General features: G+C 70.6%; 50 protein-coding genes, 1 tRNA gene and 1 pseudogene (2 of these 52 cut by a window edge). 21 read left to right on the forward strand and 31 right to left on the reverse strand.

Translation table 11 applies throughout. From position 1 onward, the window contains the following. A protein-coding gene (locus K7862_RS06475; RefSeq protein ID WP_222961443.1) for an NUDIX hydrolase crosses the window boundary here: on the forward strand, window positions 1-177 show its end. It extends 363 nt beyond the left edge of the window; 177 of the gene's 540 nt are visible here — the last part of the coding sequence; the start codon falls outside the window, past its left edge; it ends in the stop codon at window positions 175-177. Here K7862_RS06475 and K7862_RS06480 read toward each other — a convergent pair. From K7862_RS06480 to K7862_RS06495, 4 genes are all read right to left on the reverse strand, one after another. Next, window positions 132-533 (reverse strand): DUF4234 domain-containing protein, encoded by a 402-nt coding sequence (locus K7862_RS06480; RefSeq protein ID WP_222961444.1) that lies wholly within the window; start codon window positions 531-533, stop codon window positions 132-134. The two genes, K7862_RS06475 and K7862_RS06480, sit on opposite strands and share 46 nt — an antisense overlap. Before the next feature lie 203 nt (window positions 534-736). Further along, a complete protein-coding gene (locus tag K7862_RS06485; RefSeq protein WP_222961445.1) occupies window positions 737-1,672 on the reverse strand; it encodes a hypothetical protein in 936 nt (311 codons plus the stop codon). A gap of 181 nt (window positions 1,673-1,853) precedes the next feature. Further along, window positions 1,854-2,225 (reverse strand): hypothetical protein, encoded by a 372-nt coding sequence (locus tag K7862_RS06490; RefSeq protein ID WP_222961446.1) that lies wholly within the window; start codon window positions 2,223-2,225, stop codon window positions 1,854-1,856. Window positions 2,226-2,466: 241 nt separating this feature from the next. Then, window positions 2,467-3,420, reverse strand: a complete 954-nt coding sequence (locus tag K7862_RS06495) for an aldo/keto reductase (protein ID WP_222961447.1) — start codon at window positions 3,418-3,420, stop codon at window positions 2,467-2,469. 146 nt (window positions 3,421-3,566) lie between these two features. Here K7862_RS06495 and K7862_RS06500 point away from each other — a divergent pair, with 146 nt between their 5' ends. The 4 genes from K7862_RS06500 to K7862_RS06510 all read left to right on the forward strand — a co-directional run bounded on the left by K7862_RS06500 (window position 3,567) and on the right by K7862_RS06510 (window position 9,993). Then, window positions 3,567-4,469: a helix-turn-helix transcriptional regulator gene (locus tag K7862_RS06500; protein WP_222961448.1), complete on the forward strand. Its 903-nt coding sequence runs from the start codon at window positions 3,567-3,569 to the stop codon at window positions 4,467-4,469. 224 nt (window positions 4,470-4,693) lie between these two features. After that, the gene (locus tag K7862_RS37320) at window positions 4,694-4,819 is read left to right on the forward strand and encodes a hypothetical protein (RefSeq protein WP_262412754.1); all 126 of its coding nucleotides are present in this window, start codon (window positions 4,694-4,696) and stop codon (window positions 4,817-4,819) included. Window positions 4,820-5,065: 246 nt separating this feature from the next. Further along, window positions 5,066-6,736, forward strand: coding sequence for a serine/threonine-protein kinase (locus tag K7862_RS06505; RefSeq protein ID WP_222961449.1), 1,671 nt, complete (start codon window positions 5,066-5,068; stop codon window positions 6,734-6,736). A 224-nt stretch (window positions 6,737-6,960) separates the two neighbouring features. Then, window positions 6,961-9,993: an FG-GAP-like repeat-containing protein gene (locus K7862_RS06510; protein ID WP_222961450.1), complete on the forward strand. Its 3,033-nt coding sequence runs from the start codon at window positions 6,961-6,963 to the stop codon at window positions 9,991-9,993. A gap of 191 nt (window positions 9,994-10,184) precedes the next feature. On the opposite strand, the gene K7862_RS06515 is transcribed toward K7862_RS06510, so the two are convergent. Continuing rightward, window positions 10,185-10,493 (reverse strand): hypothetical protein, encoded by a 309-nt coding sequence (locus K7862_RS06515; RefSeq protein WP_222961451.1) that lies wholly within the window; start codon window positions 10,491-10,493, stop codon window positions 10,185-10,187. A 114-nt stretch (window positions 10,494-10,607) separates the two neighbouring features. Between K7862_RS06515 and K7862_RS06520 the strand changes: the two genes are divergently transcribed. From K7862_RS06520 to K7862_RS06530, 3 genes are all read left to right on the forward strand, one after another. Then, window positions 10,608-10,982, forward strand: a complete 375-nt coding sequence (locus tag K7862_RS06520; protein WP_222961452.1) for an STAS domain-containing protein — start codon at window positions 10,608-10,610, stop codon at window positions 10,980-10,982. 183 nt (window positions 10,983-11,165) lie between these two features. Further along, window positions 11,166-13,370 (forward strand): GAF domain-containing SpoIIE family protein phosphatase, encoded by a 2,205-nt coding sequence (locus K7862_RS06525; RefSeq protein WP_222961453.1) that lies wholly within the window; start codon window positions 11,166-11,168, stop codon window positions 13,368-13,370. A 188-nt stretch (window positions 13,371-13,558) separates the two neighbouring features. Next, on the forward strand, window positions 13,559-13,954 hold the full coding sequence (locus K7862_RS06530; RefSeq protein ID WP_222961454.1) for an ATP-binding protein: 396 nt from the start codon (window positions 13,559-13,561) through the stop codon (window positions 13,952-13,954). Between the two features lie 59 nt (window positions 13,955-14,013). Here the strand turns inward: K7862_RS06530 and K7862_RS06535 are convergent, their stop codons facing one another. After that, window positions 14,014-15,741, reverse strand: coding sequence for a SpoIIE family protein phosphatase (locus tag K7862_RS06535; protein ID WP_222961455.1), 1,728 nt, complete (start codon window positions 15,739-15,741; stop codon window positions 14,014-14,016). A gap of 383 nt (window positions 15,742-16,124) precedes the next feature. On the opposite strand from K7862_RS06535, the gene K7862_RS06540 reads away from it, so the two are divergent. Continuing rightward, complete coding sequence (locus tag K7862_RS06540) at window positions 16,125-17,366, forward strand: serine/threonine-protein kinase (protein WP_222961456.1); 1,242 nt, start codon at window positions 16,125-16,127, stop codon at window positions 17,364-17,366. 69 nt (window positions 17,367-17,435) lie between these two features. On the opposite strand, the gene K7862_RS06545 is transcribed toward K7862_RS06540, so the two are convergent. Both K7862_RS06545 and K7862_RS06550 read right to left on the reverse strand, forming a co-directional pair. After that, window positions 17,436-17,741 (reverse strand): hypothetical protein, encoded by a 306-nt coding sequence (locus K7862_RS06545; protein WP_222961457.1) that lies wholly within the window; start codon window positions 17,739-17,741, stop codon window positions 17,436-17,438. 76 nt (window positions 17,742-17,817) lie between these two features. After that, on the reverse strand, window positions 17,818-18,978 hold the full coding sequence (locus tag K7862_RS06550; protein ID WP_308011878.1) for an NAD(P)/FAD-dependent oxidoreductase: 1,161 nt from the start codon (window positions 18,976-18,978) through the stop codon (window positions 17,818-17,820). 240 nt (window positions 18,979-19,218) lie between these two features. On the opposite strand from K7862_RS06550, the gene K7862_RS06555 reads away from it, so the two are divergent. Beyond that, window positions 19,219-19,821 carry a DUF6461 domain-containing protein gene (locus tag K7862_RS06555; RefSeq protein WP_308011879.1) on the forward strand — a complete coding sequence of 201 codons (603 nt, stop codon included), beginning with the start codon at window positions 19,219-19,221 and terminating at the stop codon, window positions 19,819-19,821. A gap of 69 nt (window positions 19,822-19,890) precedes the next feature. Here the strand turns inward: K7862_RS06555 and K7862_RS06560 are convergent, their stop codons facing one another. From K7862_RS06560 to K7862_RS06580, 5 genes are all read right to left on the reverse strand, one after another. After that, window positions 19,891-24,387 carry a golvesin C-terminal-like domain-containing protein gene (locus K7862_RS06560; RefSeq protein WP_308011880.1) on the reverse strand — a complete coding sequence of 1,499 codons (4,497 nt, stop codon included), beginning with the start codon at window positions 24,385-24,387 and terminating at the stop codon, window positions 19,891-19,893. A 490-nt stretch (window positions 24,388-24,877) separates the two neighbouring features. Next, window positions 24,878-25,492 carry a fasciclin domain-containing protein gene (locus tag K7862_RS06565; RefSeq protein ID WP_222961458.1) on the reverse strand — a complete coding sequence of 205 codons (615 nt, stop codon included), beginning with the start codon at window positions 25,490-25,492 and terminating at the stop codon, window positions 24,878-24,880. 255 nt (window positions 25,493-25,747) lie between these two features. Further along, complete coding sequence (locus K7862_RS06570; protein ID WP_222961459.1) at window positions 25,748-26,824, reverse strand: ABC transporter substrate-binding protein; 1,077 nt, start codon at window positions 26,822-26,824, stop codon at window positions 25,748-25,750. Between the two features lie 94 nt (window positions 26,825-26,918). Further along, window positions 26,919-27,794, reverse strand: coding sequence for an ABC transporter permease (locus K7862_RS06575; protein WP_222961460.1), 876 nt, complete (start codon window positions 27,792-27,794; stop codon window positions 26,919-26,921). Continuing rightward, window positions 27,791-28,651: an ABC transporter ATP-binding protein gene (locus K7862_RS06580; RefSeq protein WP_222961461.1), complete on the reverse strand. Its 861-nt coding sequence runs from the start codon at window positions 28,649-28,651 to the stop codon at window positions 27,791-27,793. The genes K7862_RS06575 and K7862_RS06580 overlap by 4 nt, the downstream gene beginning before the upstream one ends. A gap of 314 nt (window positions 28,652-28,965) precedes the next feature. On the opposite strand from K7862_RS06580, the gene K7862_RS06585 reads away from it, so the two are divergent. Both K7862_RS06585 and K7862_RS06590 read left to right on the forward strand, forming a co-directional pair. After that, window positions 28,966-30,633: a sensor histidine kinase gene (locus tag K7862_RS06585; protein ID WP_308011881.1), complete on the forward strand. Its 1,668-nt coding sequence runs from the start codon at window positions 28,966-28,968 to the stop codon at window positions 30,631-30,633. Further along, window positions 30,630-31,319: a response regulator gene (locus tag K7862_RS06590; protein ID WP_222961462.1), complete on the forward strand. Its 690-nt coding sequence runs from the start codon at window positions 30,630-30,632 to the stop codon at window positions 31,317-31,319. Before K7862_RS06585 ends, K7862_RS06590 begins: the two co-directional genes overlap by 4 nt. 69 nt (window positions 31,320-31,388) lie before the next feature. Here the strand turns inward: K7862_RS06590 and K7862_RS06595 are convergent, their stop codons facing one another. Together K7862_RS06595 and K7862_RS06600 are read right to left on the reverse strand one after the other, a co-directional pair. Further along, on the reverse strand, window positions 31,389-32,354 hold the full coding sequence (locus K7862_RS06595) for an acyl-ACP desaturase (protein ID WP_308011882.1): 966 nt from the start codon (window positions 32,352-32,354) through the stop codon (window positions 31,389-31,391). A gap of 404 nt (window positions 32,355-32,758) precedes the next feature. Next, entirely contained in the window at window positions 32,759-33,268 is a 510-nt protein-coding gene (locus tag K7862_RS06600; RefSeq protein ID WP_222961464.1) for a DUF2231 domain-containing protein, read from the reverse strand. 307 nt (window positions 33,269-33,575) lie between these two features. Between K7862_RS06600 and K7862_RS06605 the strand changes: the two genes are divergently transcribed. After that, on the forward strand, window positions 33,576-33,779 hold the full coding sequence (locus K7862_RS06605) for a cold-shock protein (RefSeq protein WP_030846597.1): 204 nt from the start codon (window positions 33,576-33,578) through the stop codon (window positions 33,777-33,779). A 341-nt stretch (window positions 33,780-34,120) separates the two neighbouring features. Next, the gene (locus K7862_RS06610) at window positions 34,121-35,632 is read left to right on the forward strand and encodes a DEAD/DEAH box helicase (RefSeq protein WP_262412756.1); all 1,512 of its coding nucleotides are present in this window, start codon (window positions 34,121-34,123) and stop codon (window positions 35,630-35,632) included. A 210-nt stretch (window positions 35,633-35,842) separates the two neighbouring features. On the opposite strand, the gene K7862_RS06615 is transcribed toward K7862_RS06610, so the two are convergent. The 4 genes from K7862_RS06615 to K7862_RS06630 form a co-directional block, all read right to left on the reverse strand. Further along, window positions 35,843-36,280: an ATP-binding protein gene (locus tag K7862_RS06615; protein WP_222961465.1), complete on the reverse strand. Its 438-nt coding sequence runs from the start codon at window positions 36,278-36,280 to the stop codon at window positions 35,843-35,845. 274 nt (window positions 36,281-36,554) lie between these two features. Continuing rightward, window positions 36,555-38,024 (reverse strand): cation:proton antiporter domain-containing protein, encoded by a 1,470-nt coding sequence (locus K7862_RS06620; protein WP_222961466.1) that lies wholly within the window; start codon window positions 38,022-38,024, stop codon window positions 36,555-36,557. Window positions 38,025-38,138: 114 nt separating this feature from the next. Further along, entirely contained in the window at window positions 38,139-39,383 is a 1,245-nt protein-coding gene (locus K7862_RS06625; protein ID WP_222961467.1) for a polysaccharide deacetylase family protein, read from the reverse strand. 150 nt (window positions 39,384-39,533) lie between these two features. Next, window positions 39,534-41,246 carry a chloride channel protein gene (locus tag K7862_RS06630; RefSeq protein WP_222961565.1) on the reverse strand — a complete coding sequence of 571 codons (1,713 nt, stop codon included), beginning with the start codon at window positions 41,244-41,246 and terminating at the stop codon, window positions 39,534-39,536. Between the two features lie 205 nt (window positions 41,247-41,451). Here K7862_RS06630 and K7862_RS06635 point away from each other — a divergent pair, with 205 nt between their 5' ends. From K7862_RS06635 to K7862_RS06645, 3 genes are all read left to right on the forward strand, one after another. Next, on the forward strand, window positions 41,452-41,988 hold the full coding sequence (locus K7862_RS06635; protein WP_222961468.1) for a MarR family winged helix-turn-helix transcriptional regulator: 537 nt from the start codon (window positions 41,452-41,454) through the stop codon (window positions 41,986-41,988). Window positions 41,989-42,214: 226 nt separating this feature from the next. Beyond that, complete coding sequence (locus K7862_RS06640; protein ID WP_222961469.1) at window positions 42,215-42,502, forward strand: hypothetical protein; 288 nt, start codon at window positions 42,215-42,217, stop codon at window positions 42,500-42,502. Window positions 42,503-42,645: 143 nt separating this feature from the next. Next, entirely contained in the window at window positions 42,646-43,602 is a 957-nt protein-coding gene (locus tag K7862_RS06645; RefSeq protein WP_372461515.1) for a cytochrome c oxidase assembly protein, read from the forward strand. Between the two features lie 66 nt (window positions 43,603-43,668). Here K7862_RS06645 and K7862_RS06650 read toward each other — a convergent pair whose 3' ends face one another. The 5 genes and pseudogenes from K7862_RS06650 to K7862_RS06670 all read right to left on the reverse strand — a co-directional run bounded on the left by K7862_RS06650 (window position 43,669) and on the right by K7862_RS06670 (window position 47,080). Then, complete coding sequence (locus K7862_RS06650; protein ID WP_222961470.1) at window positions 43,669-44,430, reverse strand: class I SAM-dependent methyltransferase; 762 nt, start codon at window positions 44,428-44,430, stop codon at window positions 43,669-43,671. Window positions 44,431-44,492: 62 nt separating this feature from the next. Further along, a pseudogene (locus K7862_RS06655) lies at window positions 44,493-44,785 on the reverse strand (SpoIIE family protein phosphatase); the annotation flags it as partial. Between the two features lie 65 nt (window positions 44,786-44,850). Further along, on the reverse strand, window positions 44,851-46,008 hold the full coding sequence (locus tag K7862_RS06660) for a lactonase family protein (RefSeq protein ID WP_222961471.1): 1,158 nt from the start codon (window positions 46,006-46,008) through the stop codon (window positions 44,851-44,853). Between the two features lie 157 nt (window positions 46,009-46,165). Then, a complete protein-coding gene (locus K7862_RS06665; protein ID WP_222961472.1) occupies window positions 46,166-46,504 on the reverse strand; it encodes an STAS domain-containing protein in 339 nt (112 codons plus the stop codon). A gap of 252 nt (window positions 46,505-46,756) precedes the next feature. Then, the gene (locus K7862_RS06670; protein ID WP_222961473.1) at window positions 46,757-47,080 is read right to left on the reverse strand and encodes a SpoIIE family protein phosphatase; all 324 of its coding nucleotides are present in this window, start codon (window positions 47,078-47,080) and stop codon (window positions 46,757-46,759) included. A 468-nt stretch (window positions 47,081-47,548) separates the two neighbouring features. Between K7862_RS06670 and K7862_RS06675 the strand changes: the two genes are divergently transcribed. Continuing rightward, a complete protein-coding gene (locus tag K7862_RS06675; RefSeq protein WP_222961474.1) occupies window positions 47,549-48,955 on the forward strand; it encodes an amidase in 1,407 nt (468 codons plus the stop codon). A 122-nt stretch (window positions 48,956-49,077) separates the two neighbouring features. Here the strand turns inward: K7862_RS06675 and K7862_RS06680 are convergent, their stop codons facing one another. After that, on the reverse strand, window positions 49,078-49,872 hold the full coding sequence (locus K7862_RS06680; RefSeq protein ID WP_222961567.1) for an SDR family oxidoreductase: 795 nt from the start codon (window positions 49,870-49,872) through the stop codon (window positions 49,078-49,080). 180 nt (window positions 49,873-50,052) lie between these two features. Between K7862_RS06680 and K7862_RS06685 the strand changes: the two genes are divergently transcribed. Then, window positions 50,053-50,946, forward strand: coding sequence for a helix-turn-helix transcriptional regulator (locus tag K7862_RS06685; protein ID WP_222961475.1), 894 nt, complete (start codon window positions 50,053-50,055; stop codon window positions 50,944-50,946). A 60-nt stretch (window positions 50,947-51,006) separates the two neighbouring features. Here K7862_RS06685 and K7862_RS06690 read toward each other — a convergent pair whose 3' ends face one another. The 5 genes from K7862_RS06690 to K7862_RS06710 form a co-directional block, all read right to left on the reverse strand. Next, a complete protein-coding gene (locus K7862_RS06690; protein WP_222961476.1) occupies window positions 51,007-51,969 on the reverse strand; it encodes an anti-sigma factor RsbA family regulatory protein in 963 nt (320 codons plus the stop codon). After that, a complete protein-coding gene (locus tag K7862_RS06695; RefSeq protein WP_222961477.1) occupies window positions 51,966-52,784 on the reverse strand; it encodes an MEDS domain-containing protein in 819 nt (272 codons plus the stop codon). The genes K7862_RS06690 and K7862_RS06695 overlap by 4 nt, the downstream gene beginning before the upstream one ends. Before the next feature lie 70 nt (window positions 52,785-52,854). Next, window positions 52,855-53,211 carry an STAS domain-containing protein gene (locus K7862_RS06700; RefSeq protein ID WP_222961478.1) on the reverse strand — a complete coding sequence of 119 codons (357 nt, stop codon included), beginning with the start codon at window positions 53,209-53,211 and terminating at the stop codon, window positions 52,855-52,857. A gap of 159 nt (window positions 53,212-53,370) precedes the next feature. Then, window positions 53,371-54,561, reverse strand: a complete 1,191-nt coding sequence (locus K7862_RS06705) for a PP2C family protein-serine/threonine phosphatase (RefSeq protein ID WP_262412757.1) — start codon at window positions 54,559-54,561, stop codon at window positions 53,371-53,373. An 85-nt stretch (window positions 54,562-54,646) separates the two neighbouring features. Next, entirely contained in the window at window positions 54,647-55,117 is a 471-nt protein-coding gene (locus tag K7862_RS06710; protein ID WP_222961480.1) for an ATP-binding protein, read from the reverse strand. A gap of 288 nt (window positions 55,118-55,405) precedes the next feature. On the opposite strand from K7862_RS06710, the gene K7862_RS06715 reads away from it, so the two are divergent. After that, window positions 55,406-55,987 carry a hypothetical protein gene (locus K7862_RS06715; RefSeq protein ID WP_222961481.1) on the forward strand — a complete coding sequence of 194 codons (582 nt, stop codon included), beginning with the start codon at window positions 55,406-55,408 and terminating at the stop codon, window positions 55,985-55,987. Between the two features lie 101 nt (window positions 55,988-56,088). On the opposite strand, the gene K7862_RS06720 is transcribed toward K7862_RS06715, so the two are convergent. Further along, window positions 56,089-56,157, reverse strand: a tRNA-Gly gene (locus K7862_RS06720). 254 nt (window positions 56,158-56,411) lie between these two features. On the opposite strand from K7862_RS06720, the gene K7862_RS06725 reads away from it, so the two are divergent. Then, a protein-coding gene (locus K7862_RS06725) for a class I SAM-dependent methyltransferase (RefSeq protein ID WP_222961482.1) crosses the window boundary here: on the forward strand, window positions 56,412-56,775 show its 5' end (the start). 683 nt of this gene lie beyond the right edge of the window; only the first 364 of its 1,047 coding nucleotides appear in the window; the start codon lies at window positions 56,412-56,414; its stop codon lies off the right edge, out of view.

The raw sequence follows: 56,775 nt of genomic DNA on the forward strand, positions 1-56,775 counted from the left end.
CCGGACCCGGATGAGATCGCCTGGCAGGACTGGATGGCAGCGGACGAACTTCGTCACGTCGCCGACCAATGGCCCTTCGTTCCAGGAGGGCGGAAGGCCCTGCGCCGATATCTGGAGTCCGGATGCGCACCTCAAGCCGCGAGGGGCACCTCGGAGCCCTCCTCGGGCTGCTGGTAGCGGGCCCAGATCTGGTTCAGCTCCTGCTGGTAGTACAGCACGTGCAGGCTGAAGACGAAGGCCAGAACGAGCCCGATCAGCGGGTTGCAGGTGGCCTGCATCCCGGCCGCCTGCTGCATCCTGGCGATGCGCTGACCGGTGTTGTAGATCGAGACGAACGGAGGGACGATCACCACCCAGCCGACCGTCACGGCCAGCACGGACACCACGGGGTCGACCGTGATCCCGCGGTCGAAGTCTCTGGCCTCACGATTGACCTTGTAGTACCAGACCAGGTGGTAGATCCCCAGCGTCAGCAGCGGCCAGACCAACCAGACCAGGAAGATGTTGCGGGTCTTGCCCGCACGACCGGTCATGAAACGCTCCCCACATCCCGCGGACGCGTGTACGTGCAGGAACCGCGCCGGCCCACCCCGTGCAGCCAGGGCACCTGGCGTCACCGGCCTTCGGTCCTCCTTTCAGTGCACCACGATCACCCCTGGCCCGCGCGCCGAAGCGCAGCTCGAAGTCGCCGTGGTCGTTGCCGGCGGGGTCGGCCGTCAGGCCGGCGGACAGGTCATCACGCGTCCGCCCCACCGGAGGCGATGAGGCGCCGTGCCTTCGCCAGCCGGTCGTCGAGGCTGCGTCGGAAAGCCGAGAGAGCCGCCGTGTGCGAGTCGATGTACTGCTTGTCGTACGCGGTCTCCACGGCCACCGCGACGCCCATCAGATTCGTCGACAGCTTGCAGTCCAGATCGGCGGTCGCCGTGGCGATCTCCGCAGGCGAGTGAGTGCGGGAGACGGCCCCCGGCCCTGAGAACGACCGCCACTTCGGGTCGGCATAGGCTGCCCACGGTGACCCGTAGCTGAAGCCCTTGGACTTCATGCACCGGCTCCACTTGGCATTGGCACCGACCATCCGGGGATCCGTCGCCGGAACCTTCGGGCCGCCGTCGGGCAACTGGTTGGAGTCCGCGGGCATCGGCGGGTCTCCCACTTCCGCCCGTCCCCGGCCCAGGCACCCGTGGTCGGGCACGGCCTTCCCGTCATACACGGTGACGGGCTTGTTCGCTCGGTCCACACCGTCGAGCACCGCGAGCACCCCGTCGGAGACGGCCGGCGGGGCGCTGCTGCGACTGACCGCGTCGTACCCCTTGCTCTGCGGAGCGCTCGGGTCGAAGAAGCCATACACCACGGAACGCTTCTTGAGCTCCCGCGGAGTGTCGCTGAACGCGGCGCCCCACTGCGGAGCCGGATAGGACAGGCCGTAACCCCGCACGCACCGCTGAGCCACCGCGGTGGAAGCCCTGAACAACGTCCTGGTCTGCTCCACGGTCACTTCGTACGAGTCGATGGGCAGTGCGATCTGGTCGACGGACGTGATCACGGGGACGGGGCCGAGCGGCGGCGAACCGTGCTGCTCCGCCCTTCCGTGGGCACAGGAGGCGACAGAGATCACCGTTGCCAGAACTGCCGCGTATCGTGCTGCATTCATCGAAGCGGTCTTGATGCTCAACATGCGACCTCGAATGGTCCCGGTTCCCCCTGTTCGGTGCCGGCGGCCACCCACGCAGACCGGTGGCCGCCGGCACCGCAAAGGCGGGCTGAGTACGGCGAGCTTCACGATGCGGAACCGCGTAAGGCACGCCCGGACAGGCGGACGGTGTCCACCCCGTGCAGCGCCAAGGCTGCTGACGCTAGCTGGTGATGTAGACCCACCTGGTCGTCCACAGACAACCGCTCCCGCAGGCGGGCAGGTTCATGGTGCCGGGCGAGAAGTGGACCGGGGCCCAGCCGGTAGGATCCGTGACGTAGCCGGTGTTGACGCCGCTGCCGACCGCCCACGTGCCGGGAATGTTGGCCCAGCCGGGCCCGGTGCTTCCGTCCCGGCGCAAGACGTAGCAGTAGTCCGCCTCGCCATTCGCGCCTGAGCTGTACACGGTCACCCCGTTGGTCGGGCAACTGACGTTGACCACGGTGGCGCTGGCCGGTGCGGCCACTGCGACACCACCGACGAGGATGCCGCCGGCGACGGCGGCCGTTGCGAGCTTCTTGCCGATTCTCATCATCGTGCTCTCCATCACTGCCGTTCGGCGTCACCGGTCACCGATGACCTGCGGATCGCCACGTCCGTGCCCCCTGATCGGGAGCCGGTTTCCGGGTGCGCGGGAAGCGAGCCGAGCACCCGACAGCGACGCTACGGAGCCGAGTCCGTCAGCCGTCCTAGGTTCGTCCTAGGTTCGTCCTGGAGACCCGAACCTGGCCACCACGCCCTCGGACGACCCCGCGGCGGCCTGGCTCCGACGACCCCTACATCCCCTGCTCCCAAAACCCCCGCGTGTCGACGTCCGCGGCGTCCGCCAGCGCCTCGAGTTCCGCGATTTCCTCGCCTGCCAGCTCGATACCGCGAGCTCGGACCAACCCGTCGATGTGACCCGCCTTCGTCACCCCGACGATCGGCGTGGTCCCCTTGGCGATCGCCCAGGCCGTCGCCACATCGGCGGCCGACGCCCCTCGGACCTCGCCGATCGCCCCCATCCGCTCCGTCAGCGCCTGCAACTGGGGCAGCATCCCGTTGTACACAGCCGCCCGGCTGCTCCCCTCCGGCAACGGATGCGCCGGGCTGTACCTGCCGGTCAGCGCTCCCTGCTCGAGGACCATGTAGGAGAAGAACCGCACATCGTGCTCGCGGCAGTGGTCGAGAATGCCCGCACGCTCAGAGCTCCGGTACAGGAGGCTGAAGTGGTTCTGCACCGCCTCCACGCGGAAACCGGCCTCGCCGAGGATCCGATCGGCGAGAGCGATCTCCTCCATGTTGTGGTTCGAGACGCCGACATGCCTGATGGCGCCGCTCCTGAGCAGCGGGATCAGAGGCGGCGTCCACCGTGCCACGTCGGCAGGATTGTGGATCCAGAAGAGATCCACATAGTCCGTCCCCATCCGGTCCAGGCTCTGCCCCAGCATGTCCGCCACCGGATCCCCGCCGTCGCCCGCGATCTGCGGAGTGAACTTCGTCGACAGCTGATACTCACTGCGGTCATACCCCGCCAGCGCCTGGGCGAGGACGCTCTCCGAGCGACCCATGCCATACACCACGGCGGTGTCCCACAAGGTCAACCCGTTCGACTGCGCCTTCTCGACGACCTCTCGCAGGCCGGACTCGCTCAGCCGGCTGCCGAAGTAGCCGTCGCCCGCCTCGCCGCTGTCTCCCCAGGCCCATGTACCCAACGCCACCGCCGGCACATCCAGCGCCTTGCTCGCCATGTCTTTGCTCCCTTGCTTGTTCTCGGGATCGTGTCGGAACGTCCGAACCCCAGGAGATCGCGACCGCCGCCGCCGGAGAAGGTCGCGTCCATGGGGGTACAACCTCAACCCCCTTCGCGCCCTGACCAGCGAATATCATGGATGCCATGAACCAACATCCCGGAAACCGCGGCGATATCCGGGACTTCCTCACCAGCCGACGCGCCAGAATCACCCCGGCGCAGGCAGGACTGCCGACCAGCGCCCGTCGCCGGGTCCCCGGGCTGCGACGCGAGGAGGTCGCCGTCCTCGCCGGCGTGAGCACGGAGTGGTACACCCGGCTGGAGAAGGGGCACATCGGCGGCGTGTCCGAAGACGTCCTCGACGCGGTCGCCCGTGCCCTGCGCCTGGACGACGACGAGCGCACCTACCTGTTCGACCTCGCCCGGTCATCGCGGCACGCGCGTCCCACGCCGTCACGACGCGGGGACGTCGAGGTCCCGCCCCAGGTCCAGTGGCTGCTCGACTCCATGACGACGTCCTCGGCGTTCGTCCGCAACGGCCGCACGGACATCGTCGCCGGCAACCCCCTGGCCCGAGCCCTGCTCACGCCGATGTTCGACAGCGCCACCACCGACAGGCGCGGCCGCCCCAACATCGCCCGCTACGTCTTCCTCGACCCCGGTGCACCGGACTTCTTCGTCGACTGGGACGCCGCCGGCGTCGCCACCGCAGCCCTGCTGCGCGCCGAGGTCGCGCGCGAGCCCCGCGACCGGGCCCTGCGCGAACTCGTCGGCGAGCTGTCCACCCTCAGCCCGGAGTTCCGCAGCCAATGGGCCGCACACGACGTCCTCATGCGCCACGACGGAGTCAAACGGCTCCAGCACCCCCACGTCGGCCACCTGGAACTGACCTTCCGGTCCCTCGACCTGCCCATGCCGGGCCGAGCCGTGCACGACCTGGTCACCTACACCGCCGAACCCGGCACCACGTCCGAGGACCGGCTCAAACTTCTTGCCATCTCGGCTGCGACACAAGCTCAGCCGGCACAGTCCAGCCGGCAGCCGTGACGGTCGGGCAGGCCGGCGGCGCGGGCCGCGGCGAGCCAATGGACGGCGCTTGCACCCGTTATTGACCGCGACCGCGCGGCGCCCCAGGCCGCGGCCGGCTCTGACACGGTTCGTGCACGGCGCCCGGCTGCTCATCCTGCGGATCACCCGGCGAAAGCATCCAGAGGCCCTGCGGCCTCGCGTCTGGCAGCGATACCGTGCTCGGAGCGGAGCGAGGAGGGGGCATGGGACGGCACGGCAGATCAGCGGTCAAGCAGTTCGCGCTGGCCGCCGCTGCCGCCACCCTGCTGTGGTTCGGCAGCGGCTGGCTCGCACACGTCGCGATCCGGGGACTGCTGGGCGGCTGGTGACCGCGGCCTGCGCCAGATCCAGCGTCCCGTAGCACGCTCTCGTCATCGACGCGGCGGACGCGGCCCTGCCGGGGCGTCCAAGAGCCGACCTGTAGGCCGTCGTCCTGCCGGCCGCTGCCGGCGATCACCACCGCGTGTGCAACCGACGCTTTGTGCAACCGGGTTGAAAGGTGAGGCGTCGGTTGTTATCGGTGGTCGGCGACGGACGGTCCGTGGCGCGGGTGGCTCGTGGGGCTGGTGAGTGTGATGGGACCGCGGAGCGTCGGGCCGTTCCAGCTGGAGCGCAAGCTCGGCCAGGGCGGCATGGGGGAGGTCTGGCTGGGGCGGTCCCGTGCCGGGCGCGCGGTCGCCGTGAAACTCGTGCACCGGCACCTCGCCGACGACCCGGCGTTCCGGGAGCGGTTCGCGCGGGAGATCGAGGCGGCCCGGCGCGTCGGCGGCCTCTACACCGCGCCGCTGGTGGACTCCGACCCGGCCGCCGCGCAGCCGTGGATGGCCACCGCCTACGTCGCCGGTCCGACGCTGCGCGAGCGGGTCGAGGGGGGCGGGCCGCTGGAAGGCGATGAACTGACCACGCTGCTCGCACAGTTGGCCGAAGGTCTGGCCAGTGTGCACCGCGGCAGGATCGTGCACCGCGACCTCAAACCGAGCAACATCATCCTCGCCGACGACGGTGTACGACTGATCGACTTCGGTGTCGCGCGGGCCCTCGACGGCACCCAGCACTCCCAGACCGCCGTCGCCGGAACCCGCGGGTACATGTCGCCGGAGCAACTGCGCGGCGAGCGGATCGGCACGGCCGCCGACGTCTTCTCCCTCGGCTGCGTGGCGTGCTACGCGGCCACCGGGCGCACCCCGTTCGGCGGCGGCTCGCTGGAGGAGATCGTGCTCCGCACCCTGACCGAGGAGCCAGATCTCACCGGGCTGCCCCAGCCCCTGGCCCCTCTGACCGCGGCGATGCTGACGAAGGACCCCGCCCGGCGCATCCCGCTGCGCCAGGTCATGGACGCCCTCGACGGCCAGGACGCACCGCCCGAGCCGGACGGCGGCTCGACGGCCACGCAGCCCCACGAGGGGACGTGGTCGGACACTCGGTCGCCGACAGGGCCCGGCTCGCGCCGCTCCGCCCGGCGCCGGGCGCTCGCCCTGATCGGCGTGCTGCTGCTCCTCGGGGTCGCGGCACTCTCCTTCGACGTCTTCGGGCCAGGGAACGCGAAAGGCACGCACGCCTCCGGCTCCGACGGGCACGGCCCGTCGGGACGCCCGTCCGGCAACGGCGGCACCCCTGGGGGCAGTCCGCACACCACCGCGCCCGACACGTCCCCGGCTCCGGTCCCGACGAAGACCGGCGACCCGCCGTCCGCGCTGCCGCTCAGTGTGCCCGGCCTGCTCTCGTCCGCGTTCAAGGACGCCGGCGGGGCCGAGTTCCTCCAGTCGTACAGCGCCACGCACGACTGCTCGCAGGCATCCGCAACGGCCCTGATCGGCCGGCAGTTCGCCGCGAACGGCTGCACCACCATGATGACCGGCGACTACCTGGAGCAGACCCGCACCACCGGCGGCGACTCCCCGATCCTGGTCAGCGTCGAGGTCATCCCCTTTCCGACCACCGCCGACGCCAACCGGGCGTACGGCCTGCTCTACGGGTCGGACTACCCCACCACGCTGTGGTGCCCACCGCAGGGCGTGGGGCACCGGCCTTGCGCTGAACGGGGCGCGATCAACTGGAAGAAGGAGGCCGCGGGGGTGGTACGTCACCACGACAACTACCTGGTGATGGCCGTCGCGCTGCGCACCGACCACTCGTCCGCCCCGGCCGTGTGGAGCGCGATCGTGCACGCCACGTGGGCGGGTGCCTACGCCGTCGGGCCGACCGGGGCCAGGGGCGGATCCGGCGAACTCGTGTCGTGGTCCTGACGGCCGAGCGGCCGTTGAGTCCGAGTCTTCCGGCCGGCGCCGCATCGGCCACGCACGGCAGGGCGGCAACTGCCGTACCCGCGGACGATGCGCGGATTCCGGTTACTCCTGGTACCGTCCGCCTGCGGCGTGATCCACACCGGATCCGTCGCCAGGGGGGCTGGCCGCGTGAGTCGAGGACGACTCCTCACGCCGGTCACGCCGTATGCGGGGAGGTAGACATCATGAAGAGAGCAGTGCAGGCGCGTGCCTGCGCCGCAGGGGTCACGACCATGTGCGCGCTGACGCTCGGTCTGGGGGCCGTGGCGTCGCAGGCGGGCACGGCGTTCGCCGCGGCCGCGCAGGACGTGCGGATAGCGGCGCCCGACGCCGTCGTGCCGCGCGACGTCTCGATCGTCGCCGCGGGGCAGGACGGGGTGCTGGAGCAGGAGGACGGCACCGCCGGGTACTCCTGGATATCCACCGCGAACCGGCAGGTCAAACCGGTGGCCGCGCTCGACGGGGTACCGCGGGACGCGTTCTCCACGCAAGGCGCGGACTTCGACGAGGTCGCGTACACCACCGCACCCGACGGCCCCACGCAGGTCGTCTGGGTGAACGTGAACGACGGGACCGAGGATCGCCTCACGCTGGAGGACGGGTACCTGCACCCGCACGTCCAGCGCCACGTCGTGCTCGTCTCGCAGAAGCTCGACGACGGCACGTACCAGTACCGGATCCTGGGACCGTCCAGCGACGGCTCCCCCTCCGACGTGGCCGTGCCACTGCCCGAGGGTGCGACCGGCGACGCGGACCCCGTGATCCTGGCGAGCAGCGGGGTCCACGTCGTCGTCGGCTACCAGCAGAACGGCCACCGGGCCTTCGGCCTCCTGAACCTGGTCCGCAACAGCGTGGTGGCGCTGCCCGCCGAGGCCGACTCCCGTGCCTTCTCGATGACCGGAGGCTGGATCACCTGGTTCTCGCGGGAAGGCACGGCCGGGATCCGGTACATCGCCCCCGGCAGCGTCGGGGAGACCACCGCCGCGGGCATCCAGGAGATCACTCCGGCCTCCGCCACCAGCGAGGTCCACACCTTCCAGGTCGGCGACAACATCCTCTGGTACGAGGGTGATCACGGGCCGCTGCACCTGATCCCGATCCTGGGCCAGGAGACCGCGCGCGTGGTGCTGCCGGACGTGACGCAGGCGGTACAGGAGCCGAACGGCGCACTGGACGTGGTCAGCCAGGCCCCGGACGGCAGCCGGACCGTCCACAACCTGAGCGTCGACGGCTCCGGACTGGTCTTCGACCTGGCGCTGCGCGACGTGCCGCCGGCGACGTACTACGGTTCCGTGCGGGCGGTGAGCCTGGACCGCGGCACGGTCAGGTTCGCCAACTCCCTGCGCGGAACGCTGAGTCTGGTCGGGAAGGACGTCGGGACGGGGCTCCAGCCTGTGGCCGGCGGGGACCTGCCGGCCGAGGACGTCTCCGGTCCTGGCCGCTTCGCCGACGGCGGCGACGAGGGCCTGGCCCGTCTGGTCACCGACCAGGCCACCGGCCACGACGCGCTCGTCACGGCCGCTGACACCAGCCCGGTCGTGCTGCCCGAGTCCGGTGGAAGCATCCTCGGTGTCTCACCGCAGTACGTGCTGTACCAGGCGGGCGACGGCGGGCGTCAGTACGTGGTGGACATCGTCCAGAACAAGGTGGTGCTGCAGCAGGCCCCGCACGCGTCGGCGCTGAACAACGCCCTGCTGTGGACGGCGGGGACCGCGCCCGGCCGGGTGACGGTCACCGACCTGCGGAACGGGACGTGGCGAACCGTCGACCTCGGCGGCGACTGCGTCCCGGACGAACTGCAGGCCGGCGGCACGATGGTGTACTGGAACTGCGGCGACCGCGCGGGCGTGAACGACTTGGCCGACGGCCAGGCCTACGCGGCCCCGACGGCCGGAGTGCTGCTCGGTGACCACTTCATCGCCACCAACCCGCCGAACAGCACCGAGGTGGACGTCACCGAGCTGTACGACGGTACCGAGACCCCGGTCGCGCCCTTCCGGAACCTGAAGGCCACGACCGCCGCCGACTCCCGCGGCGTCACCTGGACCGTCGACCCGCGTACCGGCGAGGTCGCCTTCGTCGACACCAGCGACGTGGTCCACGTCGCCCAGGCCCTGCCCGACCACGCGCATCTGTCTCCGCTGACCGTGGCTGACCGGTCCGCGGCCATGTCGTTCGACACCAAGGCGGGCACCGCGCATTGGGCAGCGCGGTGGTGGCTGTCGAAGCCCGCCGCCGACTGGCGGGTCGATCTCGCCGACGTCAACGGCGTCGTCGTCCGCAGCTGGACCGGCACGGCGGCCCGCAGCTCGGTGAACGTGTCCTGGGACGGCAGGTCCACAGCGGGCAAGCTCGTCCCGAACGGTGCGTACACCTGGAAGGTGACGGCCGCTCCCGCCGACAAGGCCGGACCGTCCTCGGTGACCTCGGGCACCGTCTCGGTGACCGGCGCCGCCCCGGCGCCCGCGGGCCTGTTCGGCCGGGACACCACCGGCACACTGTGGCAGTACGCGAGCACCGGCAACGCTTCGGCGCCCTACAGCGCGCGCCGGATCGTGGGCGGCGGCTGGCAGGCCTACAACGCCCTGGCCACACCCGACGGGATGCGTGCGGACGGCAGCGGCGAGCTGGTCGCGAGGGACTCCGCCGGCGTGCTCTGGTACTACCAGGGCACCGGTACGAACACCCCGCCGCTGAAGGCCCGGGTCAAAATCGGCAGCGGCTGGAGCATCTACGATCGGCTCGTCGGAGTGCGCGACGTGACCGGCGACGGCCGGGCAGATCTCGTGACACGGGACGCCTCCGGCGTGCTCTGGCTCTACCGCGGCACCGGCAACACCACCACCCCGTTCGCCACCCGCACCAAGATCGGCGCAGGCTGGAACACCTACAGCCTGCTGACCGGAACCGGTGACGTGACCGGCGACGGCCGCCCGGACCTTGTGGCCCGGGACACCTCCGGCGTGCTCTGGCTCTACCGCGGCACCGGCAACACCACCACCCCGTTCGCCACCCGCACCAAGATCGGCGCAGGCTGGAACACCTACAGCCTGCTGACCGGAACCGGTGACGTGACCGGCGACGGCCGCCCGGACCTCGTGGCCCGGGACACCTCCGGCGTGCTCTGGCTCTACCGCGGCACCGGCAACGCCACCACCCCGTTCGCCACCCGCACCAAGATCGGCGCAGGCTGGAACACCTACAACACCCTGATGTGATCTGGTGAACCCGGTGCCCCGGCCTTCGCGGGCCGGGGCACCGCTGCGTCAGGACCGCAAAGGGGCACGGAGTGGTGACGGCACGTCCAGCATGGCCGCCTGACAGCCGTATACGCGAACAGGCTGGAACAATTGCGCCTGGGTGGCGGGGACATGAGCGCGGACGCATGACGTCCCGCGACGCCCCGGCGTCACATCGGGGGCAGTTCCACGCGGCGCCCCCAGATCTGCCAGTTGCCGTCGCAGCGGCGCTGCCAGCCGTCAGGTACAGGCCCGTGGTCCATGAACCCCTCGACTCGTCGCTCGGCCCATGCGGCGAAATCCGCGCGGAACTCCTCGGAGATTCCGGGCCGGACGGCGATGCGGACGCGGATCCCCTCGTTGCGCACCACTCCGGCCACCGCACATCCGCCGAGGTCTGGATCGTCCTCTCGGCCGAAGTCGACTTCTTCGAGCGGCCAACCCATCTCTTCCAGTCGGCGCTCCGCATCGGATGCCACATCACCACGGTAGGACGAAGCCCCAGGCTCAGCGACCGGGCCCGAACTCCGGAGAACGGAGGCGAGGTCCGAGCCTCCCTTGGACGGCTGCCCGCCGTGTGCCAGGATCACAGCATGGCTGAGGAACCCGTTACCGGTGCTGAGGGCGCCTTGCACGTTCCCCTGTCTGTGGACGTCAGCATCGTGGACGACATCACCGTCGTCTCCCCGGCCGGAGAGATCGACTACTCCAGCGGCTCCCGGCTGCGTGAGGCCCTGACCGTGGCCGAGGACCGACCGCCCCGGGTCGTGCTCGACCTGAGCCACGTCGCGTTCATGGACTCGAACGGCATCACCATCCTGCTGCTCACACACAAAGCCCTCGGCGAGGCCGGCGGCTGGCTCCGCATCGCCGGATGCACCTCCCCCGTCGCGCGTGTCGTGCAACTCGTCGGCCTGGACACCGTGATTCCCTGCTTCCCCTGTCGTCAGGACGCCCTCGGCGCCTGACGTCGACAGGGCCGATCCGAACAGGAATGTCAGGTAGATGGCGTTTCTACCCCATCTGACCGGGTATGGCTCGCGTTAGCGCGCGACCTGAGTGCTCGCCTGCGTGGCCCTGCCCGCGGCCTACCGGATCACCGAAGCGCGTCGCACACGGTGATCGTCGACAACCGTATGTGAGCTGCAAGCATGAACAGCACGCCGCAGCAACCCCAGGTCCTGCCGCCGCCGACGAGTGTGTCCGCACCCGGCAGCGGGGACTTGCGCGCGCTGTTCGGCGAATCCTCCGCGGTCATCGCCTCCATGACCGGTCCGACGCATCTGCTGGAGGCGGCGAACCCGGCGTTCTTCCGCGCCATCGGGCGCCAGGACGACGCGCGCGTCGGACTGCCGATCGACGAACTGATGCCGGAACTCGCCGCACAGGGTTTCGTCGCACTGCTGGACCGTGTCTATCGCACGGGAGAGCCCTACACCGGCCGGGACGCGCGGGTCCTGCTGGGTGCTGCGGACCAGACCCGGGAGGCCTTCTTCGACTTCACGTACGAGCCGCGCCGGGACGCGGACGGCCGCGTCACGGGCGTGCGGATGATCGGCGTGGAGACCACCCAGATCAAACAGGCCCAGCGGCTGACCGCCGAGCACCGGGTGCTCCTGGAGCAGATCGCCCGCCAGGCGCCGCTCGAGGAGGTCCTGGAGGGAATGGCGAAGGCCATCGAGGAACTGTCCCCGGGCATGCTGGTCTCGGTGCTGCTCGCCGACGCCGACGGCCGGCACCTGCGACACGGGGCCGCGCCGAGCCTGCCCTCCTTCTACAACGAGGCCATCGACGGCATCGCCACCGGAGAGGCCGTCGGAACGTGCGGCACCGCCGCCCACCGCCGGCAGCGGGTCGTCGTCTCCGACATCGCCGGCGACCCCTTCTGGGAGGGCTACCGTGATCTGGCGGCCCGCGCCGGGCTGGCCGCATGCTGGTCCACTCCGATCCTGGGTCGCGACGGACGGCTCCTGGGCACCTTCGCGATGTACCACCGGGAACCGCGGGCCCCGGACGAGGCCGACCTCGCACTCGCCGGCGTCTTCGCCGGCACCGCGGGACTGGCCATCGAGCGGCACCTCGCGGAGGAGGCCAGGGCAGCCGCGGAGGCCAGGGAGAAAGCCGCCCGCGACGACCTCGCGTTCCTGCTGAACGCGAGCACCGCCCTGAGCGCGGACCTGGACTACTCCCAGACCCTCAGTCGGCTCGCGTCGCTGTGCACACCCGCACTGGCACCGCTGTGCGCCGTCGACGTCGTGGACCGCGGCAGAACACGGCGCGTGGCCGTGGCGGCCACCACCGAACGCGACCACCAACTGCTGGCCGCGCACCTTTCCGACGCACACGCCGAATCCGACGACGCCGTCACCCGCGTCCTGGGCACCGGAGTCACCGAGGTCGCCCGGCGTGCTCCCAGAGGACCGGGGCCCTGGCGGGAACTGCGGGTCACCGGCTACGTGTGCGCCCCGCTGACCGAACGCGGACGGACCTTCGGCACGGTCACGCTGCTCAGCACCGACGACCACGACTTCGACAGCCACGCCGTCACCCTCGTCGAAGAGGTGGCGCGCCGAACGGCGACCGCGGCCCGCAACGCCCGCCAGTACACCCAGCGCGCCACTTTGGCCCGCGACCTGCAGGCCGGCCTGCTCCTTCCCGACATTCCCGACCTGCCGGGCGCCGAGGTGACGACGTACTACCACCCCGCCGGCGAGGGGCTCGACATCGGCGGCGACTTCTACGACGTCTTCCCGCTCGACGACGGCGGCTGGGCCTTCCTGCTCGGTGACGTCTGCGGCCGCGGCGCCCTGGCCGCCACGACCACCGCCCTGGTCCGTCACACCGCCCGCGCCGTCGCCGCATACCTTCCCGATCCCCAGAGCATCGTCCGAGCGGTCAACCGGGCGCTGCTGCAGCCCCACGGAAACCACGACAATGGCTTCGTCACCCTGGTCTACGGCCACTTCACCCCAGCCCCCGGCGGCGGCCTCGACATCGATCTCGTGCGCGCGGGCCACACCTACCCACTCCACCTGACCCGGTCCGGCGTACGCACCCTCAAATCCGACGGCTCGATCCTCGGCATCATGCCGGACCCGCCCCTGACCACCGCTCGCCTTCGCCTCGCCCCGGAGCAAAGCCTGCTCCTCTACACCGACGGCATCACCGAATGCCGGGACGCCCAAGGCGAGCAATTCGGCGAAGAACGCCTCATCTCCCTGCTGGAACGCGCACAGCGCCGGCCGCCCGCCACCCTGGACCTGGTCACCGGCGCCGTGCACGCCTTCACCGGCGGCCGCGCCGGCACCGACGACCAGGCAGCACTTCTGCTGACCGCCACCACCGAGTCCACCTGACCCGGTGAGATCGAAGCGAGCGTCACCGGGTAGATGCTGTGTACAGCCATGCCTCGGAACGTCGTGTTTCTCCGCAGAGCGATATCGTCGCTCCGCCTGCCGCGCCTTCTTCGGCACCATCCCGGGCACGATCACGCGAGGCAGGCCGCACAGTCCATTCGTGCACAGGGAAGGCGGGTCGGGCCGAGATGACGGAACGGATTCTTCCGATAGCCCAGGCCGATGGTCAGATCGCCCTCGCACGGGATTGGGCCCGCCAGGAGACAACCGCGTTCGCCTGGTCGGCAGGATGGCGGCCGGATGCCGGAGTCGTGGCGCTCGTCCTCTCGGAACTGGTGACGAACGCCCTGCTGCACGCCCCCGGTGAGGCGACGCTCTCGCTGATCTTCGAGCCCCGTGGCCTGCGCATCGTCGTCAGCGACGGTTCCCGACGTCCTCCGGTCGAAGGCCATGCCGCACGGACCCAGGTCGGGGGACACGGACTGGACATCGTCGCCGCACTCAGTCACGACTGGGGCGTCATCCAGACCGCCGCCGGCAAGCAGGTCTGGGCCGACCTCACCGATGCCCGCAGCCTGCCCTGAAGGCCGGCGCCACGTCGGCGTCCGCTCGCCCCCTCAGAAGCCCCGCACGTCTCACGGGGTCACTGTCGGACGTTCTGCGTGCCCGGTACGCGCAGGGCGAGCATCGCCACATCGTCGTCGTTGGCCGCGGGCCGGACACGCTGGAGCAGTTGGTCGCAGAACACGTCCAGCCGACGGTGCGCGAGGGCGGCGGCATGGCGGCGCAACCGCTCCAGGCCCTCGTCGAGGGATGCGCCCGGCTCCTCGATGAGTCCGTCGGTGTAGAGGAGCAGCGTCGAGCGCGGTGGGAGCGCCGTGGTCGCGTCCGGTCTCTCAGGAGACGTTCCGGTACCCAGGAGGAGACCGTGCGCCTCCTCGAGGAACCGTGCCCGGCCGTGGTAGTCGATGAGCAGCGGCGGGGGGTGGCCGGCGTTCGTCCACTGCAGGCTCCAGCCGTCCGCGGGGTCGTGCCGCAACCGGCCGAAGACGAGGGTGGCCATGGTCACGTCGGTCAGGTGCCGGACGATCTCGTCCAGCTGGCCGACGATGCTGCCGGGGGTCTCGGGCCGGGTCCACGCGTGGGCGCGCAGCATGTTGCGCAGCTGCGCCATGCCTGCGGCCGCGTCCAGGTCGTGCCCGGCGACGTCACCGATGGCCAGGGCGAAGGACTCGCCCCGAAGCGGGAACATGTCGTACCAGTCGCCGCCGACCTGCGAGGCATGGGGTGCCGACACGTACCGGACGGTCGTCTCCAGACCCGGCACGAGCGGCAGTTTCGGCAGCAGGTGGTGCTGCATGGTTTCCGCGACCCTCACCTGCCGCTGGTAGAGCCGGGCGTTCTCCAGCGAGATCCCGGTGCGCAGGGCGATGTCGTCCAGCAACGCACGGTCGTCGTCGGTGAAGGGCGCTTCCTCCCCGACCCGGCCGAGGGTGAGGGCTCCCAGGACCTCCCGGGGGCCGCGGATCGGCCCGATGACGGCGGACCGGATTCCCGTGGCGGCGAACATGCGCTGTTGTTCCACGGCGATACCGGATGCGGGGTGACGCTCGTAGGTGGCCGGTGTCGCCACGGTGGAGGCCGCCCCCCGCAGCGCCTTCGCCAGCGGCAGAGTCGATCCCTCGGGCATCGGCGGCAGTGGTCCGCAGAACTCCGACCGCTCGGTGAGGACGCCGTCGTCGAGGTGGGCGACCAGGGTTCGCCACACTTCGTCGTTCTCCGCCCGCAGGTCCACGATCAGCCAGTCCGCGAGGCGGGGGACGACGATATGGGCGAGTCGCCGGAGCGTGAGGTCGGGGTCCAGCGTCGAGGTGAGGCGCGACGTCGTCTCGGCCAGCAGCGCCAGGCGTTCCAGTTCCGACAGGGAAGCGACCGCCAGTCCCTGCTCGCGGTCGGCTTCGGCTCCTGACCGCTGGTGGAACACCACGAGGGCGCCCGTGGTCTCGTCCTCGCGTCGGAAGGGGGTTGCCAGCCAGGACACCGGGAGGATCGAGCCGTCACCGCGCTCGAGCCAGCTCGCCTGCTCAGGTGTGGTGCGGCCGGCGAGCATGGCCCGCAGGACCGGGCATGCCGAGCGGTCCAGGTGTTTTCCGTCGCCGTCGCGGTGCAGAAGGTCGTGTGCGTCCTGTCCGACGATGTCACTAGCGGACCGGGCCAGCAGCATTTCCCCGCGTGGGTTCATCGCGGTGATCAGGCCCCGGTCGTCCAGGGCGTAAGCACCCGCGTCGATGCTGTCGAGCACGTCCCCGAGCCCGCGACCTGGCTCGACGGGGCTGGGCCGCCGCCGGCCGGCGCCTTGTGAATCGACCATGCGCGTGTGTCTCTCTCCCCCGTCGCCATATCCCGAGCCTCGCACCGGACGCGGCACCTGTCTTCGCCTGGGGCCACTGCCAGGGTCGGTCATCGCTTCCGCTCCATGCCTTGTCATTCGAAGACTTCTACCCGGCATCGGTGCCGCAATCGCCGTGTCTGGGCCAGGCGGGTGCAGGACGGTCACCCGACAGTCCTGCACCCGCCTGGCCGGGGGCGACGGCACGGATCCTCGGCCTGCCCGCCTTCCCGGGCTGCGCCGCGGAGGTTGTCGGTAACCTGAGGTCCGCCGCGTCAGCCCCGGTGCGCCCGATGGCAGCACGCGGGACGGTGACCTGCGGTTCGTTGAGCTGACTGATCGAACATCGAGGACGGTACGCGAGAGTGCTGGTGGCGGAGCGGTATCGGTTGGACACGGCGATCGGCCGCGGGGGGATGGGCGAGGTCTGGCGCGCCGCGGACGAAGTACTCGGCCGGCCGGTGGCACTGAAACTCCTGCTGGGCGGGGATGCCAACGAGCAGGCGACGGCCCGGTTCCGTCTGGAGGCCCAGACGGCGGCGCGGCTGAACCACCCGCACGTGGTGACCGTGTTCGACTTCGGATCCTGGGACAACCGGTTCTACCTGGTCATGGAGTTGGTGGAGGGCGTCAGCCTGGCCCAGGGCCTGGCAGCGGCGGGCCCGTTCAGCCCGGAGCACGTCGCCGACATCGCCGCACAGGCGGCCGCCGGCCTGGCCGCGGCCCATCGCCAGGGCGTGGTCCACCGCGACATCAAGCCCGGCAACCTGATGCAGGACGGCCACGGGACCGTGAAGATAGCCGACTTCGGCATCGCCCGGTTCGTCGACGACGCGGGCGCGGCGCTCACCAGCGCAGGCCAGATCGTGGGCACCAGCCTCTATCTGGCTCCGGAGCGTGCGCTCGGCAAGCCGGCCGGGCCCGAGTCCGACGTGTACGCCCTCGGCTGCGTCCTCTACCAACTGCTGGTGGGCGAGCCGCCCTTCCAGGCGGACACCGCGGCAGGCGTGCTGCACCTGCACGTCGATGTCCCGCCTGCGCCCCCTTCCCTGCGGTGCCCCCAACTGCCCGGCGCGTTCGAGGAGTACCTCCTCCACATGCTTGCCAAGAGGCCCGAGGACCGCCCCGTCGCGCAGGCGGTGGCCGACTGGTTCGCAAGCGGGGCCTGGCGCGCGGGAACCCAGCCGCTGCCCGCACTGCAAGCGCCGGCGGCAGCCACAACGTATGCGCTGCCTCAAACGAGCGTCTGGCAGACGGCGTCCGATCCCGCGCGTCCGGCCCCTCAAGGAAGGCGCCGCTCAGCGGGCGGCGCGGACCAGCGGATGTGGGTCCGGATACGCGCTCATCTGCGGCGGCACAAGATGCTGACGATCGTGGTCGCGGGGGTCACGGCCTTCGCGGCCGCCGTGCTGATCAGCACGGCCTTCGCGTCCGGCGGCAGCCGGTCGCAGCAACCGGATTCGCAGCCCTCCCCGTCGGTGGGCACCCCCTCCGCCAGTGCCTCCGTCACGGTTCAGGGCCCGGCACAGTCCGGCGTACCGGCAGGTGCCCCGCCCCGGAAGCCCGCGAAGGACGGCAAGAAGCACCCCGAGGACGGGGACAACTGAGGGGCGGTCCGGCGACGTAGCCCCCGCACTACGCCGCAACCGCGGCGAGGTCGAGATGCCGTCATCACCTCAGCGTGCGGCAGGCTGCAGCAGGCGGTCCAGGTTGGCGATGTGGAATATGTGCTCTGCCGATGGGGCGACGATCGCCTGGAGAGCGATGCCCCGGGATCGGGCGTAGTCCTGCGCGTCGACCAGGACATGGAGAGCGGCGACGGTGATGAGGGGGTCGCACAGTGTGACGATCATCGTCGCGGCGACACACTGCTCGACCTCCGCGCACAGAGCCGCACAGGTTGGCTGCTGGTCGCCCAGGTCGATGACGTCGAACACTTCCACCACGGCCGCGCCGCCGTCACTGTAGGCCAGGATGTTCATGGGCATGCTCCCCTGTCCGCACTTCTGCGGAACCGGGGCCGCTTTCCTGACCCGTATTGTCAGCATACCGACGCGGCTAGCGTGGGGGCGAAGGCCACCCATTCCCCGAGGGGAACCGCTCGGGGCGGAAGTCCGCAAGCATCGCGTCTCTCGTCCCGCTGAGGATCTCCGAAGCGAGCAGCCGGCCGATCACCGGCCCGAGCGTGATGCCGCTGTGGGAAACGGCCTCGTAGTAGCCCGGCACGGACGGTACCTCTCCCACCGAGGGAAATCCGTCAGCCGGGATGGGCCGCTGCACCACCCGGGTCTGTGCGATGCGAGCGTCACGCAACTCCGGAACGACGTGGCACGCCGCTTCGTGGAGCCGCTGTGCGAGTTCCGGTGGATCTGCCTCTGTGTCGATGAGTGCGTCGATGAGTCCGTCCACCTCGCGGCTGTGGAGGACCACCTCGGCATCCCCGTGAGGGCGGATCTCGATGTGAGGCGCATGCATGGCCCGACGGACCGGGACACGGGTACAGCCGATCCGGGTGACGACGCCGGGTTCCCGGCGCATCGGCAGGTCCCGTGCCACGAACCGGGCGACCTCGGAGGCACTGGGCCCTGCCGCATTCACGACTGCATCGACGTCGAGAACGCTCCCGTCGGACAGAGCAACCGTCCGGATGCGCCGGTCGGCATCGGTGCCGATGCCACGCACGGCGGTGCCGAAGCGATGCTCGGCGCCGGCCGCGACCGCCTGTCCCACCAGGCGCTCGACGAGATGACGCCCGTGCACCCACGCTTCGTCAGCACAGAAGGCGACGGGAACCCGGTCGGGCAGCTGGAGAGCGGGTTCGAGGCGACGTACCTCAGCGCCCGTAAGCACCTCGACCCGGTAGTCCCAGCTCGTCAGCAGTGACGCCGTTTCCAGCAGCTTCGTCTCGGCCGCGCGGTCGTCTGCCCAGCGCAGGTGGCCACTGGGATACCACCATGAGTCCGGCCCGATGGCCCTGGCGAGCTCACGGTGGGCGGCCATGCCGGCGACGTTCAGGTCGAAGTAAGACTTGAGCGCCGTCTTGTTGCTCGCGTTGACCCAGGAGAAGGACCAGTCGGTGACGCCTTCGCCCGGCCGGCCCGCGTCGATGAAGACCACTTGGACGCCTCGCCGGGACAGGTTCCAGCCCACGCTGGCTCCGAGGATGCCCACTCCGATGACAGCAACGCGTCGGGGCCGCTTCACGGTTTCGATCCTCACGAACGCTCCCTCCACAGATCACTGGCCAACTCCCGTTCCGAGCATGCGAGGCACCGCGTTATCGCGCTCGGACTACCTCGCGGACGTGATGTGAGGTGAGCGGCACCGCCCGCAGGCACGGTGACCGGTACCCAGGCCGGTCGCCCGTGAAGGTACGAGCAGCCGTTGCTCGGTTGTGCCGAGATCATGCAAGGCTTGGTGCGAAGCAATCCCCGGCGCGCGAACGAGACAGGGTGAGCGGTGGACAACGGTGTGAGGTGGCTGGCGGACTCGCCGTGGTACTTCAGTGTCACATTTGTACGGGGCATCAGCGCCCGGGAGTTGGGGATCCGGCTGGGCGCGGACGCGTCGGCGGTCCCGGTGTCCGCGGCAGCGCGGGACATCGAGCCCTTCTTGATCGATCCGAATGCCGGGATCGCCCGCCTCGGGGAGGCCAACGGCTGGGCGTTCGCCGCCGAGTACGGCGAGGCTCGTGGCACCCGGCGCAGCGTCCTCGCCGAGTTGTCGAAGGGGGGCGGTGAGGCGGTGAACCTCGACCCGCAGGTGGATCACCCGCCTCCGATGTTCTCTTGCGCGATGGACGGGGACGTGGTGTGCTCGTTCGGGCTCGGGGAGGAGAGCAGGCGGTGGGGCACCCTTCCTGATCTGCTCAATCCGTCCCTCGAGAGCGCCGGGGTCCTGCTGCCCGACGGTACCCCGCTGACGGTCGGCGCGCAGCGGTGGGCGATGGCCCTGGGCGTGATCGAGCGGCACTTCGGCCTGTCCCTGCCGCGGGGCCAGGTGATGGACGGGGAGCTGCCCACGGTGGCGGTGAGCGGCCATCCGGATCTGCGCACCCTGTGACCGGGAGCCGGCAGCGCCTGGGTGCGACGACCCGGTCAGGGCCGCCGCACCCAGGCGCTCAGTGAAGAATCAGGTGGCGTTCTTCTGCATCACACAGGTGGTGTCCGCCGCCGTGCAGTGATCGAAGCCAGGCGTGGCGACCCAGAAGGCGTCTCCGTCCAGCATGCGGTTGTACCAGACGAATCCACCGGTGCGGCCGAAGGGCGCGAGCGCCCCGGAGTTCTGGTCCAGCGGAATGCTGGCCCGCCCGCACTTCTCCGACCAGTTGGGAATGTCGTAGCGGTCGTCGTCCCTGAGGGTCCAGGTATCGCTGTCGATCGGGGTCGCGTAGAACTGCGCGCATTGGTCCCCTGATGTCACGCCGCTTCCTGACGCGCCGCCGCTCTCCTTGGTCGTGGCGAACGCGTACTCGTCGCAACTGACGTCGGGCGTCTCCGTGCGTCCGGTCCAGCTGTCAGGGCAGATCACACTGCGGTTGTCCGTCTGCCCGTCGGAACTGTAGTGCAGCGGCGACTTGTCGGCCCTGCTGCCGAAGTGGTTGGCGTTGTGCGTCTTCATCAGCCAGTAGTACGCGCCGGCCGCGGGGTAGCGATCGGTGCTGACGGTGTACGTGGGTGTGTAGTTCTTGAAGACGCACCCGGCATTGCCGGCACCCTTGGTGATGTCGTCGCACCGGATGGCCAGGTCGCCGTAGGTGTTGCCCAGGCTGGCGGTGTCCACGACCCCGGGGACGGAGGAGATGGTGCCGCTCAGGTCCCATCCGAGGTTGACCTCTTCCTGGTCCGTACCGTTCCAGGTGGTCGTGAAGAACTGACTGGCCGCGTGGGTGTCCTCGGGGCCGACCCACGTCATCGCTCCCCCGCTCGCCTTGGGACCCTGCGTGCAGTCGTCACAGTCCTCGGACGTGATCCAGCTCAAGGTCACCGCACCGAGCGTGGGCGAGATCTCCATCGGTACGAGCACCAGATACTGGTCGATCTCCGGTGTGTTGTTGAGCAGATGGATCTCCTGGGTCATGGCGAAGGTGGCGGTTCCGATCACCTTCCCGTCGACGACGAAGGCGACGATCAGCGGGTTGATCTTGTTCAGGCATGCGTCAGTGCGCGTGTCCGCGTCGCCCGTGTAGCTGACACTGTCCGATGAGCACCACGGCACGATGCTGGGCTGGCCGGTGGCCTCGGAAAGGGATTTCGCCATCGCGCGGGCTCGGGCGGAACCCCGTGCGGGCGGGGCGCCCATGGTGAGGCAGGTGGTGCGGCCCTTCGCGTCGACGGGGGCGCAGTGCGATCCCGCACCGGCTCCGGGCAGTTGTGCGGCTGAGCGGAGCAGGGAGGCGCCCACGTCCGTACGCGTGCTCGACGTGTGCAGGGCAGCGGCCGCGGGGGTGTCCGGTTCGCCGCGTGTGACGGGGTTCGGCTGCCCTTCCCAATCCGGCAGCGGCGCGGTGTCGTCGGGGTTGGGGAAGGTGATGCCGGGCATCTGCGAGTAGTCGCCCGGAACGAAGGCGACGGCGTCCCAGGCGATGTCCTTGTCGCCGGTGCCGGTGCTGTTGGCGTTGGACAGCCTGACTTCGGGAGCCTGGTCGTTGAACCGGTAGGCGCCGAGGGAAACCCAGGTGTTGGACGAGTTGGCGTTCTGGGAGATCGTCTTGGTCACGGTGCCGAAGGGCGTGACGATCTGGTAGTCGGCCTCCGTGGTCTGCGCTCCGGTGTCGGGGATGTGGACGTAGATCTTCGCCTGCTTCTGGGGCAGGGGCGCGCCGAGTTTCCAGTCGCCCAGGACGGTCATGCGTCCGCCTTCGCCGCCGAGGTGTGCGGCGTTCCGGTCGTGGGCGTACCAGAAGTGTCCCTGGTAGCCGCCGCCTATCTGGTGCAGGTCCCCCTTGGCTTCGTAGCGGGCGACGCCATCGGGATAGTCGGTGTCGGGGTAGAAGGTGAACTGGAACGTGCCCTGGGAGGTGGCGTTGCCGCAGGTGCTCCAGGTGGGTGTCCCGTCGGGTACGGAGTCGACGACGAGTGCGCCGGCAGGTGGCGCCGCGCAGTCGGGTGTGCCGTACTGGAGACGGTAGCCGCGGCCGGGTTCGGCCCGTAGCGTCTGGTACTTGATGCTCTCGTGGCCGCACGTGTCGGCGCAGTCCGGTTTCCAGAGGGTCTGTTCGTTGTTCCACCAGTGGAGTTGGTCGCAGCCGTCGATGTGCTGCGTCTCGCACGGCGGCGGGTTGGAGACGTCGCACGCGTTGTCCGCCGTGCAGAAGGTGTCCAGCGGGGGTTTGATCTGACTGCGCATCTGGTCGGTCAGCCACCATGAGGGCTGGAAGCCGGCGGACGAGAAGCCGCTGTCGCCGGGCCAGTCCTGACGCCCTGAGGTGGCGTAGGAGTGGCCGGTGTCGATGGACCAGGCGGCCCAGCCCATCACCTTCTCCTCGTACGGCCAGTCCTGCGGGTGAGCGGCGTCGCCGTTCGCCTTCGCATCGAGGGTGGTGTCCATGAAGGCCAGCCGCGACGGCGGGTAGATGGGGTTGGCCGGGTTGTTGTACCAGCCGAGTCCCCACGGAACGCCGGGAGCGCCCGCGGGACGGTTGAAACCGAGGTTGTAGTTCCAGACGGCGGTGAACCAGTTCTCCGGCTTGGACGCGTCGTCGTTGTTCACCGTGACGGTCTGGCCGCTGGTGTGCACCTCGTTCCACTTGTCGGCCAGGATCTTCAGCGACGCGGCGACATTGACGGTGTAGTCCAGCGCCACGGCCTTCTGCAGCGTCGGCGACAGAGCGGTCTCACCGGGCTTCTCGTGTCCGGCCATCCGCATGCCGTCGGTGACCTGGCCCACGCCGTAACCGCAGTCGGACTTGGTCCAGTCGATTTTCCAGTAGTCCGAGGGGTCGGAGCCGGAGTGGCCGTAGAAGCCGACGATGCCGGTGAGCGGGTTGCCCATCTGACCGGGGATCGCACCGGATTCGGCCTGCCAGAGATTGGATTCCTGGGCGAGGATGCCGAGTTCGACCTGGGCGGGGATGCGTCCTCCGCCGATCAGGCTCGGCGCGGGAAACAGGGCCTGGGGGTCGATGCTGCTCAGGCCGGTCTGCGCGCGCCAGCCGCCCTGGGCGATCCAGCTCGCGTTCAGGTCGCCGCGCACGGCCATGTCGACCGCCCATTCCACCTGGTTGGGCGTGGGCTGCAGGGCCTGCTCATTGACGTCGTTGCGCGGCACCGAGCACCAGCGGTCGGTGTCCACGGGGTTGTGGTCGTCGGTGTCCGCCGCTGTGGCCCGAGCCTTGACCCGTCCCTTCCGGGCCTGGGCCTTCGCCTGGGTGACGGCTCCGGCGCTGCCCGCGAGAGCGGGCGACAGCGTCGCCGTGCCGGCTGCCGCTGGAGGGGCGCCGACCGTCTGCGTGATCTTCTTGCCCGTCGCGGTGGCGGTGGCGGTCAACTGCACCGACCCGTCGGCCGTGGTCGGCGTCCGGGCCGGGGCGGGGCCCGGTGCCGGTTCAGCGGAGGTGGTGTCGCTGCCGGTGCCCGCGATACTGGCCAGACCCGCCCGGACGCCGGGCGTCAGGACCGGGTCGACGGCCAAGCGCCCCTGGCTCGACAACACCGCTCCGGCGTCCGCGGCTATTCGCGTGACGCCGGTGCCCGCGGTCTTCGGCGTTCCCGTGGGGTGCCCGGTCAGGAACACACCGCCGGGCCCGCCCTGTTTCAGCGCCAGGTCCCCGAGCGGGCCGCCGGCTACCGTGACCACTGTGCCGGAGGCCCACACCTTGGCGTGAGCGGTGCTGTCGCCCTTGTGGTCGAGGAAGGCGAAGGTGTCTTTGCCTGCCTTGTCCTTGCCCGCCGGGTGGATGTCGTACGGCGCGCTGTCGGCCACGGCCAGGCTTGCGACCTTGCCTGTGCGGCCGATGTGCACCAAGTGGTGGCCCAGGGCGGCGACGTCGCCGTCGGCGACCGGCACTGCCGAGGTCACCTGCCCGCTCGCGGTGGTGTTCGCGACGGTGGCGCCGGAGGTGTTCACCGTGACCAGATGCGTCGTGTCGTCGCGATAGGCGGTGAACGCGGCTGTGCGTGTGGCGGGGTTGCAGGACGGGTCGAAGTAGGCCAGCGACGCGGTGAGAGGCAGCTTGGTGACGACGCCCTTGTCGAGGTCCACGACCGCGGTGAACGCGCCGCCCAGCATGAGGTCTTCGTGGTTGGTGAAGGTGCGCGGCGCGTAGACGACGGCTGCGTGCGAGGAGTCGATGACGCAGCTGTTGCCGACCCATGTGTCCGCCGGCATCCCCGGCTCCGCCAGGACCGCCGCGGTCCGCCACGCATACGCCCTATTGCTGTCGGCGACCAGCAGATGCACGCCGTCGCTGTCGGCGGCCGCCACCACGGCTCGGTCCGACGAGGTCCGCCACCCCTTGCCGAGCGTCGCGTCGGGATCGGCTACCGCACCGGGCGCCGGCGGACTGCCGACGCTGCTCGTGTCCGGGGGTGCGGGCCGCGCGTTTGCCGGAACCGCCTGTATGAACCCCGCAAGAGCTGCGGCCACGGCGATGGCCACCGCCATGGTTTTCCCGCGGACGGACGTCACTGCTTCTCCTCTGTTCTGGCTTCACGGATGTGTTCACAGGCACCGGACCAAATCCCGCGCGCGCCCGGCCGGAGGCGATGAGGTGGCGTGCCTTTCCGGTGCGGGCGTCGAGACCGCGCTTGACATACCGATTCCGCATGGACCGAACGTTTCGTCGCTGTACTGCGCGTTGCGCGGCTCTGGCACAGCACACCGTGGACACGCTAGGTACAGGCTTCCTTTGTCCGTCCTAGCTTCGTCCTAAGGCCACGTCAGACGGGCAGTCGGCTCCGCCGAAGCGGCTCCGCTGCCGCGGGGCGAACAAGGAGACAGGCCGAGCAAGGGCCCCGTCCGCATGAAGCGGACGGGGCCCAAGGCTTACTGAAGGCCGCCCTGGCGGCGATGGCTGCCCAGTGGCCTGGACGGAGCCGGCTCCGCGGCCGGACAGCCGTGCGGGCCTTCGCGCGGCACGAAGGATCCGTACCGCGCGAAGGCCCGTTCCGCCTCCCGCTCAGCTGGGCGGCATCAGCACGGTGTCGACGAGGTACACGGTGGCGTTCGCGGTCGGGATGTTGCCGCAGACGATGTTGGCGGTGTTGTTCACCTTGAAGCTCGTGCCCGAGCCGGACGTCGTGAGCTTGGAGCCCTCGAGCGTGGTGAACGAGCCGTTGGGCAGCTCCGCCTTCGTCACGTGCTGCTGCACCACGTGGTACTCCAGCGCCTTCTTCAGCTGCGTCGGATTGTTGACCAGGGTGGTCCGCTGGGAGGACGACAGCTTCTGCCAGGCGGCGTTCGTCGGTGCGAACAAGGTGATGTTGTTCGACGTGTCGAGCGTGTTGGCGAGCTTGGCGCGGTTGACGTAGCTGACCAGCGTGCTCAGCAGCGGATTCCCGGTCGCCGCGGCCACGACCTTCTGCTTGGCCATGACGGCGGCGCTGCCCGCTCCGGTCGTGGGCAGCGAGGAGCAGCCGGGGCCGAAGATGCCGGCGGAATTGGTCGAGGTAGGGGTCGGCGAGGGTGAGCTGCTCTGCGCGTTCGCCGCGGGTGCCAGACCGCCGATGCTCAGCGGGATGGCGACGGCGGCCGCCGCTACGGCCGTGGTGAAGCCGGTACGTGACAGTGCCATGGAATCGAACCTCCAGGAGCAGGCGGAGGCCGGGGGCGAATCGTTTTCCGCCTGCGGGCCGTGTCCCCGTGGAAGGCGTCCTGCCTGCAAGAGAGCAACGTGGTTCGGTTGTGTCCCCCACAGCAAGGTAGCGGCGGGTGTGCCCCTCCGCACCTCGAGGCGCCCTCCGGCCGTGGCGCCGCCCCGGCCAGAGGGGGCCTCGACCGATGTGGCATCTACAAGCTTGTAGACGCCACACCGCGGAGCGTGGATGCCTCAGCCGTCGGCGCCGGCCGGCGTCGTGGTCGTGGTGAAGCCCTCCTTCTTGTTCGCGCTGAGGGCGAAGTCGTTGGTGAACGTCGCGCTCAGGTCCACCGACGACGTCACGGCCCCGACCATCTTCTCGGTCGCCAGCGCCGTCTTCGGGCCGCCGGCAGGCATGATCCCGTCGGGCAGGAACTGCCCCTTGTCCTCGTTCAGCGCCGTGATGTAGTCGGCCTTGGTGACCAGCTGGTTCTGCACGAATGACTGAGGCAGCTTGTCGGCGATGTCGGCCGCGCTGTGCGTGTTGATCCAGTGCATGGTGGCCACCAGCGCGTCGACGACCTTCTGCGTCGCGTCCTTGTGCGCGTTCACCCAGTCGGTGCGGGCGAGGACACCCGCGGCCGGGAACGCGCCGCCCAGTGCGGCCTTGGCGCCGTCCGTCGTGGCCAGGTCGACTGCGGAGGTGCCGACCCCCTTCTTCTGGATCGCGGCGACGGTGGGCTGCGTCGTCATGACGCAGTCGGCCTTGCCGTTCTGCAGCGCGGCCACCGCGGTGGAGCCGGCCCCGACCGCGAGCCGGTGGAACTCGCCCGGCTTCACGCCTTTCTGCGCGGCGATGGCCTGGGTGAGGGTGTCGGTGCCGGACCCGAGGTCGGTGACGCCCAGCGTCTTGCCCTTGAAGTCGGCACCGGACTTCACGCCGCTCTTGGCGGTGCACATCTCCCGCTCGCCGGGCGCGCCGGACAGCTGGACGACGTCCTCGACCGCCTTGCCCTTCGCCTGGAATTCGATCGTGTGGTTGTACCAGGCGCCGGCCATGTCCACCTGCCCGGACGCCATGGCTTCCTCGGCGCCGACACCGCCGTCCTGCTCGGTGCTCAGCACGACCTTGACGCCGTACTTCTTGTAGAAGCCGAGGCTCTCGGCGAGCTGGTAGGGCAGGTAGATCTGCTTGTCGATGCCGCCGACCATGAGCCTGACGGTCGGGGTGCCGCCGGAGGCGGAGGACCCGGAGTTGCCGGAACACGCGGAGGCGGCGCTCAGCGCGAGGACGGTGACGAGCGTTGCGGTGAGGGTTCTCTTGGACATGACGGGGCCGGCACCTTTCGGGGAGTGGTACGCACGGAAGTGGCGCATGGGAGGGAAGGGAGAACGCGGCAGGAGCGGCGGACGGCGGGCCGGATCAGAGGGAGTTGGCCTCGGTGGGCGCCGGCGGCCGCCACGACAGCAGCCGGCGTTCGAGCTTGCCGATCAGCCATTCCGCGCCGAGCACGATGACCGCGATGACGAGCATCGTGGCGAACACGCCGTTGGGATCGAAGTTGTTCTGCGCGGTCTTGATGACCAGGCCCAGCCCGCTCTGCGCGCCGAGCACCTCGCCGACCAGCGCGCCGACGATGGCGAAGCCGAAGGCGCTGTGCAGGCTGGCGATGATCCAGGTCAGTGCCGAGGGCACGACGACATGGCGGGTGATCTGCATCCGGGAGGCCCCGAGCACCCTGACGTTGGCGAGGACGCTGCGGTCGACCTCGCGGACGCCCTGGAAGGCGTTGAAGAAGACGATGAAGAACACCAGAACCGCGGCGAGCAGGATCTTCGGCGTCACGCCGATGCCGAAGGCGACGATGAAGATCGAGCCGAGGACGATGCGCGGAATGGCGTTGACCATCTTGATGTAGGGGCCGAGGACGTCGGAGAGGTAGCGGCTCTGGCCGAGCGCGACACCGAAGACGACCCCGGTGACGGCACCCACGGCGAAGCCGGCCAGCGCTTCCTGGATGGTGGTCCAGATGTTCTGGTAGAAGGAGCCGAACTGGGTCCCGTGCTGGAAGAGTTCGACGAGCCTCTTCCAGATGCCGGAGGGCTGCCCGTAGAAGAACGGGTCGACGATGCCCCACATCGTGGACAGCTGCCAGCCACCGATGACGAAGGCCGCGAGGGCGATCCGGCCCGCCCACACGAGAGCGGTGCGACGACGCGCGGCACGCCGGGCGGTCCTCGCGGCCCCGTCCTTGACGTCGGCGATGGCGGTGGTGGAAGCGGTGGATGCCGTCGTCATGCCGCGCCTCCCGCGGTGAGGGCGTAGGCGCGCTCGACCTCTTCGCGCAGCGTGTCCCAGATCTGGTGCTGGAGTTCGATGAACCGGGGCTGGAAGCGGATCTCCTGGACCGATCCGCGCGGCCGGGGCAGGTCGATGTCGAAGACCGCCTTGACCGAGCCCGGGCCCGAGGTCATCACGACCACCCGGTCGGCGAGTGCCACCGCTTCGTCGAGGTCGTGGGTGATGAAGATGACGGACGGCCGGATCTGCTCCCACAGACTCAGCAGCTCGGTCGACATGATCGCTTTCGTCTGCACGTCGAGGGCGCCGAACGGCTCGTCCATGATCAGGATCCTGGGTTCGTTGATGAGGGCCGCGGCCATCGCGACGCGCTTGCGCATGCCGCCGGACAGCTGATGCGGGTAGCGGTCCTCGAAGCCGGCGAGTCCGACCCGGCGCAACCAGTCACGCGCCGAGGCCTGAGCCTGCTGCTTGGGCACCCGGCGGAAGACCGGGCCCATCAGCACGTTGCCGAGGACCGTCTTCCAGGGCAGCAGGGCGTCGGTCTGGAACATGAAGCTGACGCCGTCGGTGATGCCCTCCACCTCGCGGCCGCCGACGCGGACGGACCCCTCGCTGGGCCGGTCGAGGCCGGACACCATGCTCAGCGTCGTCGACTTGCCGCAGCCGGTCGGGCCCACCACCGCGCAGAACTGGCCGGGCTCCACGGTGAACGAGACGCCGTCCAGCGCCGTGAACACCTCACCGGCCGGGGTCAGGAATCGTTTCGTGAGCCCGGATATCTCGATGCGTGCGTCCGCCTGGTCCGCCGCACCGGTGCCCGGGCTCGTCGCGACATCGTTGCGCGAGGCCATGAGGGACCGCTTCCTTCCGTGGTTCGGGGTTCCCCGGCCGTTCCGCGTGGATCCGCCGGGCAGTGCGTCCGGAGTTCCTCACAGGCCGAGGAAGGCAGACGCTAGAGACGGCCCGGCGTTACGTCGCTGTTTCCGAGCTATCCCGCGATAGCCGCGTAACCAGGACTTCTGCTCGTTTTGCTCAGTGGGCGGAGGCTGGGCAGCGCCCTGGCCGTGCGGCACAATCGCGCCACCCGCACATCCAGGAAGACCTTCCCGGAGCGAGCGTCCGACGGGCGCCCGGCACGACGCGTCACCGCAACGAAGAGGTACCCGTGAAACCCATCCGCTTCCGGGCAGGACGCGGCGGAAGGCGACGGCTTTCCACCCGGATCCTCGCCAACGAGCTCGCCATCCTCGCGCTCACGGGCCTGATCGGCTTCGTCCTGTTCGCGTTCGTGCAACGTGCCGAACTCGACCGGTCCTACGAGCAGCGGGCGCTGGCCATCGCCAGCATCGCAGCAGCGGACCCGCAGATCCGGCACGCGACCGAGTACGGGGACCCCACCCACGTGGTGCAGCCCGTCGCCCAGCGCATCTGCAAGGCGGCCCACGCGTCGTACGTGGTGGTGATCGACCTGCACGGCGTACGGCACTCGCACCCCATGCCGTCTCTCATCGGGAAGCGGGTCGCCGAGCCGATTGTGGTCAGGGACGGCCGCACTCATGTCGGCATCGACCAGGGCGCGCTGGGCCGGTCCGCCAATGCCAAGGCCCCCCTGACGAGCACTTCCGGTGCACTGGTCGGAGAGGTGTCCGTGGGCATCCCGGAACGCGCGGTGCTCAGCGAGCTGTGGTTCGAGCTGCCCACCTTCGGGCTCTACGCCGCGATCGCCACCGCGATCGGGGCGGCAGCCGCGTCGCTGCTGGCCCGGCGGCTGAAGCGGACCACGTTCGGCCTGGAGCTGGAGGAGATCGCCTGCCTGCTGCAGGACCGCGAGGCCATGCTGCACGGCATCCGGGAGGGAGTGGTCGCCGTGTCCCCCGACGGACGGATCACCGTCGTCAACGACGAGGCCCGGCGGTTGCTCGGCATCGGCACGGCGCTCGGCCAGCGGCTGGACGAGCTGCTGCCCGACGGCCGGCTGCGCCGCGCCCTGGACGGCACCCTGACCGGAACCGACGTCAGCGTCCTGACCGACGACCACTGCCTCGTCGTCAACCGTATGCCGGTCAGCCTGCAGGGCCGCGCGCTGGGCGCCGTCGTCACCGTCCGCGACCGCACCGAACTGATCGGCCTGCTGCGTGAACTGGACTCCGTACGCGGGCTCACCGACGCTCTGCGGGCCCAGCAGCACGAGTTCACCAACCGGATGCACACGCTGGCCGGGCTCCTGGACATCGGCGAGCACGAGTCCGCCTACGACTACGCCATCGAGACGGCCCGCTCCGGTCAGGCCCTGACCGAGGCCGTCCGCCGCCACATAGGCAACTCCCTGATGGTCGGGCTCATCGTGGCCAAGTCCACCGTCGCCGCCGAACGGGGCGTGACGATCGCCCTCACCGACGACTCCGCGCTCGGCGACGACCCACCGCACCTGCGCCGGCTGCTGACCATCGTCGGCAACCTGCTCGACAACGCGGTCGACGCGACGGCCGAGGCGCCACGCCCGGAGGAGGGGCGCCGGATCCTGCTCACGGTGACCGAGGCCGACGACCTCATCGTCGTACGCGTCGCGGACAACGGCCGGGGCATCGCCCCGGGCACCGCCCAGTCGATCTTCGAGGACGGCTGGTCCACCCGCCCCGAACGGGGCACCGCGCGCCGCGGCCTGGGACTCGCCCTGGTGCACCGACTGGTGCAACGGCACGGGGGCACCATCACGGTCAGCGAGGGCCCCGGCGCGGTCTTCACGGTCGTCCTGCCCCAGCCGGGCGCGGAGCCGGCCCGTCAGGGCGCGCTGTTCACGAAAGCACTGCCGATGGGAAGTGACCTCGGATGATCAGAACCCTCGTGGTGGACGACGACTTCCGGGTCGGCCAGCTCCACAGCGACTACGTACGCCGGGTGCCCGCGTTCGACGTGGTGGGCAGGGCCGTGAACGTGGCCGAGGCTCTGGACGCGGTCCGCGCCCTGGCTCCGGACCTCCTGCTGCTGGACATCTTCCTTCCCGACGGCAGCGGGCTCGACATCCTGCGGCGGCTCAGCCAGGACCACGCCGACAGCCGCCCCGACGCACTGGTGATCACCGCCGACCACGACGTCTCCACCGTGCGGGCCGCGATGAAACTCGGGGCCGTCGGCTACCTGGTGAAGCCGTTCGGCTCCGCCGACCTCGCCGAGCGCCTGGGCGCCTACCGTGAGTTGCGGGACCGTGCGGAGGCCCTCAGCCGGACGTCCAGGCCCGATCAGTCCGACGTGGACGCGTTGTTCAGCGCGGCCCGGCCGCCCGCCGTCCCGCGCATCCCGGCCAAGGGCCACTCCGCGCCGACGCTCAGCGCGATCCACCAGGCGCTGCGCGCCGACCCCGGCGCGCTGTCGGCGGCCGAGGCCGCCGAGGCGACGGGTGTCTCCCGGGCCACCGCGCAGCGCTATCTGTCCTACCTCGTCAAGGAGGGCACAGCCCGCCTGGAACTTCGCTACGGCACCAACGGCCGTCCCGAACACCGCTATCGGCTGAAGCGCTGAGCCTCTCCTCGGCGGGCGGACCGGTCTCCGCGCCACCGACGGCTACCGGACGAAACCGCCCCCGCCACGTCAGGCGCGGGCCTGGCGGCGGGCGAGCAGGGCCGCGCGACGCTCGTCGAAGCGCACCGCCTGGTCGTTCAGCCCGCCCATGAAGAGCCCCAGTTCCTCCTGCGCACGCAGTCCCGTCGGGCCGAGTCCACCGCGCTCGAGCACCTTGAGATGGCGCAGCACCGGCAGCAGCACGTCGTCGTGGTGGATCCGCAGGTTGTAGACCCCTCCGACGGCGATCCGGGCCGCCGCGCGCTCGAAGCCGGGCATTCCGTGCCCCGGCATCCGGAAGTCCACCACGACGTCGCGGATGGCGACCAGGGCCAGGTCCGGAGCGAGCTCGAGCGCCGCGGCCAGGAGGTTCCGGTAGAAGACCATGTGCAGGTTCTCGTCGGTCGCGATCCTGGCGAGCATCCGCTCGCACACCGGATCACCGGACTCGCGGCCGGTGTTGCGGTGCGAGACCCGCGTGGCCAGCTCCTGGAACGCCACGTAGGCCACCGAGTGCAGCATGCTGTGGCGGTGGTCGTGCTCGAAGCCTTCCGACATGTGCTGCATCCGGAACCGCTCCAGCTCGCACGGGTCGACCGCCCGGCTGGCCAGCAGGTAGTCGCGCATCACGATCGCGTGCCGGCCCTCCTCGGCGGTCCAGCGGTGCACCCAGGTGCCCCAGGCGCCGTCGCGGCCGAAAAGAGTGGCGATCTCGTGGTGGTAGCTCGGCAGGTTGTCCTCGGTCAGCAGGTTCACCACCAGCGAGATCCGGCCCACCTCGGAAACCTTGGACTGCTCCGGCGCCCATGCCTCACCGCCGAGCACGCCGTCGAAGTTCCGGCCGTCGCTCCAGGGCACGTACTCGTGCGGCATCCACTCCTTGGCCACGCCCAGGTGCCGGTCGAGTTCGCCCGCCACCACCTCCTCCAGGGCGTGGAGCAGGGCCGCGTCGCTCCACGCGTCGGAGGGGGCGAGGTACGGCGAAGTGAGGGGCACGAGTACTCCTGAGGGGGTGGGGATCGAGCCGCGACGGAGAGGCGACCGCATCGGAACGGCAGGGTCGCGACGGACACGTGTCGCGCCGGACCTGCACGGCAGCGTCCGCCCGAACGTTCACGAACGCCGCGGACCAGACGACCACGGGTGGCGTGGGCGTGGCAACGGTTTGAGGCACCGATGCACACACCGGCACGGAAAGGCGAGCGAGTACGGACCCGCTCGGATGGATTCGATCGCGGGCGGCAAACTTTCCGTACAGTACTACATGACGTAGAACCGTCGAACCGGGACGGTGGCACGCTGAGTGGGCTCGGCGACGCGACGCGGCGCGCCGTACGCCTCCGCCCCGCCCCGCCCCGCCCCAGCGGTCAGGCCCCGGGGACCGGGGAACGGGCCCAAGGTCAGCGGCCCTGCCACACGGCCTTGGCCCCGGAATCGCCGATCCGGTAGACCTGCACCACCGCTCCCACCCCCACGACCAGCGCCAGCACCACCGCCACCACGCGTACCGCCGCTGTGGTCAGGGACAGCCGGTCCACCCAGGTGCCTCCCTGACCGCCGCCTGCCCGCACGACACGCCGTACGAAGCCGCGGTGCACGACCCACAGCACCACTGCCACCGCGAAGATCCCCACACTCCAGGGCAGCAGGTCGCCGCCCATCTCCGTGTGGTGTTCCACCGCCGCGGTCTCCGGCACGCGCTCCTGCAGCGACTCCCCGGCGTCCGTCGCCAGCGGGACCGACGCCAGGGCCACCAGGGCCAGCAGCGGCAGCGCCACCCCCGTCCTGCGCATCACCGCGGGCCACGCCGCGCACACCACCAGCACCAGCGCCGACAGCGGCACAAGGACGACCACGGCGTGGACCCACAACGGGTGCGCCGGAAGCCCATTGATCGTCGTGGTTCCCACATCGACTCCACGCTCGGCAGGGAGGGTACGGCCACCGTAGAGGGCGCGTGGCCGGCGCCGACGACGGCGCGCGTAGCGGCGCGTCAAGCCGTGGGCCGGCGGCGTGTCGCACCCGCACGGCCGTCGCTTCCGTGCTACGTTGTCGATCAGTTGCAGTTGTGGTTCCCAAACTTCAAGTGCTCTCATCACCCTCGGTGGTGGGAGCACTTTTGTTTTTCCGGGTCTGTGTCCCGGGTGGGGCGATCATCGCGGCGACACGGAGGCCGCGGTGTGCGGCTCCGGGTACTGCCCCCGAAGGAGATATGACATGGCTACTGGCACCGTGAAGTGGTTCAACGCGGAAAAGGGCTTCGGCTTCATCGAGCAGGAGGGCGGCGGTCCTGACGTCTTCGCCCACTACTCGAACATCGCCACGTCCGGCTTCCGCGAGCTCCAGGAAGGCCAGAAGGTGACCTTCGACGTCACGCAGGGCCAGAAGGGCCCGCAGGCCGAGAACATCGTTCCTGCCTGACGATCGGCACGCGCGGAGGCCGGGGCCCGCACCTTGGGGTGCGGGCCCCGGCCTCCGGTTGTTCGCAGGGCCCCCGAAGCAGGGGCGCCGCGGTCCGATGACGACCGCACCCACCCCACCGGAGACCACAGGGGGCGGAACCCGCCCGCCGGCCTCCCGTCACCGCGTTCGCCGTCGCCTTCTCTGTGCGGCGGCCCGACAGCGGTTCTCTCTCCCGAGAGCGTCCCGGGCAGTCCGCTGCCCGTCCGGACCTCACTTTTCATCGGTCCGTCCTTGCGATTCCCCCGCGTGTGGTTTCCGCCCCGGAATTCCTCGACGTACCGCGCCGAGGAAGGCTTTGCATGAAGAGCACCACCATGCGTACGCAAGACCCGTCGTTCCGCACACGTTCGAAGGGATCCGACGGCCGTTTCGCCGGTGCCCGCGACGGCCGCCGCCATGGCCGGGGCCGTTCGGCCCCGGGCCGGCCGGTCGCGCCGCAGGGCGAGTTCGCCCTGCCCGTCACCGTCACCCCCGCGATCCCGGCGGTGGAGGCGTTCACCGCGCTGACCATGCCCGACCGGCTGCTGGCGGAACTCGCGCACCAGGGCATCACCGTCCCGTTCCCCATCCAGGCCGCCACGCTGCCCAACACCCTGGCCGGCCGTGACGTACTGGGGCGCGGCCGCACCGGGTCGGGCAAGACGCTTGCCTTCGGTCTGGCGCTGCTGGCCCGTACAGCCGGACAGCGCGCCGAGCCCCGGCAGCCGCTGGCCCTGGTCCTGGTGCCCACCCGGGAACTGGCCCAGCAGGTCACCGACGCGCTCACCCCGTACGCCAGGAGCGTCCGCCTGCGCCTCACCACTGTCGTCGGCGGCGTGTCGATCGGCCGGCAGGCCGGCGCGCTGCGCGGCGGGGCGGAGGTCGTCGTGGCCACGCCGGGGCGGCTCAAGGACCTCATCGACCGCGGCGCGTGCCGGCTCGACCGGGTTGCCATCACCGTGCTGGACGAGGCCGACCAGATGGCGGACATGGGCTTCATGCCACAGGTCACCGCGCTGCTCGACCAGGTGCGGCCGGGCGGCCAGCGCATGCTGTTCTCGGCCACCCTCGACCGCAACATCGACCTGCTGGTCCGCCGCTATCTCTCCGACCCGGTCGTCCACTCCGTCGATCCCTCGGCAGGTGCGGTCACCGCGATGGAGCACCATGTCCTGCAGGTCCACGCGGCCGACAAGGACGCCACCACGACGGAGATCGCCGCCCGCGACGGCCGGGTCATGATGTTCCTGGACACCAAGCACGCGGTCGACCGCCTCACCCGGCACCTGCTCGACAGCGGCGTGCGCGCGGCGGCGCTGCACGGCGGCAAGTCCCAGTCACAGCGCACCCGTACGCTGGCCCAGTTCAAGACCGGCCACGTCACCGTGCTGGTCGCCACCAACGTGGCCGCCCGGGGCATCCATGTCGACAACCTCGACCTGGTCGTCAACGTCGACCCGCCGAGCGACCACAAGGACTACCTGCATCGCGGTGGCCGCACCGCCCGCGCCGGCGAGTCGGGCACCGTCGTCACTCTGGTGCTGCCCCGTCAGCGCCGCGATGTGAGCCGGCTCATGAGCACCGCCGGCATCACCGCGCAGACCACCCAGGTCCGCTCCGGCGATGCCGAACTGAGCCGTATCACCGGCGCCCAGGCGCCGTCCGGCATCCCCGTCAGCGTCTCCGCGCCGCCGGCCGAGCACCCCCGCCGCACCGGCGCCCCCGTCCGCGGTCGACGTGGCCGGCCTGCCCCGAGCCGCGGCTCGGCCGCACCGGCCCGCTCCCGGAACGCGCCTTCCGCACAGGCATCCGCGTCCACAACCGCGGCGTGACGCCCCGCCCCGGTCTCGCTGCGGCCGACCGCTGAGCGGCAGCAGCCCTCTCCCCTCCGGCGACCCGGCGTCGCCATGGCAGCGGCCGTTGGGGATCGGCTCGGCACGGCGCCTCATCGCCGTGCCGAACCGAGGTGCCCCATCAGAAGTCCTGGGGATCAGTCGGTCGACATCGTCGCCCGGGTTGTCCACGGCCCTGGCTCCCCAAGGTCATGCCAAGGACATGACGGCACGTACGGCCTTCCCACCTGGGGTCTGACGGCTGTACACGTTCTTGGCCAGCGCCATGACGATGTGCAGGCCATGCCCCCCGACGCGTTGTGGTGCGAACGGCTGCGGGGTGGGCCGCTGTGCACTCGTGTCCGACACCGTCAGCGCCAGCTCGACACCGACCAGCTCCAGGGTCAGCGCGCAAGGCCCCGGCGCGTGGCGCATCGCGTTGGTCAACAGCTCGGTCACCACGAGCACGACGTCGCCGCACCGGCTCAACTGGACCCGGTCGTCGGCTCGCGCAGCCCGACGCAGGAAAGCCGCTGTGAAGTCTCGGGCCCGCGAGCACGCGGCGGGATCACCGGAAAAGGCGGCGGCCGCTCGCAGCACGTCGCTTCGAGGTGCGACGTTGTCATCTCCAGGTGGCGTCTTATCCACGAGCTGCTCCCCCCTTCGTGAACGGACGCGTGCCCCTGCGTTTCGGACCGCCGGGGACTCTCCGGCAGGGGAGAGCGCGCACTCGACACGTGGCGAGCAAGCTGCACACTAGCCGCAAACTTTGCCCTAAGCAAAGGTTTCCCGCGGATCAGCCCGGCACAGCCCTCGACGCGTCCTCCGGTGGCGGCCCCTGGGGACTGGTGTCCGACCGGACGGGTTCGGGTAGCCGTAGGGCTGCTGTTCGGTAGGCGGCCCGCACCGACCCCGTGCCCGGTCAGGGCGCAGCACGGGTGAACAGGTGGGCCGCGCAGTCGGGCTCGTCGGGGTCGGTGAGAGCAAGGATCTGGTCGCCGGCCTGCAGGCGAGTGCGGCCGGTCACCGCCAGGGGCTGGTCGTCCCGGATGGCGAGGCTGATCCACACCTCGTCGGGCAGGTCCAGGTCGATGACGAGGCTGCCGTCCGCCGGGGAACCGGGCTCGATGCGCCAGCGGCGCATTCCCTCGGGACGGGACCGGAGCCGGACACCCACCGCCCAGGGTTCGAGTTCGCTGCTGTGCATCGGGATGCCGCACCAGCGCGCGAGGGCGGGCACGGCGGCGCCCTGGACGATGACCGAGAGCGCGACGACGACGAAGACGACGTCGTAGATGCGCTGGGCGTGACCCACGTGGCTGGTCAGCGCGTAGCTTCCCAGCAGGATCGGCACGGCGCCCTTCAGGCCCGCCAGGGCGATGAAGACCCGCTCTCCGGTGCGGAGTCTGATCAATGGCAGGAGCAGGGCCATGGCCGCGGGCCGGATGACGAGGGCGAGCAGGCCGGCCAGCAGGAGGCCCGCTCCCCAGGCGTGCTCGTGGGCGAAGGTGTGCAGCGGAATGGTCAGGCCCAGGGCGATGAAGACGACGATCTCGGCGATCGCGGCGAGGGAGGAGTGGACGCGCTCGATCTCCGCCTTGTAGGGCGCTCGGACGTCACCGAGCAGGATCCCGGCGGTGAACACGGCAAGGAATCCGGAACCGTGGGCGACCGCTGCGACACCGAAGACGGCGTAGGCGCCGGCGAGGGTCCGCAGCGGGTACAGACCCTCGCTCGGCAGCGGCACCTTGCGGATCAGCCACCCCAGCGCCCACGCGCCCGCGACACCGACAGCGGCGCCGATGACCATCTGCTCGACGAACACGGCCGCCCCCTGGCCCACCGCCGCTCCCCCGGTGTGCGAGCCCGCGGACAGCAGCGCGGCCATCAACGAGATGCCGACGGGATCGTTGGCACCCGACTCGCCCTCCAGCAGGGTGCCGCTGCGTCCGCTGATCTCCCGGCGGCCCAGCACCGAGAAGACCACCGCCGGGTCGGTCGGCGACAGGGCCGCTCCCAGCAGCAGCGCGCCCTGCCAGCCGAATCCGGCGAGCCAATGAGCGGCGGCGGTGACGCCCGCGGCGGTGAGGAAGGTGCCGGCCACGCCGGTCCACACGATGGCGCCGGCCGTCGTCCGGAACCGCTGCCAGCCGATGTTCATGCCGCCGTCGAAGAGCACGGCGATCAGGGCGACGGTGACCACGTCCTGGGTGACCGTCACCGACCCCGGAGTCAGGGAAGGGAAGACGTCGGAGGCGATCGCGGCCGCCACCAGGAAGAGCGCGGGCGCCGGGATGCGGGTGCGCTCGGTCAACCGGTGCGAGGCCACCGCGAAGCTGGCCACGACGGCGGCGATCAGGACGACGACCGCGAACGACTCGGCGTGGTCCATCGAGGGTGGCCTCCATCAGAACAGGTCGGCGGAACAGTCTGCCCAAATGTGCCTGATGGAGGAAATCCACGGACGAGCGGGGTACGGGGCGGTGTCGCCCCGCGGTGCTCGGTGTCAAAGTGACCGGGTGAACTCCGCCCAGCCCTCGGCGGGTTGCTTGCCCACGTCCAAGGTGCGGAGTTTGGACAGCATCGCGGGGTCCTGGGCGTCGAGCCAGTTGACGTACTGCTTGAACGAGACCATCCGGACGTCGTCGGCGTTCAGGGACGCGATGTGCTCCAGGACGCCCTGGACGGCGTCCATGTAGATGCCGCCGTTCCACTGCTCGAAGTGGTTGCCGATGGAGAACGGCGCCCGGTTGGTCTCATAGGCCCGCTGGAAGCCGGCGATGTAGGAAGCGGTGGCCTGCTGCCGCCAGTAGGGGTAGTTGCGCGGGTCGGACTTCGTGGCCGCGTGGGACTGGTTGGCCAGCATGTTGTAGTCCATCGACAGGACCTCGAAGGAGTGACCCGGGAACGGAATGAGTTGGAGCGGCAGGTCCCACAGTCCCTGCTTCTTGGACGGCCAGACCTGGTTGCCGCCGGGCCCGCTGGCGTCGTAGCGAAGCCCCAGCTTGGCGGCCGTCGGCAGCCACTGGTCCTGCCCCAGCAGGCACGGGGTGCGGCCGCCGGCGAGCTCCTTGCGGTAGTCGAACGGCAGCGTGGCCACGTCGGTGAAACCGGTGTTGGTCTTCCAGTGGGTGACGAAGTCGATCGCCTGGTCGATCTCGCTCTCCCACTGCGCCGGCGTCCAGTTGCCGACGCTGCCCCGGCCGGTGCAGAAGTGGCCGTTGAAGTGCGTGCCGATCTCGTGGCCCTCCAGCCAGGCCAGGCGCAGTTGTTCGAGGGTCGTCTTGATGTGCTCGTCCTTGAAGTACCCGATGTCGGAGGCGCCGACGGGGTTGTTCGGCGGCCGGTACAGGTCCTTCTTCGATTCCGGCAGGCAGTACAGGCCCGACAGGAAGAAGCTCATCTTCGCGTTGTGCTCTCGCGCGAGGTTGCGGAAGCGGGCGAAGAGGCCGTTGTCGAGTTCACCCGCGCCGTCCCAGGAGAAGATGACGAACTGCGGCGGCTTCTGGCCGGGTTCGAGGCGTTCAGCGGTGGGCTGGTGGGGCTGGGCGCCGGTGTCGGACGTGGAGCCGTCACCGATGGGCACGCCCTTGGGCTGGCCCCCGCCGACCGACCGATGGCCTTCCGGCGGGGCGGCGCCGTCGCCGTGTGGGGCGTCCGCGGTGCGGGTGCCGGCGGCGCATCCTGTCGCGGCGGCGAGGGTGGCCCCCGCGGTCAGGCCGAGCAGACTCCTCCGGGTGATCGGGCACATGTGTGTTCCCCGTTCTCATCGGGTCGGCGTCAGGGGCGCCGGCTTTCTTGCACAGTGCTTCTTTGCACAATGCATATGAATTACCCGGATAATCTGACTTATTGTCCGCCAATCGGATGGAGTGCGAGATTTCGCTGGTCGGCTTGCCGGTCAGACGGCCGGCATCTGAGGCTGTGGCGGGGTGGCCTGCGCCGGGGTGTGCATGGCGGTCAGTACGGACTGATGGGTGATCCAGCCGACCAGTTCGTGATGGGAGTCGTCGAGGACGGGCAGGCCCGAGCCCTCGGCGGCCACCAGGGCGTCCAGGGCCGTGGACAGGTCGGTCTCGGCGTCGACGGGCTTGGGGAGATGGGTGATCGCACGGACGGCCGTTTCGTCGTGCAGGCCGTCGGCGAGGGCCTCGGCGACGGCACGGGCGGTGGCGGTGCCCAGGTAGGTGCCGTCGTCGGCCAGGACGGGAAGCGTGCCGTGAACCGAGCGGGCCAGGGCGACGGCGGCGTCGGACAGGCGCAGGGAGCCGTCCAGCGGTCCGGGCAGGGATTCCATGACCGCGCGGACCCGCAGGCCGGTGAACGCCGCCGCGGTGGGCTTGTCGTCGATGTCGATGCCGCGGCGGCGCAGCTTGAGCGTGTAGACGGTGTCACCGGTCAGGGTGCGGCTGACGCCGGTGGCCAGCACGATCGCGGCCATCAGCGGCAGGATGATCGTGTACTCGCCGGTCAGCTCGAACAGGATGACCACCGCGGTGATGGGGGCCCGGGCCGCCCCGGCGAAGACCGCACCCATGCCGATCAGCCCGTAGGCGCCGACCGGCCCGGCCACCCCGGGGGCCAGGTGGTGGGCGATCGCACCGTAGGCGGCCCCGAAGGCCGCACCGATGAACAGCGACGGTGCGAAGACCCCGCCCGAGCCGCCGATGCCGATGGTCAGGCTCGTCGCGAACGCCTTGGCCACCACGAGCACGAGCAGGAAGCCGATCGCGTATCGTCCGTCGATCGCCTTTCCCAGGACGGGGTAGCCGACGCCGTACATCTCGGGCAGGAAGAGCAGCAGGAGCCCCAGCAGCAGCCCGCCGACCGCGGGCCGCGCCCACTCAGGCCCGCGCCAGGCCCAGTCACACGCGTCCTCGACCCAGTACAGGATCCGGGAGAACCCGACTCCCACCGCACCGGCCAGCACACCCAGCAGCGCGAAGAGCAGGTACTCCGGCAGGTGGGTGACCGCGAAGGCCGGCGGGCTCAGGAACGGGTGATTGCCGAATGCCGCCCTGCCGATGATGCTCGACGTCACCGAGGCCAGCACCACCATGCCGAACGCCTCGGCGGTGAAGTCGCGCAGGATCAGCTCCATCGCGAAGAACACCCCGGCCAGCGGCGCGTTGAACGTCGCCGCGATGCCGCCTGCGGCGCCGCAGGCGACGAGCACCCGCATCCGGTCCTCGGCCACCTTCACCAGGCCGCCCAGCGTCGACCCCAGAGCGGAGCCGATCTGCACGATCGGCCCCTCGCGGCCCACCGATCCGCCGCCGCCGATGCACAGCGCGGAGGCCAGGGACTTGACCACCGCGACCTGCGGGGCGATCCGGCCGCCGCGCCTGGCGACGGCGTACATCACCTCCGGCACCCCGTGGCCGCGCGCCTCGCGCGCGAAACGCTGGACCAGAGGCCCGTAGACCAGCCCGGCGAGCACCGGCGCCAGCACCACGAACCACCGTCCGAGCCACGGCACGTGCGGATTGGCGGCATGTCCCGCTGCCGAATAGTCCGCGTGTCCGGCCAGCAGTCGCGTGCAGGTCTGGATCAGCCACCGGAACGCGATCGCCCCGAGCCCGGCACCGCACCCGACCACAAGGGCGAGCACCAGCAGTCCACTCTTCGCTTCGCGCAGGGAGGTGACGACGGCGGGCACGCCGGTGCGGACGCGCAGGACGGTGGCCGGGGCAGCACTGTGGGAGCGGGGACGATTCAGCATGTTTGCATTATGCAACACAAATGCTTGCCGTGTGCAAAATGCGACGGCGGTCGATCAGGAGTGCAGCACGGCCCGGCCAAGGCGGTAGAAAGGATGCATGCCCAAGCGTGCAACCGAAACGGCCGACCCATCGACCACGGACGAGGTCACAGCCGCCGCACCTCACGACGAGGTGGCCGACGACGTGGTCACCGCAGTGCTGACCGCGTCCCGCCTGCTGGTCTCGGTCTCCGCGCGCTCGCTGGCCGCCGTCGAGGAGACACTGACCCTGCCGCAGTTCCGGATGCTGGTCGTCCTCGAAAGCCGGGGCGCGATGAACATCTCCAGGCTGGGCGAACACCTTGACGTCATCCCCTCCACCGCCATGCGCATGGTCGACCGCCTCGCCACCGCCGCCATGCTCGACCGCACAGCCAATCCGGACAACCGTCGCGAGATCCTCATCAGCCTCACCGACAAAGGGCGCAGCACCGTCCGGCTCGCCACCGAGCGGCGGCGCTCGGAGATCGCCCGCATCGTCGCGGCCATGCCCCGCAGCCAGCGCAGCGGCCTGATCAAAGCCCTGGAGGCCTTCGCCGCGGCCGGCGAGGAACCACTCGCGGGCAGGAAGCCGGCCGGCGACCTCGGCTGGTGAGCGCAGGGGGTGGTGCGGAGGGCACCCGGCCACTTTGGCATGATGCAAAGATGAACCGGAACGTGCCCCGCACAAGCCTGCGGCGAACGGCCACCCCCACCACCCCGCCACCCCCACCAGTCCGAGCCCCACCGGGAAGCCCGGCCAGGTTGCCGTCGATACCGGTGACATCGACCTGAGCATCACGCACGCCACCGTCCGCCTCGACCCGTCGGGGAACGGGGTGTTGGCGATGACGCTGCACAACGGCGGCCCGGCGCCCGAGCACCTCGCCATGGTCGCCACTCCAGGCGGTGGACGCGGCACCCTCCAGGGCAGCCGCACCCGCGGCGACGGCGAACTCGACAGCGCCGGAATCCTCGTCCGCCCCGGCGCGACCGTCACCTTCGGCGGCTCAGGACCGCAGATCCGGTTCACCGGCATGCAGGCGCGGAAATCGCGCATCATGCCCCTGGCGCTCGAATTCGGCATCGCCGGGCTCATCCATCTCGATGCGATCACCCAAGGGCCGTGACCGGCGCAGCCGCACGGCGATGGACTTCCCTGCCCCTCACTTCGACCCGCGGCCCGCATCGGGTGGCCGCCCTGGAGATGCCCATGCTCGCCGCCGCCGCGCTGTTTCCTGCCGATGCGATGCCGGGCATGCGGGCACCGGCGATGAGCGGGCCGATGTGGATGCCGTCGGACCCGCCGACGGCGGGCCGGCTGCTGGCCTGGCACCCGCAGCCGCTCCCCGTCGAGCCCCTGGCCTGTCTCCTGGCGTTGGCGCTGTACGGAGCAGCCGTGGTGCGGCTGCGGCGGCGCGGCGACCCGTGGCCGATCGCTCGGTCCCTGGCCTGGACGACCGGCGTCGCCACCGTGGCAGCGGTGACCTGCACCGGCATCGGCGGCTACGGGATGACGCTGTTCAGCGTCCACATGATCCAGCACATGGTGCTCTCGATGCTCTCGCCCATCCTGCTGCTGCTCGGCGCCCCGGTGACCCTGGCCCTGCGCGCCCTGCCGACGGCCCAGCGGGGCAGAACCGGCCCGCGTGAGCTGCTCACCGCCTTCCTGCGCTCCCGGTTCGCCGCCGTCGTCTCCTCGCCCCTGTTCACACTTCCGCTGTTCATCGCCAGCCTCTACGGGCTCTACTTCACGCCGCTGTTCGACTGGGCCATGCACAGCTGGGCCGGCCACGAGTGGATGCTCGCCCACTTCCTGGCCGTCGGACTGCTGTTCTTCTGGCCCATCATGGGCATCGACCCGGCCCCGCACCGCCCCGGCCACCTCCTGCGGATGCTGGAGCTGTTCATCGGCATGCCCTTCCACGCCTTCTTCGGAATCGCCGTGATGATGTCCAACGGCCTCCTCGTCGACTGGTTCGCCCACCCCCCGGTCGGATGGCACATCTCAGCACTCGGCGACCAGACCACCGGCGGCGCCATCGCCTGGGCCTTCAGCGAGGTCCCGACGCTGGTGGTCCTGCTGGCCCTTCTCGCGCAGTGGTACCGCTCGGACACCCGGGCAGCCGCCCGCGCCGACCGCCAGGCAGGACGCGACAACGACGCCGAACTGACGGCCTACAACGCCTACCTCGCGCAACTGGCAGCAGCCGACCGCACAGCCGGGTGACGGGCGAAGGAGGGATCCACCCGGTCGGCCCGGCGGCTGCCGGTAGGTCGGCGGACGAGCGGGGCATCACGCCTGAGCGGCCACCAGCAGATCGACCACGTAGATCTCCTCCACCACCTCATCCGGGAAGATCTCCCGCAGGCGCATCCGCTCCTCGCCGAGGAAGGCACGGTTGGCGTGCGGGCCGAGCACAAGGAGCGCCGAGCGACTGCCGATGTTGGCGAGGTGCGTATCGAGGGAGACCGTGCGCTGCCAGCGGATCTGGCGGCGAGTGACGCGCAGGCCGCTGAGCCCTGCCAGCCGGACGGCCTGCTCGTCGTCGGGGCGCTGGGAGGAACGCGCGGGCACGTTGCAGTGAGCGGCGATGCGCTCGTGCTGGGCGCGGATCCACGGAACGTCGAAGGCGGTGGTGTTCCACCAGATCGCCAGCGCACCGCCCGGGAGCAGGACACGCAGCGCCTCAGGCACGGAGCGGCCGGTGTCGGTCCACTGCCACGACTGCGCGTACGTGATGAGGTCCTGCGAGGAGCCGGCAAGCGGCAGGGCGTTGCCGTCCCCCCGCACGATCGGCACATCAGGGAGCACACGGCGGCACTCCGAGGCCATCGCGTCACCGGGCTCTACGGCGACGACGTCGGCACCCCGCTCGCGCAGGAGCCTGGTCGCGATCCCGGTGCCCGAACCGACGTCGGCGACACGGAGACCCGCCAGCGGACGTCCCAGGAACCCCTCGATGGCATCGAAGAGCGTGAGCGGATATGACGGGCGGTTCGCCTGGTACTGGGCGGCCGCCGAGTTGAACGCATGAGCACGTGAGCCGACGGTCATCTCCCCATCATCACCCGCGAGACAGCGTGCCGGATCGCGGGCGACCCGCCCGGCCGTCACTCGCGCAGGATCAAAGGCGGCGGGTGCCCGTAGTTGACGAGAGTCACCTGCTCCCCCCGCCCGACTTCGGCGATGATGCCGGTGACAAACTTCTCGGCGCCCATGTCGCGTTCCGCCGCACGCTCCACTCGCCCGCCGACCGCCCCGAGGTCCGCTTCGTCGTAGAGGTCTCCGCGACGCGCGCCTCGGCGACCGCCGAAGTGCAGATGACGGCCACCCGCAACGGTCCAGCGCTGCACGGCGCCGGACGCAGCAGCACCGCCTGCGCGACCTCGGCGATGGAACGAACGCCGGCTCAGCGGCGTGGCGGGCCGCCGGCCACAGCTCGGCGAGGGCTGCGGCCGGCGGCTGCGACGACGGTCAGCCGACGACGATGCCTTCGCCTCCGATCGCGCCGGGCACGGTCACCGAGCCGATCCGGGTCAGTGCGCCGTCGGGACGGATCCGGAAGGCGTCGACGATGCCCTGGCCGCCGGTCTGCACATACAGGTACCGGCCGTCGGGCGACGCCGCGCTGTCCACCGTCCCCGGGTCGGTGGGCGTGGTGCCCAGCGGGACCAGGGCGCCGTTCCGTCCGACCCGGTATCCCGAGAGGGTGTTCGAGCCCGCGTTGGAGGCGTACAGCAGGTGGTTCGTCGCGGTGATCCAGCAGGTGGCCATCTGACCGGTCAGCGCGCTGCCGCGTGAGGAGAGCGTGCCGTCGCGGTGGAGGGTGAAGGTCTCGACGGCGTTCGGACCCGCCTCGGTGACCTGCAGGCGGCCCTCAGGGTCGAAGGCGAAGCCGAAGGGCACGGCTCCGGGGACGGTGGTGACGACCGGGGCGCCCGGCCTGCCGTCCCGGAGCAGGGGGAAGACGTCGATGCTGTTCGCTCCGGCCTTGGTGGTCACGACGAGCTTGCTCCCGTCGGGCGTGAAGGAGATCTGCCCGGGGGTGTGGGTGAACTGCGGGGTCGCGTCAGGGTCCAGCCCCAGCTCGCGATGCCAGGCGTCCACCCCGGTCAGCTGGTCGCCCCGCCGCTCGAACCCCTGGATGGATCCGCCGTCGAGGGCGTTGAGCACCCACACCCGATTGCCGTGGAACGTCACACTCACCGGGAAGGCTCCGCCGGTGGGAATGATCTGGGTGCGCTGCAGCCTGTCGCCGTGCACCGCGAAGACCGTGAGGGTGTCGCTGCCCGCGTTGACCGCGTAGAGCAGTCCGGCGGCGCGGTCGTAGGCCAGCGACCCTTGGGATGCCAGGTGGTCCACCACGGATCCGTTCAAGACACCGCCCCGGCCGCCGGTGGCGTACACCGCCCGGCGGATGAGGGCGCCGCTCGGAGCTCGCCGATATGCGACCACGGTGTTGGCCGCGGTGTTGTCCGACTGGGCGAACAGCACCCCCGCGCCGCCCGACCGATGGCCGCCGCCGGTCGCGCCGGTGGTCGCGGACGCCGTCGTGACCGGGGCGAGAAGGAGCGCGGTCGCGACCGCCGCCGTGATGTGCACTCCTGCGCGACCGCAGATTCGAACCTTCATGTGTGCTGCCTCTCCCTTGCGAAGCCGGGGGTCTGACGCAACACATTGCGGCCGCAGGCACCCTGAGCCGCGTCGGCGCCGCCGCTCCGGGCCGTGGCGTCATCCCCTCGGCGGACGTGATGCTCCAGCGGGAGCGCTCAGGGAGTGTCCGGAGCTCTCAGGGGTTCAGAGCTGACTGGACTGTCGGATACAGCGCGAGGACGTGGTCGAGGCCGGCGATCTCCAGTACGCGCCGCACCGCGTCCTTGGCGCCCGCCAGGGCCAGCCTGCCGCCCGTGTCGGTCAGGTCCCGGTGGGCGCGCAGCAGCGCGGTGAGGCCTACGGAGTCGATAAACGTCACGCCCGCGACATCGGCCACCACGACCGGAGCTCCCGCTGAGCGGACCAAAGCCCCGTCCAGGACATCGAGCGTCGTGAAATCGATCTCACCGGTCAGACCGAGCACCACGCCCCCGCCGACGGCCTTCTCCTGCACTTGCAGACGCGTAGGCGTCATTGCGGCTCCCTGTGATGCCGTCGGCTCCCCGCGTTGCGTCAAACCGGGCGGCTGCAGGCGCTCGTGTCGGCACCGACGGTGCCTTGATCGATCATTTGTACACCTTTTCCGTGGCGGACCGATGTGGCGGCCTCGTGGGTCCTGAAGACTCGCCCTCTCCGCCATGGCCTCCCGCGGCTTGGAAACGCCCGTGCCTCACTTCTTCCGCGTGTGCCGCCAGGGCGGTCCGCTTCTCCTGACCACGTCCGGGCGTCAGGTAGGGCTGCCCCGGTGCTCGACGAGCCCGTCCGTGTAGAGGAGCAGCAGGCCACCCGCGGGCAGGACGCGGGTGCCCTCGGCACGTGGGGGCGAGCCGATGGCCGAGTGGACGAGGGGCCCGTGCTCGTCCATACGGTGCACCATGCCGTCGGGCGCGACCAGGAGCGGGGGCGGATGGCCGGCGTCCAGGTCAGGTGCCGTGCTCCGGGCGACACCGCTGCCGATTCCGCGAAGGTCCGCAGGTGGGCGTGCGCGAGCGCGCCGCTGGCGCCGACACCGAGTGCGATGTCGGCGCGCTCCATGGCGGCGACCGCTCATGCCGATCCGGCCCGGGGTGGTCGTGCTCCGCCTACCGGAGAACGCTGCACAGCTGGCCCGTGAGCGTGGCGGCGTGCATGTCGTGGCCGGTGATGTCGCCGATGCTCACGGCGATCTCCGCCGCGCCCGGGACCGGGACGATGGGCCGGGGAACGGTGTCCGAGCGGTCGACGTCACCATCCTCTGCCTGTGGCGGCCGCGCCTCAACGCAGCGGGTGATGACGAGGCTGTCCGGGCAGCGGAACCCGGAGCAGTACGACCGCCGCACGCCCCCGGCAGAGCGGAAATGCACCCGTCCGGGTGGGCACGTACGGTGGAAGGAGGCGTGATCGGCGGGTGGTTGCTTCCGTGGTGAGACGCCGCCGGCGATCCGTTTCCTGAGGATCACCGATCACGGGCCGGCACCCGGGACGACATCCGAGCACGTCGCCGACAGCCACGCACGGACACAGGATCAAGGTTCTCGCCATGGCAGACGAACTCATCCACTGTGACGCGAGCGGTATCGCGGAGCTGATCCGCAACCGGAAGGTCTCCTGCACCGAGGCGGTGCAGGCGCACCTCGACCACATCGCGGCCGTCAATCCGCGGCTCAACGCGATCGTCACGCTGGCGGACGGCGCGCTGGAGACGGCGAAGGCGGCGGACGAGGAGATGGACAGGGGCGGGGAAACCGGACCGCTGCACGGCGTGCCGTTCACGGTGAAGGACTCCTTCGACACCGCAGGCGTGCCCACCCAGCGCGGCTCCCCCATCTTCGCCGGGCGCGTCCCGGACACCGACGCCACCGCCGTGGCACGCATCAAGCAGGCCGGCGGGATCCTCCTGGCCAAGACCAATCTCCCGGAGTTCTCGTACTGGATCGAGACCGACAACCTGCTGACCGGCAGGACGAACAACCCCTGGGACCTCAACCGCTCGCCCGGCGGTTCGAGCGGCGGCGAGTCCGCCGCGATCGCGGCCGGGATGTCGCCGCTCGGACTCGCCACGGACCTGTCCATCTCGGTGCGCGGTCCGGCGGCCGACACCGGTGTCTCATCGTTCAAGCCCACGCACGGGCGCATCCCGATGACGGGAGTCTGGCCGCGCGAACCCCGCCGCAACTGGCACGTCGGCCCCATGGCCCGCAGCGTCCGCGACCTCGCACTCGCCTACCGGCTGCTGGCGGGCCCGGACGGCGCCGACGGCTTCGCCACCGTCCCGCCCACGTTCGACGCCGGCCTGGCCTCCCCAGCGGACCGGCCCCTGCGCGTGGGCTGGCTGGTCGACTCCGGGCTCGGCCCGACCGACCCGGAGGTCGCGGCAACCGTTCAGGCGGCCGCCGACGCCCTGCAGGAGACAGGGGCCCAGGTCGAGTTCGTGAGCGTTCCGGCCTTCGAACAGGCCAGCCCTCTCGAATTGTGGACCAAGTTGAGCACCATGGAGGTCAAACCGGCATTCGCCCGCGTCACGGCGGGGCACGAGGAACAGATGTTCAGCTACTCCGCGTTCGTGGCGACCATGCCCGACACGTCGATGGAGGACTTCGTCCTGGCCGAGCAGGCCGTCGAGCGGCTCCGGGACGGCTTGGCGGCGTTCTTCCACCAGCACGACCTCCTGCTGCTCCCCGTGACGACGATTCCGGCCCACCGGCACCAGCTCGAGGAGTTCACCGTCGACGGCCGGACGATGGGCGCCTTCCACGTGAGCTCCACGACCGTGCCGTTCAACCTGACGGGGAACCCGGCCCTGTCGATGCGGTTCGGCACGAGCAGCGACGGCATGCCCATCGCCGTGCAACTGGCCGCCAACCTGTACGCGGAGTCGACGATTCTGCACACCGCCTCGCTGCTGGAAACGCTCAGCCCGGTGCGCGACCGTCACCCCGACCTCTGACCGCCGGTCACCACGCGCCGTCCGTGGGCCGCTTCGGGCGCGGGCCCGCTCCCAAGGAGTGACCACGCGCGTCCGCCGCCGTCGCCCGCGACCCCGGTCAGGGATGCCGAGGCTCATACCGCCTACTGACGCGTGGGGAGCACGACGATCTGGCGCAGGTTCACGTGCGCGGGCCGGCTGGTGACGTACGCGATCAGGTCGGCGATGTCAGCGGCGGACAGGGCGGGATCGATGACCTGGAACATCCCGCCCAGTTGGGCCGCGAGTTCCGGGTTGTCGATGTGGCCGCCCAGCTCGGTGCCGGTCAGCCCCGGCTCGATGTTGGTCACCCGCACGTCCCGCGGCCCGAACTCCGAGCGCAGCACGGCCGACAGATGCGTGACCGCTGCCTTCGTCGCGCCGTACACCGCGTATCCGGGGAACACGGCGTGCGCCCCGATCGACGACACGTTGACGAGGTCGGCGCGCCGGCCGGCGGCCGCGGCGGCCAGCAGGTCGTCGCGGAACGCGTCGATGATCCGCAGGACACCTGCCACGTTGGTGTCCAGCATCCGCAGCCATTCGTCGGTGCGGCCCGCGTCCACGGGGTTGGCCAGCATCACGCCGGCCGCGTTCACCACCAGGTCCGCGGGACCGTAGACCTCGTGGACGCGGGAGGCGGCGGCCGCCACGGAGTCCGCGTCCGTGACGTCCACCGGGACGGCGAGGGCCTCGCCGCCGTCCGCGGCGATCTTCCCGGCCAGCTCGGCCAGCCGGTCCGCGCGCCGGGCCAGCAGCGCGACGCGGGCGCCGTGCGCGGCCAGCAACTGGGCGGTGGCCTCGCCCATGCCGCTCGCCGCCCCGGTGACGACGGCGGTGCGGCCGGCCAGCCCGCCGAATCCGGTCGTGGCGGGCTGGCCGGCGGTGTTCGTGGTCATGGTGGTCGTCGTGCCCATGGTGGGATGCTCCTCGGCAGGTGCGGTGAGGTGCGCCGCGGCGGGGTTCCGCCGGGCGGTGATCCCACCGTGCCGGGAGCGGGGACGTCCACCCAGGGCAGCGCTGAACCTGGGTCTGCCAGTACCAGGTTCGCGGTCGCGGTGCCGCCTAGGATCGGGCCCATGGACAACACGGTCGGGGGATTCCTGCAGTCGCGGAGGGCGCGCATACAGCCTGAGGACGTGGGGCTGCCGCCGTACGGGCGCCGGCGCGTGCCGGGGCTGCGCCGCGAGGAGGTGGCCCAGCTCGCGGGAGTCAGCGTGGACTACTACATCCGGCTGGAGCAGGGGCGCGGGCGGCACGTCTCGGACGAGGTGCTGGACGCCGTGGCCCGGGTGCTGCGGCTCGACCCGGCCGAGCACGAGCACCTGCGCGACCTGGCCAGGCCCGGCCGCGCCCCCCGCTCCGGCTCCCGCGCGCCCGCGGCCTCACCGCGGGTGCGGCCCGGCGTGCGGCTGATGCTGGACGGTATGCGGGACGTCCCCGCCTTCGTACTCGGCCGCCGCATGGACGTGCTCGCCTGGAACGACCTGTGCGGTGCGCTCCAGGACTTCCGGCCGGGCACCGTACCGAACATGGTGCGCGCGGTGTTCCAGTCCCCGGACGCGCGGTCCCTGTACCCCGACTGGCCGGCCGTGGCCGCCGAGACGGTGGCGTATCTGCGCCTGGACGCCGGAAAGCACCCGGACGACCCGGAGCTGGCCGCGCTGGTCGGCGAACTGTCCGTCAGAAGTGAGGACTTCAGGCGGTTGTGGGCCGACCATCTGGTCAAGGAGAAGACGTTCGGGGTCAAGCGGATCGACCACCCGGTGGCCGGGGAACTGGAACTGGCCTACGAGACACTCGCGTTGCCCGGTGACCCGGACCAGACCGTGGTCGTCTACTCCTCCGCCGGCTCCCGGACTGCCGAACGCCTCGCCCTGCTGGCCAGTTGGACCGCCGGCCCGCCGGCCGTCACCACCCCGGCGACCCACCCGGCCGCGCCCGACGGCTCTCGCCCCGCGCCCTCCGCCTGACGCCCGCTCCTCGTCCGGCCGACGGCCGCAACCCCCAGCAGACGTACGGCCGCGACGACGTCAGGACAGGTAGGTGCTCAACCGGACAGTGGTGCCGTCTTCGGCCGTGGAGCGGATCTCCACCAGGTCGCACAGTTGCTGGGCCAGCCACAGACCGCGACCACCGATCTGGTGTGGCGCCGGACGCATCCGTCCGGCCAGCGGATCGCGGATGTGGCCGGCGTCGTCGAACTGGCAGACGAAGGTGTCGCCGCTGGCCCAGGTCCGCAGCGTGCCGCTGCCGCCACCGTGGCGCACGCTGTTGGCGGCCACTTCGGTGGCGGCGACCAGGAGATCCTGCAGCCGGTGGCCGGCCAGGCCGTGCTTGCCTGCGCCGGCGGTGATCTCATCGCGGACCCTGCCCAGGTCCCCGGCACCGTAGATCAGCACATGATCGGGGTCACGAGCGGCGCTGAGGTCGTCGAAGACGAAGGGGCCGTCGACGAACGTGGGGTTGTCGCCGTGCGCGCCTTCGAGGAAATGGAAGGGATGGCATCTGCCGGCGGAGTCCAGGACGGTCGGTTCGACGGCGGTGGTGTCGTACGGGCACAGCAGCCACCAGGCCGGGGAGTCGGCGAAGGCGCGGTTGAGCAGCCACTCGTGGTAGCTCAACTCGCCGCGTTCGGCCGGGGTCGCGGTGCCCCAGGGGGACTCGCTGATGCCGCGTACCGGCAGGCCGTCGCTGACGCTCTTGGCGATCCAGTCCTGCCAGGCGGGAATGAGCCGGCCGGGGTTGCGGCCCAGCGCGCCGGTGTCCACGAACGACAGCCGTTCCCGCGCCGTGGTGCGCCCGAGTGCCTGGCGCAGCATGTGCTGCTTGTCCTCGCTCACGGCGACAAGAACCGTCTCGTCCGCGCTCAGCGCGTCGTCGATGAACGACATGGCGCCCTGGAGAAAGGCCGTGTCGCCGTCGTACGGGTACAGCTCGTGACGGAAGGCGGCCACGCGGGGGTCAGGGGTGGGGGCTGCGGGCGGTGAAGTCATGGCGCCAGTTCCACGGGGATCGTCGGGTCGTCGAAGCCGAGCAGTTCCCAGCACTTGCGGACGGTGGGATTGGAGTCCTCGACCATGATCCTGTGGCCCGGGAACGCGTCTGCGGCCTTGACCAGCATCTGCATGCCAGAGGCGTCGATCAGCTGCAGGCCGCGGCAACTCAGGCGGAGCACGGGCATGTTCCGCAGGAGTCCGATCACGGCCGCGTGAAAGGACTCGGCGCCATCGGCGTCGACCACCCCGTTCAGGTTCCAGTGCCCCTTGGCGGAATGGAACAGCTGGAAGGCCGGTGCCTGTTCGAGGCGGCCGGTGAAGTGCGGATGCACACTGCCTGCCTGCTCCAGCAGCTCGGGCGGGAAGACGGAGCTGGGGTAGGCGCACACGACTATCGCCGCCGTTCCACCGCCCATGAGGGCATCCAGCCGCAGCTCCCGGTCGGCGACCTGTTGCGGCGTGGTGCCCTCGGGCCAGACGCGTTCCATCTGGGCCAGTACCCGCAGCGCCCGGAACCCCTGCCGGTCGGCGGCCTCAGCCTCCCGCCCGACCAGGGACACCAGCGCGTCGGTGTCCCAGCCCGCTCCCCCGGTGGCGTCGGCGGGATCGATGAGCAGGGCACGCGGCGACTGGACTTCGAGCCAGGCCGGCGGCACGGACCCCAGGACCATGAGCTTGTCACCGATCTTCGCGCCGTCGCGGAGGAAGTCGCGGGCGGCGCGCTGGAATTCGTCCTCCGCGGGCACGACCCAGCACACGTGGTCGCCGACATCGACCGGAGACAGACCGGCCACGCTGCGAGCGATCCTCACTCCGTTCTCCTCGCCTCGTTCCGCTGACGGATGCAGCGGGTCTCTTCCATTGTCCCGCTGGACGCGACCTTCAGTTCAGCCCGGGCCGGGTGCCGCCCGGAGGCGGGGGCCGGAACAGGGTGAGGGTGCCGCTGAGATGGAGGACGCGTTCGACCACACCGTGTGCACCCGTGACGCTCAGTGATCCACCGCGGTCCTGGGCGAGCTCGTAGCAGGTCAGCAGAGCGTGGATGCCGGCGGAGTCCATGAAGGCGACTCCGGACAGATCGATGACCACGCGCGTGCCCCAGGGAGCGTGGGCTTCCTCCATCGCCTGGTGCAGCCCCGCCACGCTGTCGAGGTCGACCTCGCCGGTCAAGGTGACGGTCAGGGTTCCGGCGGCGTAGGCCACCTGTATGCCCAGCCCCGCTGCGTCGTCGGTACCCATCGCCTGTCCCTCGCCCTGCCCGCCGCGCCGACCGGGCCGTGTCCGCGGGGAAGCACGAGCTGTGACGTCCCCGGAAGGTCGATTGTAAAGATCGCGGCGGGAGGATGGCGGCCAAGGCTGCGCGCCGGGCAGAGGCGGCGGGAGCGGCGGGCGGGCGGGTCACGACCCGGGGTGCCATTCGGCGATCAGCAGAGCGGCGTCGTCACGCAACTGGTGCTGGTGGTAGTCCAGGATGGCGTGCAGCAGCCGGCGTGCGGTCTCCTGCGCGGACTCGCCCGAACTCGCGGCGCGGGTGACGAAGTCGGCCAGACGCTGGTCGCCGAAGATCTCTCCGGCCGGCGACCGGGCTTCGGTGAGGCCGTCGGTGTGGAGCAGGATCCGGTCGCCGGGCCGCAGCGCGAAGCGGTGGGACGTGTGCTCGCGTGGATAGCGGGGGCCGAGACCCAGCGGAAGCACGGGGGTGCGTTCGAGGGCGCCGGAGACGATGTGGTGGCCGCGGAGCAGCAGCGGCGGAGGGTGACCGCAGTTGATCCACTCCAGTGTTCCGGTCGCCAGGTCGAGGTCGGCGAAGATGCCGGTGAGCATCCGCCCCGGTACCCACTCGGCCAGTTCCTTGTCGACGTCGGTGACGATCTCGGCCAGGGAGCCGCCGGCACGTCGCGTGGCCCGGCAACCGGCCAGTGCCACGGCCGACGACTGGCCCGATGCCAGGTCGTGGCCCATGGCGTCGACGAGGGTCAGGTGGAGCGTGTCCGAGGTCAGGGCGTGGTCGAAGGCGTCACCGGCGACCTGGTAGGCGGGTTCGAGCAGCCCGGTGGAGGTCACCCGGCCGTTGCCGATCGTGGTGGGCGGCAGGAAGGCCCACACCATCTCCGCCGCCACGCGCATGGGTCTGCTGCGCGTGAGGCGTATCAGTTCGTCGCTGTGGGTGGCTTGCGAGGCGACCAGCAGGGCGGTCGCGGAGGCCAGGGCACGGCACCAGTCCACCACCTCTGCGGTTGCCTCGTCGGCCTCGGCCCGCATCACACCGATGCGTGTCCGGCCGTCGACCAGCGGCAGCCACAGGACCGCGGGGCCGTCCTGCGAGCTCTGGGTGGCCGTGGTGCGGTAGGCCCTCCCGGCGAGCGTGTCCTCGATCCCCAGCGGGCGGCTCCACATGCCGTCGTTGTCGCGGCTTCCTGGCAGCGGGACGAGGTCGCGCTGCTGGAGATCGGCGAGGAACACCACCGCCGAGTTCAGCCCCATCGCCTGAGCGGTGCGGCGGACCAGATCCGCCAGCTGTTCCGGACCGCCGGCGGGCCCCTGGTCCAGCAACCGCTTCACCGCCGCCGCGAAAGCGGAATCCTCCATACCTGTCATGGTCGCCGCCCGCTCGTCGTCTGTCGCGCGAACGCGGCCGCGCACCCCGGCGCCCCGGTCGTCGGGGCCGCACTGATCATGGGTCCGATCGCTCGGTCGGCCAGGGCAGGTGGGCGTGGATCTCCTTGCCGTCGACCAGCGGTACGACCGCCAGGGCGGTGGTCAGCTCCTGGAGCAGCGGCCACCCCAGGCCTCCGCGGCCGTCCAGACGCGTCACCCGCTCGGGTGACCGCACCGGCTCGGTGCTCGAGTCACGGACCACGATCGTGACCAGCCCCTCCCGGTAGGACATGACCAGCAGGCCCGGCCCCGTCGTGTGCCGCACCACGTTGGTCACCAGCTCGGAGACCGCCAGAAGCACGTCACCGGCCGCCCGCGTTTCGGTGGACGGACACCTGGCGTCCAGCGCGTCGAGAAAACGCTTCACGGCGTACCGGGCCATGGCGATACTGCCGGACTCGGCCTCGAAGGAGTGCCGCAGCAGGAGGTCGCTCCCACGGCCCGGCCGCAGGACGTCGTGCTCCCCGTCTCCGTGCGAGATGTTCACTCCTGACTCCCAAGGACGCCCGCCCGTATGCCGACGTCCCGCCGACACGAAAGCAATGGATCGTGAGCGACACCTGTGATCGCGCTATCGGCCGTATGCCCTGATCTCCGGCGGCCAAGCCCGGCGAAGGCCGCCCTTCCGTCGCCGGCCTCGGTGCGGGCGACCAACGCAGCCCTGACCTGCCCCGATGGACGCGCTGGCATGTCCCGGGGCGGAGGACGAGTAATCGGATCCCGGGCCGCGCACATAGTAGGTGTGGCCGGTTCTCCGCTCCTCTCGTTCATGGGAATGTTCGGAACCCTGATCGGCAGTGGTCTGACGCGTTTCCTCGCTCTGCGGTCGGAGCGCGCCCAGCAACGGGCCCTGGAACAACAGGAGGAACGCCAATCCCGTCAGCGGGAAAGACTTCAGGAACTCGACCTCCGCCCGGAGCACCACCGGTGGCGTCGAGAACATCGGAAGGCGATCTACGAGGAGTTCGCCGTGAAGTCCCAGACGGCCCGGATCGCCGCCCTCGACCATCACCGATGCGCCCTTCCCTGTGCTCCGGAGGCCGCAGAGCGGGAGGAGATCCGGCTGCGCAGCAGAATGACCTACCGGGAGGCACTGCAGACGTCCTACACCGTCGAGTTACAGGGACCCGACGAGGTGGCCGCTCGGGTCGATGACTGCACAGCCAGCCTCCGGCAGCTGCTGAACTGCGCCGAGGAGCACGAGGCGAGGGCCATGGCAGGCCCGCTGAGCAGCGCTGATGTCGCAGAAATGGACGAGCAGATCACGGAGCGCTTCGACAACGTGCAGCGCGTGCTGCTGCGGCTCTTCATCCGCGCCGGACGCGAGGCCCTGGACCGGCCCGCACCACCCGGCTGAACCCGGCTCCCCCGGGCGGCTTGTCGCCGACTCGGTGCGCGGCGAGCGCGAACCGTCGCACTCCGAAGGCCCCCACCGCTGCGGTGGAGGCCTTCCGTCGGAGCGCCAGCCCGGACTCGAACCAAGACCTCCCGCCAGGAAGGCGGGCGTGCTGCTTGCACTACTGGCGCGAGCGATCGGCTGCACAATGCGCAGGTCAGCCGCTCATGGAAGACGCTACACGCACCCTCTGCCACCGGCTCGTCACGTTGGGCCGTCCGGGGAGAGAGGCAGACGGGCCCGGCGCATCCGGCACATCGGGGCACGAGCGCCTGCGTGGTACCCGCTCGGCGCTTCCGTCGATACCGTGGCACCGGGGAGTCCTCACGGTGACGGCCGCGTGGGGACGGAGGCCTGGCAAGGGCGGTCAGACACGGGGGGGCTGATGAGTGACGTGACGGAGAACGGTGCAGTGGGCCCGGGTGAGGGAACCCCGTACACGCTGGACGAGTCCGAGCCGGCCGAGGTGCGCCGGATGACCTTTGTGCCGTTCCTGCCGGACGGTTCGTGCGTGGCGGTGGAGCACCCGGACGGTTCGGTGCGGCTGCCGTCCGGTGACGTGCGGCCCGGCGAGATGTGGCTGCGGGACACCGCCCTGCGGGTGCCGCTGGAGTCCGCGGGCTTCCGCATCCAGCGAGTGCGGCCGTTCGCGTACGACGCACGCGGCCGTCATGTGTTCGTGCGGGTCGAGGGCGACCGCTACGAGGGCCGGCGCCGGCACGCCACCGTGCCGTGGCGCACCGGCACGC

It is taken from the genome of Actinacidiphila acidipaludis (genome assembly GCF_019890725.1).
GTDB classification, from domain to species: Bacteria; Actinomycetota; Actinomycetes; order Streptomycetales; family Streptomycetaceae; genus Actinacidiphila; species Actinacidiphila acidipaludis.

What these genes read in the sequence shown, in the direction of transcription:
- K7862_RS06705 (WP_262412757.1), bottom strand. Translation starts at nt 54,561, where the DNA reads ATGGAGGATTCCGCTTTCGCGGCGGCGGTGAAGCGGTTGCTGGACCAG.
- K7862_RS06660 (WP_222961471.1), bottom strand. Translation starts at nt 46,008, where the DNA reads ATGAAGGTTCGAATCTGCGGTCGCGCAGGAGTGCACATCACGGCGGCG.
- K7862_RS06650 (WP_222961470.1), bottom strand. Translation starts at nt 44,430, where the DNA reads ATGACCGTCGGCTCACGTGCTCATGCGTTCAACTCGGCGGCCGCCCAG.
- K7862_RS06635 (WP_222961468.1), top strand. Translation starts at nt 41,452, where the DNA reads ATGCCCAAGCGTGCAACCGAAACGGCCGACCCATCGACCACGGACGAG.
- K7862_RS06700 (WP_222961478.1), bottom strand. Translation starts at nt 53,211, where the DNA reads ATGGGTACCGACGACGCAGCGGGGCTGGGCATACAGGTGGCCTACGCC.
- K7862_RS06510 (WP_222961450.1), top strand. Translation starts at nt 6,961, where the DNA reads ATGAAGAGAGCAGTGCAGGCGCGTGCCTGCGCCGCAGGGGTCACGACC.
- K7862_RS06480 (WP_222961444.1), bottom strand. Translation starts at nt 533, where the DNA reads ATGACCGGTCGTGCGGGCAAGACCCGCAACATCTTCCTGGTCTGGTTG.
- K7862_RS06665 (WP_222961472.1), bottom strand. Translation starts at nt 46,504, where the DNA reads ATGACGCCTACGCGTCTGCAAGTGCAGGAGAAGGCCGTCGGCGGGGGC.
- K7862_RS06535 (WP_222961455.1), bottom strand. Translation starts at nt 15,741, where the DNA reads ATGGTCGATTCACAAGGCGCCGGCCGGCGGCGGCCCAGCCCCGTCGAG.
- K7862_RS06505 (WP_222961449.1), top strand. Translation starts at nt 5,066, where the DNA reads ATGGGACCGCGGAGCGTCGGGCCGTTCCAGCTGGAGCGCAAGCTCGGC.
- K7862_RS06715 (WP_222961481.1), top strand. Translation starts at nt 55,406, where the DNA reads ATGTTCGGAACCCTGATCGGCAGTGGTCTGACGCGTTTCCTCGCTCTG.
- K7862_RS06675 (WP_222961474.1), top strand. Translation starts at nt 47,549, where the DNA reads ATGGCAGACGAACTCATCCACTGTGACGCGAGCGGTATCGCGGAGCTG.
- K7862_RS06570 (WP_222961459.1), bottom strand. Translation starts at nt 26,824, where the DNA reads ATGTCCAAGAGAACCCTCACCGCAACGCTCGTCACCGTCCTCGCGCTG.
- K7862_RS06680 (WP_222961567.1), bottom strand. Translation starts at nt 49,872, where the DNA reads ATGACCACGAACACCGCCGGCCAGCCCGCCACGACCGGATTCGGCGGG.
- K7862_RS06565 (WP_222961458.1), bottom strand. Translation starts at nt 25,492, where the DNA reads ATGGCACTGTCACGTACCGGCTTCACCACGGCCGTAGCGGCGGCCGCC.
- K7862_RS06520 (WP_222961452.1), top strand. Translation starts at nt 10,608, where the DNA reads ATGGCTGAGGAACCCGTTACCGGTGCTGAGGGCGCCTTGCACGTTCCC.
- K7862_RS06625 (WP_222961467.1), bottom strand. Translation starts at nt 39,383, where the DNA reads ATGTGCCCGATCACCCGGAGGAGTCTGCTCGGCCTGACCGCGGGGGCC.
- K7862_RS06620 (WP_222961466.1), bottom strand. Translation starts at nt 38,024, where the DNA reads ATGGACCACGCCGAGTCGTTCGCGGTCGTCGTCCTGATCGCCGCCGTC.
- K7862_RS06490 (WP_222961446.1), bottom strand. Translation starts at nt 2,225, where the DNA reads ATGATGAGAATCGGCAAGAAGCTCGCAACGGCCGCCGTCGCCGGCGGC.
- K7862_RS06580 (WP_222961461.1), bottom strand. Translation starts at nt 28,651, where the DNA reads ATGGCCTCGCGCAACGATGTCGCGACGAGCCCGGGCACCGGTGCGGCG.
- K7862_RS06605 (WP_030846597.1), top strand. Translation starts at nt 33,576, where the DNA reads ATGGCTACTGGCACCGTGAAGTGGTTCAACGCGGAAAAGGGCTTCGGC.
- K7862_RS06500 (WP_222961448.1), top strand. Translation starts at nt 3,567, where the DNA reads ATGAACCAACATCCCGGAAACCGCGGCGATATCCGGGACTTCCTCACC.
- K7862_RS06690 (WP_222961476.1), bottom strand. Translation starts at nt 51,969, where the DNA reads ATGACTTCACCGCCCGCAGCCCCCACCCCTGACCCCCGCGTGGCCGCC.
- K7862_RS06530 (WP_222961454.1), top strand. Translation starts at nt 13,559, where the DNA reads ATGACGGAACGGATTCTTCCGATAGCCCAGGCCGATGGTCAGATCGCC.
- K7862_RS06575 (WP_222961460.1), bottom strand. Translation starts at nt 27,794, where the DNA reads ATGACGACGGCATCCACCGCTTCCACCACCGCCATCGCCGACGTCAAG.
- K7862_RS06645 (WP_372461515.1), top strand. Translation starts at nt 42,646, where the DNA reads ATGAGCGGGCCGATGTGGATGCCGTCGGACCCGCCGACGGCGGGCCGG.
- K7862_RS06610 (WP_262412756.1), top strand. Translation starts at nt 34,121, where the DNA reads ATGAAGAGCACCACCATGCGTACGCAAGACCCGTCGTTCCGCACACGT.
- K7862_RS06545 (WP_222961457.1), bottom strand. Translation starts at nt 17,741, where the DNA reads ATGAACATCCTGGCCTACAGTGACGGCGGCGCGGCCGTGGTGGAAGTG.
- K7862_RS06670 (WP_222961473.1), bottom strand. Translation starts at nt 47,080, where the DNA reads ATGAGCGGTCGCCGCCATGGAGCGCGCCGACATCGCACTCGGTGTCGG.
- K7862_RS37320 (WP_262412754.1), top strand. Translation starts at nt 4,694, where the DNA reads ATGGGACGGCACGGCAGATCAGCGGTCAAGCAGTTCGCGCTGGCCGCC.
- K7862_RS06590 (WP_222961462.1), top strand. Translation starts at nt 30,630, where the DNA reads ATGATCAGAACCCTCGTGGTGGACGACGACTTCCGGGTCGGCCAGCTC.
- K7862_RS06495 (WP_222961447.1), bottom strand. Translation starts at nt 3,420, where the DNA reads ATGGCGAGCAAGGCGCTGGATGTGCCGGCGGTGGCGTTGGGTACATGG.
- K7862_RS06525 (WP_222961453.1), top strand. Translation starts at nt 11,166, where the DNA reads ATGAACAGCACGCCGCAGCAACCCCAGGTCCTGCCGCCGCCGACGAGT.
- K7862_RS06685 (WP_222961475.1), top strand. Translation starts at nt 50,053, where the DNA reads ATGGACAACACGGTCGGGGGATTCCTGCAGTCGCGGAGGGCGCGCATA.